We start from the raw sequence: 57,671 nt of genomic DNA, 5'->3' as shown, positions 1-57,671 counted from the left end.
TGATAAGGCATCTGCAAAATATACTCCATTTACAGCTGCTGGTAGCATTCCTTGTTTATGATCCCCCATAAGAGCAAGTCTTTTTTCACCAATAATTGTAGCTGTTTCTACTCTGTCTTTACCAGCTAATCTCTCCACATTATAACCTAATTTTTTTATGTTGTTTTCTACCATAGAAGAAATTGTACCTGTTCCACCAAGAATGAATACATGTTCAACACCTATTCTTTTCATTTCAGTAAAAATATTTTTGGAAATAGAATTCTTACTTGTTAAAAATATTGGTGCTTCAACTTGACTTGCAAGAGTGCCTCCTACTAATGCATCTGGAAAAACTTCACCACTTGCTATTATTGCATATTTAGAACTATCAAATGTTTTTCTACTAGTCTCAACAGAAGTCTCATATTTGTCTTTCCCTGATATTCTTGTAACATTTAAATCTTTTGTATTAGCTAAAGCGACATTAGGAATTAAAGTTGATAAACCTATAGTTACTGCCAATACTAAACTTAATACTTTTTTCTTTTTCATATCATTCTCCTTTATTTAACTTCATAATTTGCTATGTGATAAAAAGTCACATTTTCACCATCTTTTTGTATAAATTCAACATTATGAATTCCTTTTTCTAAAGCATCACCCCTTAACTCTATACTTGTTTGAGAATCTGATAACTGTTCCTGTCCAAGTACTTCACCATCTAAGTAAATAATAGTTGGTTTACTTCCATCCATTCCTTCAGATTCTAATCCCAATGGCATTAAAATCATATCTTCTTGGTACATTACATATAAGATATTCCCGTTTTCAGTTGAACCAGATTCATTAACTAAATTAACTTTTCCTGTTCCAGTTTCTTCTCCACCAATTATTCTAGTATCATCTTTCATAGATATTTTTGTTTCAATTGAGGATTTAGAAGTGTTTTTAGAATCTAAATTATCTTTATTATTACTACAAGCTATTAATACTAAAGATAGGGTAGTAATTAGACATAAAAAAAATAATTTCTTTTTCATTAAATATTCCTTTCTAAAAATAAACAGACTAATTAAAAAATCTATTTATAATATTTATCAAACTATTTTTCATAGTTAGGTTTAATATTATATTCATCAGCTATATCTTTAAACTTAGTTACATAAAAAGTATCTAAATCTATTTTTTCTATAGTTTCTTTGTTAAATTTAACTTTTATTAACCAATTTCTAGTGCCATTTGTAGTGTACCTGAAGAATGCTAAATTTTATATCTCCTATTTTAAAATCAGAATGAGATTCTTTGTTTTTTTGAATTTCAGTTTTTAGAACCATTTCTATATTATCGGTTAATTTACTAGCATTTGTTTCATCTGCAGATTTAGTTTCTTTTGTTATATCTTCTATAATATTTTTCTTGGTTGTTTCTTTTGCTATCAATAGTCCTGTTAAAACTAATATTAAAGAAACGCCTATTAAAATTCCTGATGTTATCTTATTTCTTTTTTATTATAGCATTAATAAATAATAAAAACCCTATTATAAAAATAATAAAATCCGTTTATTTTCCTCCAGTAAGTTAATAATCATAATTTATTAACCTATGAATATATTACGTATTAAATAAATGATAAATAGATGAAGGGGATAAAAACTGTAAAAGAAATATTTGTTTTGTTTTCCTCTTTTACCATTGTAGAGGAATATAGGAATTATTGCTAAATAAACAGGTCTATTTAAGCCAATACCTGAATCTGCAAAAAAAGCTATTAAGGTTGCCAATACCCTATTTAGTCTATTTTGATTTCTAAATAAATAAAAAATTAAAATAGCAAATATTCCTAAAAAAGAATAGTCGGAATGTATAATTAATGAAAGTATCATAAAAGGTATAAAAATAATTATTTTCACTGTTATTGTTAATATTGTAGGAAGATTGATCTTGTCATTAATTGTTTCAGATAACCACATGGCTATAAATCCTAGTAACAAGGTGAAGTATATATTCTGATATGTAAATTCTAATGGTATATTAAAAAAGCATAAATCAAAGAATATTTCAGAAATTATAGCAAAAATAAATAATCTTATGGTCATTTTCTTACGATTTTTAGTTAGAAAAAAACTTTCAACAATCAGAAAAACAAAAATAGGAAATGCTATTTTACCAATTAAGTGTAATAAATCAGACCAATATTGAAGATTTACTAATAGTGAACTATTGAAGTTGGTGGGGTTTTCAATTATATAGTCTATTAAACCAACTGCTATATGGTCACATAACATAGACATTATTGCAATCCATTTCAATACATTTGCAGAAAAAATGCCCTTAGTTTTCTTATTGTCAGTAATCATAAAATTCTCCTAATATTTTTATATTTATCATATATCAAAGTCATTACAGAATTACTAAAAAATTATTAAAAAAACATTAAGAAAGTTAGAAAAATTAGTTCATAAGGAGGAATCTAATGAATAACCTTGTTTTAATCGGACAACCAACAAAGGATACAGAGTTTAGATATGGGTCAGGAACAGGAAATTCTAGGAGTAGTTTCAAATTAACAGTAGATAAGGGACTATATAAAAATAAAAAGCAAGAAGCCTAAAGTAAAGGACTGTCTACTACAGATTTTATTGTAATAATAGCATGGGGAAAGATTGCATAATTAATTGGTAATTATGTTAAGAAAGGTCAGCTAGTGGGATTAGAGGGAAGCATAAGAACCAATTCCTATGAAAAAGATGGTAAAACAATCTATAAAACAGTAGTAAAATCACAAAGAAATGAATTAATAAATAATTGAACATAAAAAAAGAAAATGATATGGGATTGACTATTATTCCATATCATTTTTTATAATAATAATTTTACTGCAACCTTACTGCAACCTTTAAGAAACTAAAACCCCTCAAACATTGTAGTTTAAGGGGTTGTTTTTCTTATGGAGGCGGCACCCAGATTTGAACTGGGGATAGAGGTGTTGCAGACCTTTGCCTTACCACTTGGCTATGCCGCCATATGGAGCGGAAGACGAGATTCGAACTCGCGACCCTCGCCTTGGCAAGGCGATGCTCTACCACTGAGCCACTTCCGCATTTGTTGGTGCCCGGAGCCGGAATCGAACCAGCGACACGAGGATTTTCAGTCCTCTGCTCTACCGACTGAGCTATCCGGGCGAGTAGTACAATTGACTACCAATTTATGATACAATAACTTTTAAATAATGTCAAATATAAATTTAAAAAGTTTTGGGAGAAAAAATATGTATAATTTCTTACAAATTGTAAATTACACTGAAAAAGAATATAACGAAGATACTTACTTTGTTTCAAATAATTTTGCTTTTGTTATAGATGGAGCATCAACAATTCAAAAAATGGATAATTGTAACTTTATTGTTCATAAATTTGTCAATGATTTTAAAATAAATCTTTCTAATGAATTTTATAATAACAAAATTTCTATTTCCAATGCTTTAAATAATGCATTAAAAAATACTTTAAATTCGAAATTTAAAAATGAGTATATTGCTAATGATGTTTCTGCAGCAATTTCTATTGTAAGATTTATAGATGATTATTGTGAAATATATTCATTGGGAGATTGTAGTGTTTTAATTGAATTAGATGATACTATTAAAGCGTTTAAGTCAAAGGATATTGAAAAACTTGATAAAAAAGTAATAGACAAAATGAAAAGTATTTCTAATAGGGAAAATATAAGTATTCTTGAAAGTAGAGAACATGAAGAAACCATTAACCAACTTAAAAATAATAGATTATTAAAAAATAAGGAAGAAGGTTACTGGATATTAGATACTACTGGTGTTGGTATAAAAAATGGCTTTTATAGCAAAATAAAAAAAGAATTAATTAATGGAGTTATAATTTGTAGTGATGGCTTTAGTCAGGCTTATGATACCTTAAATATTTATTCTGATTTAAAAAAATTGTTTTTAGATTTAAAAATATTTTCAATTAACAAAGTTTTATTTACTATTTTAGAAAAACAAAATAATGATAAATATTTAAATGAATTTCCTAGGTTTATTAAAACTGATGATACTACAGCTATTTATATTGGGGGAATAAATGAATCCCTTCATTTTTAAGGAAAGAGTAAAAGCAGTAATTATAAGTTATAAATCATCTCAACAGTTTAAAAATTTACTTAATGATTTGAAAATCGATTATATTGAAACAATTAAATGCAAGGATTTGGATATTCCTGTTGATGATCATCCCGATATGGTTATTCATCCTGTAGATTACAATAGTTTTGTAGTTTATAATAAATATTATGACTATTATATTAATAAGCTGAAAAAATATAATATTAATGTCATTAAATCTAAGTCTATGTTAAGTTTAAAGTATCCTAAAGATATTTTGCTAAATGTTTCAAGATTAAATAATTATTATTTTTATAAAAAGGATTTTATTGATGAGAATTTGAAAGATTTACTCGATAAGGAAAATACTGGAATTATGGTTAATCAAGGGTATTCTAAATGCTCATCTATGATTATTAAAGAAAATACAGTTATAACAAGTGATATAAAACTCCATAAAAAATTTTCTTCTCTTGGATTAAAATCATATTTACTTCCTCCAAATTTTATAGATTTACCAGGATACAATACTGGTTTTATAGGAGGAACTTGTGGTAGTATAGGAAAAGATGAAATAATTTTTTATGGTAATATAAAAAAATATAAGTACTATGAAGAGTTAAGAAAAATTTTAGAAAAAGAAAAAATTAATTATTATTATCCCAATGTTGATACTTTTATAGATAGAGGTTCAATTATAGGAATTTTAGGAGGTTAATATGAGTATAATTCAACCAAGTGTTTTGCCGGGAATGATGGAGTTATTACCTGAGGAGCAGGTAGTATTTAATAAAATGAAAAATATTATTGAAGATACTTTTAAAAAGTACGCTTTTTTACCTATAGATACTCCGGTTATGGAAAAATTAGAAATTCTACTTGCTAAAGGTGGAGGAGAAACAACTAAGCAAGTTTATACATTAAAAAAGGGAGATACTGACATAGGACTACGTTTTGATTTAACTGTTCCTTTAGCACGATATGTTGCTCAACATTTTAATGATTTAACTTTTCCTTTTAGAAGATACCATATAGGAAAAGTTTATAGGGGAGAGAGAAATCAAAGAGGTAGGTATAGAGAATTTTACCAATGTGATGTAGATATTATTGGAAATAATAATATTTCCATTTATAATGATGCTGAAATTCCTTCTGTAATGGCAGAAATATTCTATAAATTAGGGTTGGAAAATTTTAAATATTTATTTAATAACAGAAAGGTTTTAAATGGATATTTTGAATATTTAGGAATAAAAGATTTTGTTTTTGCTTTAAGAACTATTGATAAAATAGAAAAAATCGGAGTAGATAATGTTAAGAAAGAATTAGTTGAAAATAATATATCTGAAGAAGCGGTAAATAAATTATTGGATTTTCTATATTTTAATGGTACTAATGAAGAAATATTAGAATATTTAAAGAATTTAAAAATTGAAAATGATTTATTTAATGAGGGACTTAAGGAGCTGGAATTAGTATATTATAATATGATAGCCTATGGAGTAAATAAAGAGAATATAGAAATTAAACTCAGTATAACTCGTGGTTTAGATTATTATACAGGTTCTGTTTATGAAACGATAATTCCTGGCTATGAAAGTCTTGGATCGATTTGTTCAGGTGGAAGATATGATGATTTAGCAGGAAATTATACTAAGCAAAAACTTCCAGGAGTGGGACTTAGTATAGGTTTAACTAGATTATATTACCAATTAAAAGAAGCTGATTTATTAAATATATACGTAGAAATGCCTTTTGATGCAATAATTTTACCAATGAAGGGCTATGAAGGTGAAGCAATTGAATTATTGACTAAGTTAAGAAAAAATGATAAAATAGTTCAAGCCTATATGGAGGGTGGAAAACTTAAGAAGCAATTTAATTATGCAGATAAGTTAAACATTCCTTATGTTATTGTTATAGGTGAAGATGAAGTTAAAAATAATTTTTATACTTTACGAAATATGAAAACAGGGGAACAAAATACAGTTGATTTTGAATACCTTGTAAATAATATATAAAGCGTTGAAGGATCCAAGTAGTAAATTTAAACTTTTAGAGAGAAATAGACCTGGCTGAAATCTATTTTAAGTAAATGAATTTATGAATACTAATCTGGAGCTAATTATTTAATTGAGAAGCAATTAGGGTGGAACCACGAATCTTTCGTCCCTACTATTTTATAGTAGGAATGGAAGATTTTTTTATTATTTAATTTAATTAAATTTTGGAGGTAATTATGATAAAAATAACTTTACCAGATAATTCTGTTAGAGAATATAAGGAAGGTGTTTTAGTAGGGGATATTGCAAAAGATATTTCTGAAGGTTTGGCAAGAGTTGTATTAGGTGCTGTAGTTAATGATAGAATTATGGGAATGCAAGAACCGGTTAAAAAGGATTCTAACGTTAGATTTGTAAAAATAGAAGATCCTGAAGGAAAAGAAATATTTTGGCATACTTCAGCACATATTATGGCACTAGCAGTACAAAGATTATTCAAAGATGTTAAGTTTGGAATAGGACCAGCAATAGACAATGGTTTCTATTATGATTTTGATACTGAGCACCGTTTTACAGATGAAGACCTACCATTAATTGAGGCAGAAATGAAAAAAATTACAAAAGAAGGCCTTAAAATGGAAAGATATGAAATGCCAAGAGATGAAGCTTTAGCTTACTTTAAGGAAAAAGGTGAAATTTATAAAGTTGATCTTATTGAAAATTTACCTGAAGATGAAACTATATCATTTTATAAATTAGGCGAATTTACAGACCTTTGTAGAGGTCCTCACCTTTATGAAATCAAAAAAGTTAAGGCAATTAAATTATTAAGTATTGCAGGAGCATATTGGCGTGGTGATGAAAACAATAAGATGCTACAAAGAATTTATGGTATTACTTTTGAAAAACAAAAACAATTAACAGAATACCTTGATTTTTTAGAAGAAGCTAAAAAAAGAGATCATAGAAAACTAGGAAAAGAGTTAGATTTATTTAGTTTTCATGAAGAAGGTCCAGGTTTTCCATTTTTCCATCCAAACGGTATGATTTTGAGAAATGAATTACAAAATTTCTGGAAGGACTTGCATATTAAAGAAGGCTATGGCGAAATTAATACACCAATTATTTTAAGTGAAAGTCTATGGCACCAATCAGGTCATTGGGATCATTACAAAGAAAATATGTATTTTACAAAAATAGATGATGCTGATTACGCTATAAAACCAATGAACTGTCCTGGTTCTATTTTAGTTTATAAAAGCAATATGCATAGCTATAGGGACTTTCCGTTAAAGTTAGGAGAAATGGGCTTAGTTCATAGACATGAGCTATCAGGAGCCTTACATGGTTTATTTAGAGTAAGATCCTTTACTCAAGATGATGCTCATATATTTATGTTAAAAAGTCAAATCAAAGATGAAATTTCTAAAGTTATAGATCTATGTGATTATATTTATTCTGTATTTGGATTTAAATATAGTGTAGAGCTATCAACTAGGCCAGAGGATTCAATGGGAAGCGATGAAGATTGGGAAATTGCAATTCAAAGTTTAAAGGATGCTTTAGATAGTAAAGATTTTGATTATACAATTAACGAAGGTGACGGAGCTTTTTATGGTCCTAAAATAGATTTCCACTTAGAAGATGCAATAGGTAGAACTTGGCAATGTGGAACTATTCAATTGGATTTCCAAATGCCTGAAAGATTTGAATTGACTTATATAGATTCTGACGGTGAGAAAAAAAGACCAGTAATGGTTCATAGAGCAATTTTAGGTTCTATGGAAAGATTTATCGGTATTTTAATTGAACATTTTGCAGGAAAGTTTCCAACTTGGTTAGCTCCTGTACAAGCAAAAATATTGCCTATCTCCGATAAATTTAACGATAAAGCTTACGAATTAAAAGAAAAGTTAATGGAAAACGGAATTAGAGCACAAGTTGATGACAGATCTGAAAAAATAGGTTTTAAAATTAGAGAAGCTCAATTGTTAAAAATTCCATATAGCTTAATTTTAGGTGAAAAGGAAATTAATGAAAACAAAGTTTCTGTTAGAAAAAGGGACTTAGGAGATCAAGGTTCAATAGATACAGATGAATTTATTAAAAATATAGTAGAAGAAATTAAAACTAAAAGAATATAGTATTTTAAACACCTTTAGTCATTTTTGATTAAGAGGTGTTTTTTATTGTCTTTACACAATTATTTTACTATGATACCATAATAAAGTATAATGATAAATTAATTGAGGAGAGAAAAATGAAAAAAAGAAATTTTATTATAGTAATAGTTTTAACTTTATCTTTATTTTTAGTTAGTTGTTCAAATAAAAATGAAAATAATGAAAAAGCAACAGCAGAAAACAATACTTCTTCGAACACTTTAGTTGTTGGATTTGATGCAAATTTCCCACCAATGGGCTTTAAGGAAACAGATGGTAGCTACACCGGATTTGACTTAGAATTAGCTGAATTAGTAGCTGAAAAGTTGGAAATGGAGTTAGTTTTACAACCTATTGATTGGGCTTCAAAAGATGCGGAATTAGATAGTGGGAATATAAATGTAATTTGGAACGGATTTACTAAAACAGGAAGGGAAAAAGACTATACTTTTTCTGAATCATATATGGAAAATAGACAACTTATTGTAGTAAACGAAGATTCAGAATTTAATAAATTAGAGGATTTAAAAGGCAAAAACCTTGAATTACAAGATAGATCAACAGCAGAGTATGCCTTAGAAGATTCAGAAGAGTTTAAAGAAAGCCTTGGTGAAGTTATAAAAGTTCCTGATAATTTAACGGCTTTAAACGATTTAGAACAGGGCTCAACAGATGCTGTTTTAATGGATGAGGTAGTAGCAAAATATAATATTAATAAAGGTAGAAAATTTAGAGTTTTAGAAGAATCTTTAAAGGACGAAGAATATGCAATTGCTTTTAAATTAGGAAATGAAGAATTAAGGGATAAGGTTAATAAGGCAGTTAAAGAATTAGCTTCAGAAGGAGTTTTAAAAGAGTTATCTATTAAATGGATAGGTGAAGATAAAACTTTAATTAAATAGACAGAAAAAATACAGATATGATTAAAATCATATCTGTAAATATTTTAAATATTAGGTGAAATATGTATATATTAAATATTTTTAAAGAACTTTCTAAAGGGTTTTCAACGACATTTTTAATATTTTTACTAACATTGGTTTTATCAATTCCATTGGGTATGGTAATATATTTTTTAAAACATAATAAAAACAAATTAGTTTCAAGTATTACTAAGATATATATTTCCGTAATGCGAGGAACTCCTTTGATGCTACAACTAATGTTTGTTTTTTATGGTCCTTTTTATATATTTGGTATGAAATCACCAGATAGATTTTTTGCAGTTATAGTAGCCTTTGTCTTAAATTATGCTGCTTATTTTGCAGAGATCTATAGAGGTGGTTTTAAATCAATAGATTCAGGTCAATATGAGGCTGCAAATATTTTAGGATTAAGTAAATGGCAAACATATAAGAATATTGTATTACCACAAGTATTTAAAAATTCCTTACCTGCAATGACCAATGAAATAATAACTTTAGTAAAGGATACTTCCTTAGCTTTTGCTATTTCTGTTACCGAAACATTTACATTGGCTAAATCCATAGCTAATAGAGATTCAAATATGTTAGCTTTTCTAGCAGTAGGTATATTTTATTTTGTTTTTAACTACTTAGTAGAAAAAATTATGAATAAAATAGAAAATAGATATAATTATTATAGGTAGGTATAATATGAAAGTATTAGAAATGAAAAATATTAGAAAGAGTTTTGGTAATGAAAATGTTCTAAAGGATATTTCTTTATCTGTAAAGAAAGGTGAAGTTGTAGCTATTATAGGTTCTTCAGGTTCTGGTAAGTCAACCTTAATTAGATGTGCAGTTAATTTGGAAAAAATAGATTTTGGTGAAATTAAATATGATGATTTAATTTTAGCTGAAACCAAAAACAATGAAGTTATATATGCTAAGGTAGAAAATTATAAACTAATTAATAATAAGTATGGTATGGTTTTTCAGAATTTTAATTTGTTTCCAAATTTAAATGTTTATGAAAATATTTCTCTGGCCTTAAAATTAGTACAAAAAAAAGACCAGGATGAAATTGACACTATAGTTGAAAATTTAATTTCAAAAATGAATTTACAAGGTAAAGAAAAATCATATCCTTATAGTTTGTCAGGAGGACAAAAGCAAAGAGTTTCAATTGCAAGAACCCTTGCAATGAATCCAGAAATTATTTTTTTTGATGAACCGACTTCAGCTTTAGATCCTGAACTAACTCAAGAAGTATTAAAAGTAATTAAAGCTTTAGCAAAGGAAGATACTACTATGGTTATAGTAACCCACGAAATGGAATTTGCAAAAGAAATCGCTGACAGAGTTATATTCATGGATAATGGGTATATTGTTGAGGAAGGAACACCAGAAGAAGTATTGGTTAATCCTTCAAATGAAAGAACAAAAAATTTTTTAAATTTAAAATAGTGAGGTAGTATGAAAGTATATTGTTATCCTAAATGTAGTACATGTAAAAAAGCATTAAAATATTTGGAAAATAATAATTTTAATTTTGAATTATTAGATATTTCTAAAGAACCACCATCCTATATGGAGTTAGAAGAAATAATAAATAAAAGTGGGTTAGATATTAAAAAGTTTTTTAATACAAGTGGAAAACTCTATAGAGAAAAAAACTTAAAAGATAAATTACCTAACATGACACAAGAAGAAAAAATTACTCTTTTATCTTCTAATGGTATGTTAATTAAAAGACCATTATTAATTAATAACGATCTTGTTTTAGTAGGTTTTAAAGAAACAGAATATAATGAATTAAAGAAGTGATATCACTTCTTTTTTTATAGTATAATTAATAATAGAAATTTAATTTTAGGATGAGAATATGATAAATGTTATAGATGCAATAAAAATATTAAAAGATAATATTAAGACACAAACAGAATATTTAGAAGTTAATCTCTTAACTTCTGAAGGGTATGTCTTAGCTGAAGACTTATATTCAAAAATAAATGTTCCAGAATTTCCAAAATCCGCTATGGATGGTTATGCTGTAAATTATAAAGATTTAGAAAATACAAAAAAATTTAAAGTAATAGATGAAATTTATGCTGGCGAGTTTAAAAATATAGAATATAAACCAAATACTGCTATAAGAGTAATGACTGGAAGCTATATCCCAGAAGGATATAATTGTATTGTTAAACAGGAAGATACGGATTATGGAGTAGAATATGTAAATATTCACAGGAAAGAAAAAGAATACTCAAACTATTGTCATATTGGTGAAGACATAAAAAAAGGTGAGCTTATATTAAAAGCTGGTACTATTATAAGCACAATTCATCTAGGTGTTTTTGCTAGTTTAGGTTTAAATAGGATAAAGGTTGTAAAACCCCTTTCCGTTTCCTTAATTTCCACAGGTAGTGAATTACTATATCCTGGAGAAAAACTAGAAAATGGGAAAATATATTGTAGTACTTTATTTACAATAAATTCATATTTGAAAAAATTTAATATTCAAGTAAATAATATTAAAATTGTAGAGGACAATCTTTTTAAAATTGCTGAAAATGTTGAAAAAGCCTCAAAAGAATCAGATATTATAATAACAACTGGGGGAGTGTCAGTAGGTAAATATGATTTAATTCCGGAGTTATATAGTAAAATTTCAAATAATATTTTATTTAAAAAAGTTGCTATGAAACCGGGGACTCCTGTTTCTGCAGCAATAATAAATAATTCTATTATAATGAGTCTTTCAGGAAATCCCTTTGCAGCTTTAGCCAATTTTCAAGTATTATTTTGGCCAATTGCAGCTAAATATTATAATTCTGAGGAATTTAATAATATTGAATATGAAAAAATTGTAAAAAAGGGATATTTAAAACCTAGTAAATTACAAAGATATGTTAGAGCAAGGTACTATAATGAGTTTGTTGAACTTGAAGACATACACTCATCTTCAGTAATTTCCAATTTGCTAAATTGTAATTGTTTAATAGTACAAAAATCAAATACAGAAATAAAAGAAGGAGATAAAGTAAAGGTCATTTACTTACCATAATATGAATATAGGAATAGGAATTTTAGCTGGTGGCAAAAGTTCTCGAATGGGAGAAAATAAATCCCAGTTAATTTATAAGGGAAATACTTTTTTAGAAAATTTAATTCAATTATTTGAAGATTATGATATTATAGTTTCTTCTAATGATTTAAATTTAAAAAAATTAGACAAAATCCAATATATTTCTGATGTATATAAAAATATAGGACCTATTAGTGGGATTTTAGAAATATTAAAGGCTAGTAAACATGAATATAATTTCATAACAGGAGTAGATATGCAAAATATTAACTTGGATTTTGTCAACTATATCAAGTCTTATATTTCTAGTGATTATTATATTTTTTCTATTAAATCAAATAATAATTTACATCCAATTGGAGCAATTTATTCGAAGAAACTAATTCCAATTTTAGAAAATTATATTCATAATGAAAATTATAAATTAAAAGAACTTCTAAAAGAACCTTTTACTAAAATTATAGATTTAAGATATAGTATTTTTAATGATAATATACTGTATAATGTTAATACAAAAGAAGATTATTACAAACTTCTTAGTAGGAATATAATTTCTATATGCGGTAGAAAAAATTCGGGGAAAACTACTTTTATTGGAAAGTTAGTTAGTATATTAAAAGAAAAAGGATATAAAATATGTGTTATAAAACACGACGGCCATGATTTTAATATAGATAATAAAACAGATACTGGAAAGTTCTATAATATTGGTGCTGATAGTGTGGCAATTTTTTCGAATAAAAAGTATATGTTATTGGAAAACAAAAAAATAACTATTGATTTTTTATTAAGCAGATTAGAAGATTTTGATTTAATAGTTATTGAAGGTTTAAAAAATAGTGATTTTGATAAATTTGAAGTAATTAGACAGGAAAATTCTAGAGAAATAATAACGGAAAAACCACTAAAAGGGATTATTACCGATATTGTAGATTTTTCAGAGGAATTTGAAAATATATTTGATTTATCTAATGTAGAAAAATTTGCAGAATTTGTTATAAAACACTATATTTATCCTAAACAATTAGTTTAGGATAATTTTATTTGATATAATTTAATTGGTGATTAAATGGACAGATTTTTTGAAATATTGAAGGAAGAAAATCCACAATTGATTCTTAATATATATGACTCTTTAGAAAATTTAGAAAAGTGTTTTAATATGGCTCAAACCTATGATTTAGACTTAAAAAATCATAGGGAGATTAAAGAGTTCTACGATAATATTGTTAAAATTAAATCTTTAATACCTGTTGAAGGAATACAACTTTCACTGGAAATATTGTCTAATGAAAAAGTGTTTTCTAAATCTGTAAATTTACTCCATGATTTTTCCTATACTAAACCAAAATCCTATTCGATTTATAGGGGGAAAAATATTGAAGTATCATCTTTTAAAGAATTATACGAGCAAATATTATTTTATCTATATAAAATAGATAAAGAAAAATTACATTCACTAATAAACAAAACTAAATTTAATGGTAGAACTAGACCATACTTTGATAAAGATTCTAAAAAAATGATTAATCCTATACGGATTTCTCAAAACTTATATGCGGAAACTCATTTTAGTTCAAATAAATTTAGAGATATGTTAATTAAAATTTTCAATTTATATAATATAGATATTAACAATTTAAGAATATATATTAAACAAGATAAAAAAGAAAAATATGGTTATTACAAATAGGGGGATTATGAAATTTTTACACAGTGGAGACTTTCATATTGCTTCTAGTTTTGAACACTCTTCCTTTCCTAAAGAGCTAGCAATTGAAAGAAGAAATGATATATGGAGAAGCATCGATAGTTTAATAGATATAGTCAAGAAGAAAGAAGTTGACATTTTATTGCTTTCAGGAGATTTATATAATGAGGAATATGTAACTTTGTCTGATTTAAAAAGATTAAGCGACCTTTTCAGAAAAATACCCTTTACAAATGTATTTATAATCTTCGGAAATCATGATCCATATAGAAATAAATCAAAATGGAAGTTAATAGATTTACCTAGTAATGTATATTTATTTAAAGAAGACAAAATAACTAAATATGAATTTGAAGAATATGATGTTTATGGAATAAGTTATATTGACAATATTCTAAATAAGGATAATATTTTTGAAAATATTTCTTTAAATAAATCTAAAAGAAATTATTTTTTAATTCATACAGATATAATTAATACAAATTTTAAATATCAACCAATTGATATGAATGAATTACAGAAAATAGGATTTGATTATATTGCCTTAGGTCATTTACATAAGCCAAGTGCAATTGCAGAAAATATAATATATCCTGGTTCAATAGAGCCTTTAAGTTTTAAAGAACAAGGTTTACATGGTGCTGTTTTAGGAGAATTTAAAGACCGAGAACTAGCAATAGAATTTTTAGATGTCTCTCAATCAGTTTTTACTGAAGTTGAATATGAAATAGATGGAAATTTTAATTTTTATGAATTAAAGGATTTACTTTTAAATGATTGGATTTATTCAGACAAAAAAAATTATATTAGAATAAATTTAACGGGAAATTTACCAGAAGAATATGAAATAGATAAAGAAGCTATTGAAAATGAACTTAAAAACTATGTAACATATTTAGAAATCAATAATAAATTAGACTATAATTTAGACCTAGAAAAACTTCGAAAATTAAATAAAAATAATATTATAGGGGTATTTTTAAAGAATATGTCAGAATATGATATGAATAACCCTGTAAACTCTGAAGCTTTAAAACTAGGTTTGAAAGCAATTTTAAAGGAAAATAAATGAAGTTAATTGAATTAAATATCATGAATTTTGGACAGTTTAAAAACAAGAATATTTTACTAGAAGATAATTTTACATTAATACAGGGTAGAAACGAATCTGGTAAAACAACTGTAGTAAAATTTATTGAAGGCATGTTTTATGGATTTGTAAAACCACATTTAAAATCCTTAAGATTTTCAGAAGATTATTATAAATATAAACCTTGGACAAGTGACAAATATGAGGGGAGTATTGTATTTATTTATAATTTAAATAAATATAGATTATATAGAGATTTTGCAAATAAAACATACAAAATTTTTGATGAAATAACTGGAATAGATGTTTCAAAGGATTTTGAAGAATACGAGGAAAGTAATTTAAGTTTTCCTGGAGAATACTTTTTCAAATGTAGTAGCGATGTTTTTATAAACACTATTTTAGTAGGACAAGATAATATAGAAATTTCTACTAATTCAACAAAGTATATTTCAGAAAAAATAGCCGATGGCTTAAGTGAAAATAATGAAGTATTCTCTGTAATAGAAGGTTTGAATAAATTAAACACAATTAAGAATAATATTGGAACTGAAAAATCCTTAAAGAAACCCTATGGAATACTTAAAAACAAGGAAATAGAATTAAACAAAGAAATATCAAATATAAAAAACTTAAAAAATCAGTACGATGATTATCTTTTTGAATTAGATAAAAAAGTTAAGGACTTTAAAAAGTTAAGAAGTAATATTGATTTATATTATAAATTTGAAGAATATAAAGAACAACAAAAAATAATAAAAATAATAAAACAAAAAGAAAATCTAGAAAAAGAAATTTTTGACTTAAGAAAACAATTAGAGGAATATAGTAAATTAAAGGAACTTGCAAATGAAGATATAAAAAAATCCGAAGAAATTTTGGAAGAAATTAAATATATTCAGCGTGAATTCAATGAGTTATCAAAAAACAAAAAATATATTTATAGTGAATATAAAGAAATTGAGAATAAAGTAAAATATGAAGATAAAAAAACTTTTTACAAAAAAGAGTTAACTAAATTATCAAAAAACAAAAAAACAATTTTTTCACTTATTCTAAGTACAGGAATATTTTCAATTTTAACTTTATTATTTTTATTTGTTTCAAATTTTTCAAATATATTAGTTTTTATATTACTATTTTTTGTAACAATTTTTGGTGTGTCAATTAGTTTAATAATATTTTTAAATAATAAGGAAACAAACATTGTTGAAGAAATAAATAATAATTTCAATGAAAATTTAAATAAAAAGAGTATATTAAGTTCAGGGGTTTTAAATATTGATAAAACTATTTACGAAAAATATGAAAAAACAAAAAAAGAATTAGATGAAAAAGATAGGGATATAGAAATTCTTTTAAATGATGAGGACTTTAAAAATGAAGAGTTAAAAGAAATTTCTATGAAAATAAGAAATGAAACTGGATTTGATTTAAATAATCATTTAAAGAATAAAGAAATCTTTACAGAGTTGGAAAGAGAATTAAATGAAAAGCTTAAGGAATTAAAGACAATTAATAGTAGTTATAGTAGTAAAAGTCTTGATAATAATCTTATAGAATATGAAAAAGAATTTGAAGATATTAAATATTTTAATTTAAATGATGCAAAAACTAAATCAGATTTTTTAATTAGTGAAATAGCATCCCTTGAAGAGAAGAAAAATTTTCTTGAAGGGGATGTGAAAAAATTACCAGAATTAATTGAAGAGTTAGGTCAAACTGAAAGTGAAATAGAACAAGTAAATAATTATATTAGTTCTTTAAATATTGCGATTAATGAAATAGAAAAAGCTCATAATGAAATTAAGACAAACTATCTTCCAAGAATGGCAAGTTTCTTAAAAAAATATTTTGACCTAATATCTAATTACAATATGACTATTAAAATTGATGAGGATTTAAATATAAATTTTAACAATAGCAAATTAGGAGAATATAAAGACATTGGTTCTTTAAGTAGAGGTACAATGGATCAATTATATTTAGGACTAAGAATTGCTTTGGCTAATGAAATTTTCAATGAGGATGAGTTATTGATTTTTGATGATGCCTTTAATAATTTTGATGATTATAGATTATCAAAAACTTTGGATTATTTGAAAAATATTAGCAAAAATAGACAAATTATTATTTTTACTTGTCAAGAAAGAGAAAAGAACTTAATAAATAATCTTTTAAAAAAAGAAGTTATTTATTTATAGGAGAAATATGATATATAGCATTTCAGACTTACATTTAGATTACACCGGTAATAAAACTATGGAATTATTTGGTGAAAATTGGGAAAATTATGAAAATAGAATATTTAACAATTGGAAAAATATAGTTAATAATGATGATATAGTTTTAGTAGCAGGAGATATTTCTTGGGCAATGACTGTTAAGGAAGCTTATAATGATTTAATTAGAATTGAAAGACTTCCAGGTAAAAAGGTTTTAATAAAGGGAAATCACGATTATTGGTGGAGCTCTTTAAAAAAGATTAATGATTTGAATTTAAGTAGTATGTTTTTTTTACAGAACAATTCTTTTGACTTTAATGAAATTTCCATTGTTGGTACTAGAGGATGGGAAGATTGTAATGAAGATTCAGATGAATATAAAATATTTAAAAGAGAATTACTGCGATTAGAAATGAGTATAAAAACGGCAAAATCAACTAATAAAAAAATTGCAATATTACATTATCCACCTTTTGATAGGAATGGTGTTCCAAATGAATTTCATTTTATATTAAAAAAATACAATGTTGAAATTTGTACCTATGGCCATTTGCACGGTCCTGGACTAAGTAATATAATTGAAGGTACAATAGATGGAATAAAATATTTTTGCACTTCTAGTGACTATTTGAATTTTATTCCTAAATTAATATATTAATATGATTTATAGTTAATATTTAAAACTTAATAAGGAGAATGAGAATATGAAAGTAATCTATACAAAAAATTATGAAGAATTAAGTAAAAAAGCATGTGAGTTAGTAGTAGAACAAATTAATGAGAAAAAAAATTCAGTACTTGGTTTAGCAACAGGTTCAACTCCGTTAGGTCTGTATGAGGAATTAATAAAAGAACATGAAAAGGGATTAGATTTTTCTGAAATAGTAACCTATAATTTAGATGAATATATTGGCTTAAGCAAAGACAACGATCAGTCTTACAATTATTTTATGAATGAACATCTATTTAAACATGTAAATATAAATATGAACAATATTAATATTCCTAGTGGAACAAACGAGCCTGAAGAAGAAATTGTTGATTATGAGAATAAATTAAGAAAAATAGGTGGGGTTGATTTACAAATTCTTGGCTTAGGTTCAAATGGTCATATTGCTTTTAATGAGCCAAGTGAAGAATTAAATGCGAAAACAAGTATAGTAAATTTAACAGAAAGTACTATTAAGGCAAATTCTAGATTTTTTGAAAAGGAATCAGATGTTCCAACTAAAGCTATTTCTATGGGAATGGGGACAATTTTCACCGCTAAAAAAATCATTATATTAATTAGTGGTAAAAACAAGGAAGAAGCAACAGAATATCTGCTAAATAGTAATAAAATAAGCACTAATTGGCCTGTTTCCTTATTACAATTACATCAAGATACAACTGTGATAATAGATGAAAGTTCTGTTGAGGTAAAATAGTGGAAAGGGAATTAGAGTTTAAATTATTAGGACTTAACTTTAATTACTATGAAAAATTATTGCAAAATAAAGGTGCAACTTTAATAGCTCATGAATTTCAAACTAATACCGTTATTGATTCAACAATTTTCCCCTTAATAGATACGGATTGTTATTTAAGAATAAGGGAGATTAAAAATTTATTGGACAATTCTAAAAAAAAGGAATTAACCTTTAAGAAAAAAGTTAATAATGAGTATGCTAGAGAGAATTTAGAATATACTATAGAATTTGACAATAAGAAGAATTTAATAAAAATATTGGAAAATTTAAAACTTGACAAATATATTGTTGGAACAAAGGAAAGAACTTCCTATAGGTATAAAAACTTGAGAATAGATTTCGATAAATGGGATAAGGATACATATCCTTTCCCATATATTGAAGTTGAAGCAAGTACAAATGAGGAACTGTATGAGTTATTAGATGAATTAAATATTAGTAAAGAGCATATTTCTCTTAAATCTATAACTCAATTACAAAACGAATTAAGAAGATAGCTATATGCTCTCTTTTTTTTATTTTATTACTTTGCTATAATAAATATAATTGACATAAGGTAGGAGATGCAATGAGAGAGTTTTCAAAAAATTTAAAAAGGGTTGTAATAAAAGTTGGATCATCTTCAATTACTCATGAAAACGGTGATATTAACTTAAGAAAGATATTTGATTTATGTTGGCAATTAAGTGATGCTAAAAATCATGGATACGAAGTTGTCTTAGTTTCTTCAGGTGCAATAGCAGCAGGTTCTAAAAGATTAAATTTAAAAAATCGTCCTAATACAACGGCGTTGAAACAAGCTTCATCAGCAGTTGGACAAGTAGCACTAATGAACACCTATAATCGTATTCTAGGCGAGTTTAGCTATCATGGTGCACAAATTTTGCTAACTAAACATATCGAAACAGATGAATTAATGCTTACTAATGCAAAAAATGCATTTGATGAATTGTTTGGCTTAAATGTAATTCCAATAGTAAACGAAAATGATACTATTTCAACATTTGAAATCAAATTTGGAGATAATGATACTTTGTCAGCAATAGTATCTAGAATAATAGATGCAGATTTACTAGTTCTATTATCTGATATAGATGGACTATACACCTGTGATCCTAGAGAAAATAGAGACGCAAAATTAATTAAAAATGTAAATTCTATTACTGAAGAGATAAAAGGTTGTGCCCAAGGTACAAATTCTAAAGTTGGTACAGGTGGAATGGTAACCAAAATTAGTGCTGCAAGTTTATGTATGGAAAAAGGTATAGATGTTGTATTGGCAAATGGTAAAGATATGAAAATTATTAAGGATATTCTTGAAGGTGAAGAAATAGGAACTTATTTTAGGAGTAAAAAAAATGATTAATGAAATTGGTAGAAAATCAAAGGAAGCTTCTTTTGATTTGAGCTTATTATCGACAATTGATAAAAATAATATTTTAAATAAAATTTCCGATAATTTGATAAAATTTGAAGAAGATATTATTAATGCAAATAAAATAGATATAGAAAATGGAAGAAAAAATGGATTAAGTGAAGGATTAATAGACAGACTTTTACTTAATAAAGAACGTATTTTAGGTATGGTTGACTCTGCAAATAAAGTAAGAGATTTAAAAGATCCTATAGGGTCTATTGACCATATGGAAGTATTGCCTAATGGTCTACAAATTGGAAAAAAAAGAATTCCTATGGGTGTAATAGGCATTATTTACGAATCAAGACCAAATGTAACATTAGAATGTAGTATTTTGTGTTTAAAATCATCAAATAGTTTAATTCTTAGAGGCGGTAAGGAAGCTATTGAATCAAATAAAGCTATAGTAAAAATTATTAGGGAATCCATTAAAGAATTAGGTTTTAATGAAAATTTCGTTCAATTAATTGAAGACACAACAAGAGAAAGTGCCAATGCATTGATGAAGTTAGACAAGTATGTAGATTTATTAATACCTAGAGGAAGTGCAGGGTTAATTAAATCCGTAGTACAAAATTCCACAGTCCCAGTTTTAAAAACAGGAGATGGAAACTGTCATGTATATGTAGATGAATATGCTGATATTGACATGGCAATAGATATTATTGAAAATGCTAAAACTCAAAGAATAAGTGTTTGTAATGCTATGGAATCACTTCTTGTTCATAAAAATGTAGCTGATGATTTTTATTCTAAATTAAAAAAGCTTATTGATAACTATAATATAACGGTATATGGAGATGAAATATCTAAAATTAAACTAGGTCATATTAAAGATGCTACTGATGAAGAATATGCAAGGGAATATTTGGACTATGCATTTTCAATGAGAGTAGTAGATTCAATAGATGAAGCAATTTTACACATCCGCAAATTTAGTACAAATCATTCTGAAGTTATAGTAACAAAAGATTATGACAACAGTAATAAATTCCTAAATTTAGTTGATAGTGCATGTGTCTATGTAAATGCTTCCAGTAGATTTACTGATGGCTTTGAATTTGGCTTAGGAGCTGAAATGGGGATTTCAACACAAAAATTACATGCAAGAGGACCTGTTGGTCTTGAAGAATTAACATCAGAAAAATACATTATTTTAGGAAATGGGCAAGTTAGATAAAATTTTTATCTAAATATTAGGAGAAGTGAATGTATAAATTATTAGCATTAGATTTGGACGGCACAACCTTAACAAGTAAACACATAATTGATTTTGAAACAGAAAAGCATATAAAACATTTAATTAATAAAGGAGTAAAAGTTACCATTATATCCGGTAGAGAACCTAAATCCATAGTTTCTTTATCGGATCAAATCGGATTAAATGGATTAGTCGGCTCAATGAATGGAGCTATTATTACTACTTCAGATGGTGTTGACCATATTATGAATTTAACATTACCTGAAGAACAGGTAAAATATTCAATTGATTTATCGAAGAGAATGAACTTTAATTCAATACTTTTTGTAGAAAATGATTCTTTTATTGCATCTAAGAAAAATGAATTTGGAAAAATTATAGATAAATTTACAGATTATCCAGCTATAGAAGTAGGGGATTTAGATAAGTTCTTAAAAGAAAATAATTTGTACAGTAAGGTAAATAAAGTAGCAATAACAGATGAGTATGAAAATTTATTAAAATTCAAATCCGTTTATGAAAAAAACAATAACTCTTCAAAATTATTTTTTTCCCTACCATTTTTCCTAGAAATTAATCGTAATGATATTTCAAAAGGTAGAGCTTTAGAATATATTGCAAATTCTTATAATATAAACAGAGAAGAAATAATTGCAATAGGTGATGGCGAAAATGATATAGAGATGATACAATATGCAGGAAAGGGTGTAGCTATGAAAAATGCTATGTCCGGTTTAAAGGAAATCGCCGACGAAATTACTGACTCAAATGATAACCAAGGAGTAGTAAGTATTATAAAAAAATACTTTTTATAATTTGACATATTTTTTTATAAATGTTATTGTATTTAGGGAAAAAAATTAAAAAAGAATTATTTAAATGTCTGAGGAGGAAAATAATGCTTAAGGGTAGGAATTTAATTGAAATTAATGATTTTACAAATTCTGAGATTATGGATATTATGTTATTAGCTCAAGACATTATAAAGAGTCCTGAGAATTTTTCTAATTTATGTAATGGAAAAATTCTAGGGACTCTTTTTTTTGAGCCATCAACAAGAACAAGATTAAGTTTTGAATCTGCAATACACAGATTAGGAGGAGATTGTATAGGTTTTTCTGAAAGTCAATCATCTTCTACAGCAAAAGGTGAGAGTTTAGCAGATACTATAAGAACAGTTGGTAATTATGTAGATATAATTGCCATGAGGCATCCTAAGGAAGGTTCATCTACATTAGCGAAGGATTACACATCCGTACCTTTAATTAACGCTGGAGATGGAGGACATCAACATCCAACACAAACCTTAACAGATATGTTAACAATTTTAGAAAGTAAAAAAACTTTTGAAAATCTAACAATTGGTTTATGTGGTGATTTAATGTTTGGTAGAACGGTACACTCTTTAGTGAAAGCTATGTCACAGCATAAAGGAAATAAATTTGTATTTATTTCTCCTGAAGAGTTAAAGATCCCTGAATATATTAAAATAAATTTACAAAAAAATAATATTGAATATATTGAAGAAGAAAGACTAGGCAATATTATACAAGAATTAGATATTTTATATATGACAAGAGTTCAAAAAGAAAGATTTTTTAATGAAGAGGATTATATAAGATTAAAGGACAGCTATATTTTAGATAATAAAAAATTAAGGAAAGCAAAAGAGGATTTAGCTATACTACATCCACTACCAAGAGTTAATGAAATAAGCGTAGAAGTCGATTCTGATAAGAGGGCATTATATTTTGATCAAGTTAAATATGGTGTAATTGTAAGAATGGCTCTTATTCTAAAATTACTAGGGGTGAAATAATGTTAAATATTAATAGTATAAATAAAGGAATTGTAATTGATCATATAAAACCTGGTCACGGACATCTTATTTTTGAAATGTTAGGCTTAGATAAGGCAGATTACTCTGTTGCCTTAATAATGAATGCTTCTTCAAAAAAATTCGGTAGAAAAGATATGATTAAAATCGAAAATGTTATAGACATAGATTTAACAGCTCTTGCTATTATTGACCTAGACTTAACGGTAAATATTATTGAAGATCAAAAAATAGTTGAAAAAATAAATATGACTCTTCCAGAATATATTGAAAATGTTATAAAATGTAAGAATCCTAGATGTATTTCCACTAGTGAAAGAAATATTGTTCACAAATTTACCTTAGTTGATAGGGAAAACTCACTATATAAATGTGAATATTGTGATCAAATATATGATATGGAGGCATAAAATGATAATTGATAAATTATATGATTCAGTAAAGAACAAAGGATTTGTTTGTGTAGGACTTGATACTAGTTTAGATTATATACCTGAGAATATAAAAAATAAATCAAGTAATATTTCTGATGTGGTATTTGAATTTAACAAACAAATAATAGATTGCACAAATGATATAACTGGTATATATAAAGTTCAAATAGCTTACTATGAAGCTATGGGATTAGAAGGATTAAAGGCTTATTCAAAAACTTTAAAATATTTAAAAGAAAAAAACGCATTATCTATAGGTGATATTAAAAGGGGAGACATCGCTGCTACAGCTAAAGAATATGCAAAAGCTCATTTTAGTGGTGATTTTGAAGTGGATTTTATAACACTAAATCCTTACATGGGTTATGATAGTATTACACCATATTTTGATTATTTTAAATCTGGAGAAAAAGGAGCTTTTGTTCTTTTAAGAACATCAAATCCTGGTGCAAAAGATATTGAATATCTAGAATATAATAATGAACCTTTATATTATGAAATTGGTGAAAATATATATAAAATGGCTGATGAGTTTATTGGAGAATGTGGTTATAGCTCCTTGGGTTTTGTCGTAGGTGGAACATATAGTGAAGAAGCTACAGAAATTAGAGAAAGATTTAAAAAATCATTTTTCTTAATTCCTGGATATGGTGCACAAGGTGGTAAAGCAGAAGATATAAGATTATATTTAGATAACTTTAATGGAGGTGTAGTTAATTCTTCAAGGGGAATAATTACTGCTTATAAAAAACACGAAGATGGAGAAGAAAAATTCCAAGAATATACTAGACAAGCAGTAGAAATTATGAGGAATGACATTTATGGAAAAAAATAACTATATTAGCGGGAAAATATTAAAAAACGAACAAATAGATGAAGATATATTTTTAATTGAAATAGAAGGGGATTTTAAGGGGAAGCCTGGTCAATTTTATATGATTAGAGCATGGGATGAATATCCTTTACTACCTAGACCTTTAAGTATATTTGATTTAAATGAAAATAAAATATCTTTTCTATATCAAGTAGTTGGTAAAGGGACTGGAATATTATCAAATCTTAAAAAAGGTGCTGAAGTTGAAATACTAGGACCTTTAGGTAATGGGTTTCCAATTGTTAAAGATAAAAAAGTAGCTTTGGTGTCTGGAGGTATAGGACTTGCTCCTATGAAATATCTTGCAAGAACATTAGATTGTAAAGTAGATTTATTTGCAGGATTTAGAAGCTCAAGTTATTTAATGGATGAAATGAGTAAGTTTGTAGATAATATTATTGTTACAACAAATGACGGAAATGAAGGTAAAAAAGGTTTTGTAACTGATTATATTGAAGATAAATATGATGTAGTTTATGCTTGTGGACCAAATCCTATGATGAATTCTTTAAAAAAATTAAATTTAGATGCTAAATCATATTACTCTTTAGAGGCTCATATGGCTTGTGGAATAGGAGCTTGTTTAGGATGTGCAATAAATACTACAGAGGGAATTAAAAGAGTTTGTCATGAAGGGCCGGTTTTTGATGGTAATGAGGTGATTTTTGATGTTGAAAGTTAATATTTGTGGAGTAGAATTTAATAACCCAGTAATAGCAGCCTCAGGAACTTTTGGATTTGGTAGGGAATTTGAACCTTATGTAGATTTAAATAAAATTGGAGGTATTTCAACTAAAGGCCTAACATACTATAAAAAAGACGGAAATGAAGGAAGAAGAATTCATGAAACAGCATCTGGTATCATGAATAGCATAGGATTACAAAATCCTTCAGTATCTGAATTTATAAAAAACGATTTGGATTTTATGAAACAATTTGATGCAAAAATTATTGCTAATATTGGTGGTTCTCAAGTAGAAGACTATTTAAAAAGTATTGAATTAATAGAACAGACCGATATAGAAATTATTGAATTAAATATTTCATGCCCAAATGTAAAAGAGGGTGGAATGGCCTTTGGAATTAAATGCGATACGGCTTATGATATTGTAAAAAAAGTTAGAGAAAAAACTAATAAGGTTTTAATGGTAAAATTATCTCCAAATGCAGAAAATATTAAAGAAATGGCTATTTCTTGTGTTGAAGCTGGTGCCGATAGCTTGTCATTGGTAAATACATTTAACGCATTAGCTATTGATATATATAAAAGAAAACCAATATTTAAAAATATTACTGCTGGATTATCAGGACCTGCAATTAAACCAATTGCATTAAGAATGGTAAAAGAAGTACATGATGTTGTTGATGTTCCAATAGTAGGAATGGGTGGCATAATGAATTGGCAAGATGCTATTGAGTTTATTATGGCTGGTTCTACAGCTATACAAGTTGGTACAGCTAATTTCATAAAACCAAATGTTATGGAAGATATTATAGATGGTATTGAAAGATTTATGATAAAAGAAAATATTAAAGACTTAAAGGAAATTACGGGAATAATTTAGGAGGACAATATGGAAAATAGAATTATAGAACTTTTAAAGGAAAGTGATGCTTTATTAACAGGACATTTTTTACTTTCATCTGGTAAACATAGTGATAAATATGTACAATGTGCTAAATTATTACAATACCCAGATAAAGCTGAAGAAGTTTGTAAAGTTTTGAAGGAAAAATTAAAAGATGAAAAAATCGACATAGTTGTAGGTCCAGCAATGGGTGGTATTATAATTGCCTATGAACTAGGTAGAGCCTTAGGGGTACCTGCTATTTTTACAGAACGAGAAAATAATGAAATGACTTTACGTAGAGGATTTGAAATTAAGGAAGGTCAAAATGTACTTATTGTAGAGGATGTAGTTACTACAGGTAAAAGTTCTTTAGAAACTATAAAAGTTATAGAGGAAAATGGCGGAAATGTAGTAGGTATTGCATCTTTAGTTGATAGAACAGGCGGAAAAGATATAGGTACAAAATTATTTTCTGCAGTAGCTTTAGATATTAATACTTATGAAAAAGATAATTGCCCATTATGTGAGAAAAATATTGAATTAGTAAAACCAGGTAGTAGAAAAAAATTCTAATTTAAAATATAATAAAGAATAGACATAATTGAATATGTCTATTTTTTATTATTCAAAATAAATTAACAAAGTATGATATTAATTCATTATATGACTAAATATTATACCTTGCACGAGTATTTCATTCTTTATATGTTATAATAATTTAGGGGATTATATGGGTAAATTAAAATCAGCTAAGAAAGCTAATAAAAAAAAATTAAAGATAAATATTTTATCTATAATATTTGTTTTTATTATACTAGTAGTTGTTAGAAATTTTTATATTAAATTTATAAAAAACAATACTATTATTTTAAAATCTCCAGTGATTTATGAAGAGAAAATCAATACAAATGCAATAGTTCTAAGAGATGAGCACGTATATGCATATGATGAGAATTTAAATTTAGGAGCAAAAAGTACTTCGAGAATATCTGTTAATACTTCTTTAGGTTCTATAAATGATTTTGCTAACAAATATGGTCTAAATACAAATATTGTTAATGATAAGTTAGAAAAATTAAAAAAAGAAGATAAATCTGATGAACTGCTTCCTGTTGAAGATATAATAGATAGTTTAAATGATTATAACTATGAAAAAATTGGTAATTTACCAGTTGATACATATCAAAATCATGAAGTTGAATATAAAAAATATTTAGAAAGTCAAAATAATATATACAAATCTATTCTTGAATCTAATGGGAAGAAAATTAAAGCAAAAAATCCAGGAGTTATTTTTACTGAAGTAGATGGATATGAAGACATATATAATATTTATAGAATGGATTTAAACTTATTGGATTTTAATATAAAAAATTTAAATTCTGGTAAAGAGTCCCATAAAAAAGGATTGAAAATAGTTAACAATAATTATTTTGGTTTGGTTTTTACTATAAATGCTAAAGATATAAAGAAAACTTATGAAATTGGTGGAGAAATTACCATTAAAATCAATGATGATTATATTACTGGAACTATACAAGATATTGATTTAAAAAATAAGATTTTTACAATAGCAGCATACTTTGATACAAGTTTCGATTCATTAAATGAAGACAGATTTTATAATATTGACATTATAAATTTTTCTACAAAATCATATGAAATACCAGAAAAATCTTTAATAACTAATAAGGATTTAGTAGGTGTTTATATAAGAAAACCTAGTGGAGTTGTTTCGTTTAAACCTGTAGAAGTAATTACAATCAAGGATAAAAAAGCAATTATAAATTATGGTAATGAGGGATTGATTAAGATTGATGGTGAGGAAATGGAAACTGTTAGTTCTTATGATGCAATAATTAAAAATCCAACAAAAGTAAAATTAGGTGAATTATTAGAATAGGTGATAAAATGAGTATAAGTACTAATTTAGATGAAATACAAAATAATATTAAAAATATAAAAGACGAACTTTCAATTAATAGGGATATTACTTTAATTGCAGTTTCAAAAACTGTAGACTCTCAAAGAGTATTAGAAGCCTACAATCATGGTCAAAAAGAATTTGGAGAAAACAAAGTACAGGAATTAGTTAAGAAATATGAAGAAATAAATAATTCTGATGTTATTTTTCATATGATTGGTCATTTACAAACAAATAAGGTAAAATATTTAGTTAATAAGGTAAAATTAATTCAATCTTTAGATAGGTTATCCTTACTAAAGGAATTAGAAAAAAGAGGAAAAAACAACAATTATATATTTAATTGTTTAATTGAATTAAACTTAGCAAAAGAAGAAAGTAAAACCGGCTTACATGAGGAAGATTTATTGGAGCTAATTGAAAAAATTGAAGAATGTGAGTTTGTTAAAGTTAAAGGTTTAATGACAGTGGCTCCTTACTATGAAGACTTAGAAAAAGTACGAGTTTACTTTAGAAAACTTAAAAATATATATGATGATTTAGCTAATAAAAACTTTAAAAATATTAATATGGAATACTTATCTATGGGAATGAGTCATGATTATAAAGTAGCAATAGAAGAAGGCTCTAACATGATTCGAGTAGGTACTAGTATTTTTGGTGAAAGAAATTATAATTAATGGAGGAAAACTATGGGCGTTTTTGATAAATTTAAAAATTTAATTGGTTTAGATGAAGATTATGATGATGATTATTATGAGGACGATTATTATGAAGATGATTATTACGATGATAGTCCTTCTGTAAACGAAAGTAGTAATTCTAATGATTATTATAATGAAAAAGACAATGATGTATATAATAATAAATTCAAAAAGAGCAATGTTGTAAGTATTAAGGACAATTATGTATCAGATAGAGTAAAAATTCTTATTCACGAACCTATAAAATATGATGATGCTCCATTGATTCTAGATGATATTATATCTAAGAACATAGTAGTTCTAAATTTAGAAATGTTAGATGTTGATATTAAGAGAAAAACCTTCGACTTTGTAAGTGGTGGAATTTATGCTATAAGTGGTAAAATGCAAAAAGTAACTAAAGATATTTTTGTAATCGCACCAAAGGAACTTGAAATTGATGGTAAAATTAAAGACCAAATACAAAGCAAAGGGTTTTATCAATTATAATTGATAGCCATGAACATAGAATATTCGAAAATATTAAATCATATACAGGATATAGAAACGAAACAGACTATCAAGAAATTTATTGATAGTCTATTTGTAGTAGAGAGAAGTGGTGGAACCTATTGCTCCGACTTTCTAACGCCTAATGAAATAGATTATTGCATAAAAAGTATTAATACTTTTTCCAGCTTTGATTATAAAATTATACCTAATAGTGATAAATGTGAAAGGAATTGTATTTTAATTAGCCCTTATGTATCTTCATTAGATATATATGACTATATTAATATAATCAGTACTGACAAAATAGATAATATTAATCATAGGGATGTACTAGGCTCACTTTTAGCACTGGGAATAAATAGAAGTAAAGTTGGAGATATTCTATTTACAGATAAAAAAATCACTATTATCTTAAGGACTTCCTTGTCTAATTATGTTCTACAGAATCTATTATCAATTTCAAAGTATAAGGTAAGTTTTTCTTTGGACAATAATTTTTCTTTTGATGATCTAATAGAAAATACTAAAAAATATTTTGCAATTGTTTCATCTCTTAGATTAGATTTAATTATTTCTGAAATTATAAATTATCCACGAAATAAAACTAGTAGTTTATTAAATTCTGGAAAAATTAAGGTAAACTATGAAGAAATAAAGAAATCTCATTATGAATTAAAAGAGGGAGATATTATTTCAGTTAAAGGATTTGGAAGATTTAAATTTTTAAATATTCTAGGAGTTACTAAAAAAAACAAATATAAGATAGAGTATATAAAATATGAGTAGGAGAATTATGTTACCAGGAATTGTAATAGTACTTGCTTTAATAATAGATCAATTTACTAAATTTAAAGCATTAAATTTGAAAAATAATTCAATTGATTTAATTGGAAAGAAAATTCAATTAGTTTATGTAGAAAATAGAGGGGCAGCCTTTGGATTTTTCCAAAATAAAAAATTTATATTATTATTTGCAACGATAATAATTATTTTATTATTAGTAATAACATTAATAAAAAATTATAGTAAATTCAGTTTACTTTCTATAATTAGTTTATCATTAATAATTGGTGGAGCTATTGGAAATTTAATAGATAGATTCTTTAGAGGATATGTTGTTGATTTTATATCCTATACTTTTTTTAACGGCTATGAATTTCCAGTATTCAATTTTGCAGATATTTTTGTTGTATCAGGATGTATATTATTAATTATTGCTATTATTTTTACAAAGGATTTTGAGGGAGTATAGATGGTTAATTTAGGTAACAGCTGGGATTTATTATTAAAAGACGAATTTAATAAGGAATATTATTTAAATCTTAGAGAAATATTAAAAAAAGAATATATGAACTTTAAAATTTATCCTTCTATGGATTTAATTTTTGATGCTTTAAAAAAGGTTGACTATAATGATGTAAAAGTTGTAATCTTAGGGCAAGATCCTTACCATGGTCCAAATCAGGCCCATGGTCATAGTTTTTCTGTTTTACCCGGTGTTAGAAAGCCACCTTCAGTTCAAAATATATTTGTAGAATTAAAAGATGATTTAGGATGCTATATTCCAAATAATGGTTACCTTATGAAATGGGTTAATCAAGGTGTATTATTGCTTAATACCTCTTTAACTGTTAGAGCTGGTTCAGCTAATTCCCATAAGGATTTAGGCTGGCAAATTTTAACTGATAGAATAATAGAAATTCTTGGAGAAAGAGAAAAACCTATAGTTTTTATTCTTTGGGGAAGAAATGCAATTAATAAAGAAAAACTTATTAAAAATCCAAATCATTTAATTGTAAAATCGGTTCATCCTTCACCGCTATCAGCATATAGAGGATTTTTTGGAAGCAAACCATTTTCTAAATGTAATAATTTTTTAATGAAAAATAATTTAAAACCGATAGACTGGCAGATAGAAAATATATGAATGAATTTAAAATTGAAGTAGATTCTTTTGACGAAACAAGAATAGATAAATATTTAACTGACTATTTACAAGAATATTCTAGAAGTTTTATAAAAAATTTGTTTTCAAATAATTCTGTTTATTTAAATAATAAAATTGTAAAACCCAGTGCTAAGGTTAAATACGGAGATTCTATACTTGTTTATATTCCAGAAAAAAAAGATATTAGTATTAAACCACAAAATATATTATTAGAAGTAGTGTACGAAGATGAGTATTTAGCTATTATAAACAAACCAGCAAACATGGTTGTTCATCCAACTGAATCAATTACAGAAGATACCTTAGTTAACGCCATTATGTATAGGTTTAAAGATTTATCGGACTTGGATTTACCTTTTAGACCTGGTATTGTTCATAGACTAGATAAGGATACTACCGGACTTATTATAATTGCTAAAAATAATAATATACATTTACTTTTACAAAAAATGTTTAAAGAAAGAAGTGTAAAAAAACTTACTTAGCCATTGTTCATGGCAAAATCCAAGACCAAATAGTTGTAGACTTACCTATAGGTAGACATATAAAAGATAGGAAAAAAATGTCAGTTAGAAAGGATATAGGAAAAGAAGCAATTACTAGAATTTATCCAATATTATATAATGAAAATTACAGCTTACTTAAAATTAATATAGACACTGGTAGGACTCACCAAATTAGAGTTCATCTTAAATATATAAATCATTGTATTGTTGGGGATAAAATCTATGGACAAAAAAATGAAAAAGTAAATTTTAAAAGTCAATTATTACATGCATATAAATTAGAATTCAAACATCCCATAACAGGAAAAGATATAATAATTTCTGCAGAACCAAATAATGTATTTAAATCTGCAGTAAAAAAATTATTTTAATTTATAATTTCAAAAGTCTTATATGGCTAATAGGTGGACTCTAAATTTAGAGAAGAACACCAATTTGCTATTAAGGCTTTTTTTAATGGTTATTATTTTTTAATTTTTTAAATTTTCATACTTTTATTTCACCATATAGAGCTTTTTTGTTATCATATAATAGTAAAAGGAGGTTATTATGTTTGATATTTTAATAATTGGAGCTGGGGTAGTAGGCGCTAATATAGCTAGGGAGCTTTCAAAATATAAGTTAGATATAGGCGTTATTGAAAAAGAACCTGACGTTTGTATGGGATCAAGTAAAGCAAATTCTGCTATTGTACATGGTGGTTATGCTGAAGATCATACAAAATTAAAAGGAAGAATTTGTTATAAGGGAAGAAAGAAATTTGAACAATTAAATAAAGAATTGGATTTTGGATATTATAAAACAGGATCTTTAGTATTATCTGATTCAGAAGAAGATTTGGACAGTTTAAAAAAACTAGAAGAAAATGGAATTAAAAATGGTTTAAATGATTTAAAAATAGTTAATAGAAAAGAAATTCAAAAAATGGAAAGCAATATTAATGAAAATTTCCAATACGCTTTATTTTGTGAAGGAGCCGGTATTTGCTCTCCTTTTGAATTTACTATAGCATTAATGGAAAATGCAATAGATAATGGTATACAGTTATTTTTAAATGAAGAAGTTATTAATATTGAAAAGAAAAATGATTATTTTAATGTTGTAACAAATGATGCAGAATATAGAAGTAGAATCCTTATAAATTCTGCTGGTTTAGGAGCAGAAAAAATTGCTAATATGCTAGGGGACTTTTCTTTTAATTTAAAATTTAGATCAGGACAATACTTTGTTTTTGATAAAAGTGAAGGAGAAAAAATCAATAAGGTGCTTTTTCAAATGCCTACAAAATTAGGTAAAGGGATTTTGGTTTCAAAAACAGTATATGGAAATTTAATAATAGGTCCTGATGCTTTAGATGAAAACACCGCTAATCTTAATACAGATTCAGATAGATTAAAAGAAATTTATAAAAAATCCTTACTAGTTACTGATAAAATTAATATTAATAAAATAATAAGGACATTCTCTGGCCTTAGAGCAATTTCAAATAATGATGATTTTATTATAGAGGAAAGCTCCATAAAAAACTTTATTAATGTAGCAGGGATTCAATCTCCAGGATTAACATCATCTCCTGCAATTGCAGAATATATAGTTGAAATTTTAAAAAACAAGGGCTTACCTTTAGAAAAAAACAAATCTTTTAATCCATATAGAAAAGGCTATGGTAACTATAATAAAGATAATATTAATAAAAATGATTTAGTATGTATTTGTGAAGAAAAAACAGAAGAAGAAATTATGGAATGTTTCAATAGACCAATACCAATTAATACAATCGATGCAATTAAGCGGAGAGTAAGAGCAGGTATGGGAATGTGTCAAGGAAGACGTTGTAAACCTAAAATTAAAGAAATACTTGAGAATAAAAATGTTAATTTAGACTATAGAACCGATATAGAAATAAAAAACATAGATAGAGTAGATAGATTTAAACTAATGAAGGAATTAAAGGAAATTAATTAATTGATATTATGAATAAAAATATAGTCTTATTTTTAAATGCAATAGGAATTTCAAATAAGAATATTTTAAAAGTTTTAGAGTTGTTTGATTCCTACAAAGATTTTAAAGAAAATTATAAAAAATTATATGAAGTAGACAATATTGATAAAAGAACAGTTAATAAAATAGTCAGTAATATTAACTTTAATATTAATGGTTATTTTGAAAGACTTAAGGAATTAAAAATTAATATTGCTTTTTACGGAGAGGATAACTATCCAAAAAATTTAAAGTATATTGATGATTATCCGTTAATTTTATATTATAAAGGAACTTTAATGAAAGAAGATTCATTAGGTATTTCTATTGTAGGTGCCAGAAAATGTACAAGTTATGGTTCTTGGGCATGTACTAAGATTGCAAACGAACTTTCATACTATAATATTCCAATTATTTCAGGTCTTGCATATGGGATAGATAAAATCGCTCATGAAGCTGCGTTAAAAAATAATAATAGAACAATAGCTGTTTTAGGAAATGGCATAGATATTATATATCCTAAAAACAATTATAAAATTTACAATGAAATTGTAAAAAATGGTGCAATAGTTACTGAATATCCATTAGGCACACAACCTTTAGGATATAATTTTCCATATAGGAATAGGATAATTTCCGGAATTGGACAGGGAGTAGTTGTTATTGAAGCAAAGGAAAAATCCGGAACTTTAATTACTGCAAATTATGCTGCTGAACAAGGAAAAGAAGTTTTCGCACTTCCAGGTAATATAAATAGCCTTTACAGTAAGGGCACTAATTTACTTATAAAAGATGGGGCTAAAATATTAATATCAATTGATGATATACTTGAAGAGATTGAATATAAGAGTATTACAAAAAATGAAAAAGATATTCAGTTTACAAGTAATGAAGAAAAACTTGTTTACAAGGAGTTGTTAAGGGAGCCTAAGAACGCTAATGAGCTATCTATTATAACTGGAATTAAAATAGATAATATTAATGTAGTCTTGACAATACTTGAGCTTAATGGTTATATTATTGAATTAAAAGGTGGAAAATTTTCCACAACTTAATTTATGAAAGGAAAATACAGTTGGCAAAAAATTTAGTAATAGTAGAGTCTCCAACTAAAGCTAAAACTATTGGAAAAATGCTAGGAAGCAATTATAAGGTAGTAGCTTCTGTTGGACACTTAAGAGATCTTCCTAAAAGCAAAATGGGAATCGATATAGAAAATAACTTTGAACCCCAATACATTAACGTTAGGGGAAAAGGTGACATAATAAAAGAATTAAAAAAACAAGCAAAGAAATCTGAAAAAATATATCTTGCTACAGACCCTGATAGAGAAGGGGAGGCTATTTCTTGGCATCTTAGTAATTTGCTAGAATTAGATCCTGATGAAAAAAATCGTGTTGAATTTAATGAGATTACAAAAGCTACTGTAAAAGAAGCTATTAAAAATCCAAGAAAAATAGATATGAATCTAGTAAATGCTCAACAAACTAGAAGAGTTTTAGATAGACTTGTTGGATATGAAATATCCCCAATACTTTGGAAAAAAGTAAAAAGTGGATTAAGTGCCGGTAGAGTACAATCAGTGGCCTTACGTCTACTATGTGAAAGAGAAGAGGAAATAAGGAAATTTGTTCCTAAAGAGTATTGGTCAATAGAAGCCACTCATATAAAAGATAAAATTGAATTTGAATCATCTTTTTACGGTGAGTTAGTTGAAGGAAAAGAAGTAAAAAAAGAATTAGAAAATATTGATGAAACAGACAGGATTATTGATTTACTAGATATTGATAATTTTGTAGTTACAAATATAAAAAAGACTAAGAAAAAAAGAAATCCATATCCTCCATATACTACAAGTACTTTACAACAGGATGCAAATAGAAAATTAGGTTTCTCTGCATCTAAAACCATGTCTGTTGCACAACAATTATATGAGGGTATTAATATTGGAAATGAAGGAAATGTTGGTTTAATTTCCTATATGAGAACCGATTCCACTAGAATTTCAAATGAAATTATTAAGGAAGCTTTAGCCTATATAAAAAATAAATATGGTAATGAATATGCTTCTAAAGGTAATAGTTATGGAAAAAATAAAAAAGGCTCTCAAGATGCACATGAAGCTGTAAGACCAAGTTCTATTATAAGAACACCTGAATCATTAAGGGATTATTTGAATAATGATCAGTATAAATTGTACAGACTTATTTGGAATAGAGTAGTTGCAAGTCAAATGACTCAATCTGAATATGAATCAACAAATTTAACTTTATTAAATAATAACTTTATTTTTAAAGCAAATGGTAATATTGAATTATTTAAAGGTTTTACTATTATTTACTCTATAGAAGATAAGAATATTCTATTACCAATTGTTGAAAAAAACGAGAAGATCAATACAAGTAAAATTGATAAAACTCAACATTTTACAAAACCTAAAGCAAGATTTACTGAAGCTTCTCTAGTAAAAACTTTAGAAGAAGATGGTATTGGAAGACCAAGTACTTACGCTTCTATAATAAGCAGTCTTTTAAAAAGAAATTATGTTAAATTGGACAAGAAGAAATTTTTTACTACAGAATTAGGTGAAAATGTTAATTCCTTTTTATTAAAATATTTTAGTGATATTATAAATAAGAAATTTACTGCTGAAATGGAAGATGAGTTAGACAAGATTGAAGAATATGATTTAGATTGGAAAAAGACCGTTTCTAAATTCTATGATAGTTTAGAAGAAAACTTAGAAAAGGCAAAATCAGATACTAATACCTATAAAGTTGAAGATAAAAAAATTGATGAGTTTTGCCCTGAGTGTGGTTCACAATTAGTAATAAAACATGGACGTAATGGGGAATTTATTGGTTGTTCAGGCTTTCCTAACTGTAAATATACCAAAGCTATAATTAAGGGAACTGGAGTCAAATGTCCTAAATGTGGTGGGGAAATAATAGAAAAAGTCTCTAAAAAAGGTAAGCTTTTTTATGGTTGTAGTAATTATCCAAATTGTGATTTTGCTGTATGGGATAAACCGATTAACGAAAAATGTCCTAAATGTCAATCAATCTTAGTTCATAAGAAAAATAGAAAAGTTGATGAAATTAAATGTTCTAATGAAAAATGTGACTATATAAAATAAATTTGTAAAAATAATACTTTTATGGTATTATACTTGAGGAATACGCACATTTACGGATTAATTAAGAGTTGCTTAATAGTACTTAATTAAGTTGAAGTAAATGGAGGTAAAAAAACAATGGAGGGATTTAATTAATGGCAGTAGTATCAATGAAAAGCCTGTTAGAAGCAGGTGTACATTTTGGACATCAAACTAGAAGATGGAATCCAAAAATGGAAAAATTTATTTTTACAGAAAGAAATGGAATCTATATTATAGATTTACAAAAAACTGTAAAACAAATTGAAGAAGCTTATAACTATATAAGAGATATAGTAGCAGATGGTGGTAAAGTATTATTTGTAGGTACAAAAAAACAAGCTCAAGAAGCTATAGAAACAGAAGCAAAAAGATCAGGTCAACCATTCGTTAGTCAAAGATGGTTAGGTGGAATGCTTACAAATTATAAAACTATAAAGAGTAGAATTAGACGTCTTCGTGAATTAGAAGAAATGGAAGAAAATGGCACATTTGCTGTTTTACCAAAAAAAGAAGTAATTCAATTAAGACATGAAAAAGATAGATTAGAAAAATTCTTAGGTGGAATAAAGGATATGAATGGCTTACCAGATGTTCTATTTGTTATTGATCCTAAGAAAGAAAAAATAGCAGTACATGAAGCACATATTTTAGGCATACCTGTAGTTGGAGTAGTAGATACAAATACAGATCCTGATGATGTAGATATTCCAATTCCTGGTAATGATGATGCTATAAGAGCTGTAAAATTAATTACAGGAGTTGTAGCAAATGCAGTAATTGAAGCTAATCAAGGTGCTCAACATGATGATGTTGAAGTTAAAGAAGAAACTCAAGAAACTGCTGAGGTAGAAGAAGTTACTGAAGAAGAAATTAAAGAAGCTTCAGAAGAAATTAACTCATAATTAAAATGGTAAGAGGAATTTATCTCTTACCTTTTGTTCTGATTTATTATAAATTTTAAGGGGGAATATTAATGGCTATAACAGCTGCAATGGTTAAAGAATTACGTGATAAAACTGGTGCTGGTATGATGGATGCAAAAAAAGCTTTACAAGAAGCTAATGAAGATATGGAAAAAGCAATGGAACTTTTAAGAGAAAAAGGACTTGCTGGTGCTTCTAAAAAAGCTGGTAGATTAGCTTCTGAAGGTTTAGTAGAAGCTTATATACATGGAGGTAGAATAGCTGCATTAGTTGAAGTTAACTCTGAAACTGATTTTGTTGCTAAAAACGATGAATTTAAACAATTTGTTAAAGATATTGCTATGCAAGTAGCTGCTTCATCTCCAAAATATGTTTCAAGAGAAGATGTACCAGAAGCAGAAGTAGCAAAGGAAAGAGAATTCTTAATTCATCAAGCTATGAACGAAAATGCTGCTAAGGGAATGGATCCTGAAAAATCTAAAATGATTGCAGAGAAAAAAGTAGAGGGAAGAATGGGTAAATTCTATGAAGAAATTTGTCTACTAGACCAAGCTTATATTAAAGACCCTAGTATAAATGTTCAAACTTTATTAAATAATCTTATTTCAAAAATTGGTGAAAATATTAAAATTCGTAGATTTATAAGATATGAAGTTGGAGAAGGTTTAGAGAAAAAAGAAGAAGACTTTGCTGAAGAAGTTGCTAAACAAATGGGTAAATAATTTTAATTAAATAAAACATAGAAAGTAGACATAAAATTATGTCTACTTTTTTATAATACGGTTTATAGAAAATATTTAATAAAATGAATTATACATAACATAATAAATCACAATAAAAAGTTAAATAATCTTCTATCTTAAATTTATATTATTTGTTTAAAACTGCATAAATCAGTTATTTCCTAAACTTATTTCTGTTGAAAAAGTAAGTTGTAAATGATATGATATTAAAGATAAAGATTTAATTTTAATTTAGAATAAGTTAACTATTCGTATTTATAAAAGATTAGTACGGGAGGAAAAATTTGGATTTAGCCTATAAAAGAGCAATAATAAAATTAAGTGGAGAAGCCCTATCAGGTGGCAAAGGTCATGGACTAGATGATGATGTTATAGATAATATATGTAAATCTATAAAGGAAGTACATGAATTAGGTTTAGAAATAGCAATTGTAGTTGGTGGGGGAAATTTTTGGAGAGGACGCTCATCTGAAAAAATAGACAGATCAACATCTGATAGTATGGGAATGTTAGGTACAGTAATTAATGCCCTAAGATTACAAGCATCACTAGAAAATTTAGGAGTTGATACAAGAGTTCAAACTGCAATTGAAATGAAGGCAGTAGCCGAACCATATATTAGGAGAAGAGCTATTAGACATATTGAAAAAAATAGAGTAGTCATCTTTGGAGCAGGTGCTGGCCTACCTTATTTTTCAACAGATACAACAGCGGCATTGAGAGCTGCTGAAATAAATGCAGATGTAATTTTACTAGGTAAAACAGGCACTGATGGAATTTATAATAAAGATCCTAATAAATATGATGATGCAGTTAAATTTAAAGAATTAACATATATAGATATACTTAACCAAGGCTTGGGTATAATGGACTCAACAGCAACTTCTTTATGTATGGATAATAAAATACCAGTAGTGGTTTTTGGAATTGATGATCCAAATAATTTAGTAAAAGTAGCTTGTGGAAATGATATTGGAACTAAAGTGAAAGGAGATTAATATGTATACCGATGTATTAAAAAACTTAGAAACAAAAATGCAAAAAACAATAAATGCTTATAAAGAGGATTTAAAAACAATTAGAGCTGGAAGAGCTAATCCTGCTTTATTAGATAATTTATCAATAGATTACTATGGAACACAAACTCCATTAAATCAAGTTTCTACTATTACAGTTGCTGAAGCAAGACTTTTAACAATCCAGCCATGGGATGTTTCAACTCTGTCAGCAATAGAAAAAAGTATATTACAATCAAACTTAGGAATAACTCCTTCAAATGACGGAAAAATTATTAGACTTCCTTTTCCAGCATTAACTGAAGAAAGAAGGAGAGATTTAGCGAAATTAGTTAGACAATATGCAGAAAACGCTAAAGTTGCTTTAAGAAATAGTAGAAGAGAAGCAATGGAAACAATAAAAAAATTAGAAAAAAATTCAGAAATATCTGAAGATGATTTAAGAACTGGTGAACAAGAAATCCAAGATATAATCAATAAGTATACTGCAGAAATTGATACAATTACAAAATCCAAAGAAGATGAATTAATGGAAATCTAGGAGAAAATATGCAAGAGAATTTACTTAACCAAATAGATTTAAATAATATACCTAAACATGTTGCAATTATTTTAGATGGTAATGGAAGATGGGCCAAGAAAAGATTTCTTCCAAGATTTAAAGGGCATCAAGAAGGTATGAAAAGAGTAGTTGAAATAGTAGAAGTTGCTAGTGATATTGGCATTAAATATTTAAGTGTTTATGCTTTTTCTACTGAGAACTGGAAAAGACCGGTGTTAGAAGTAAATTCTCTTATGGATTTATTAGTATATTATGTAGAAATACAATTAGATAGATTGAAAAAAAATAATGTTAGAGTTATTACTCTTGGAGATATATCAAAAATACCTGCTAAAGCTAAAAATGCTATTATTAAGGCTTGTAACGAAACAAGTTCTAATACGGGAATGGTTTTAAATATTGCTTTAAATTATGGTGGCAGGGACGATATTATTAATGCTACAAAAAATATTATTAAAGATTTAGAATTAGAAAAAATTAATTTAGATAATCTTAATGAAGATATTTTTAAAAATTATTTATATACAAAAAATCAACCAGATGTTGATTTGCTTATACGTTCAGGTGGAGAAAAACGACTTAGTAATTTTCTATTATATCAAACAGCCTATGCTGAATTATATTTTACTGATTGTCTATGGCCTGATTTTAAAGAAGAAGAATTATTTAAATCTATTATAGATTATCAAAATCGTAATAGAAGGTTTGGAGGAGTATAATGAAAAATTTAATTATTAGAGCTTTAACAGGAATTGTGTTAGTAGCGGTCTTAATTGGTTTTACTATACTAGGAAAAACCTACTTATTATTTTTATCTGCTTTTTTATCTTTAGTGGGCATTTATGAGTTCTTTAATATTATGAAAAAATTAGAATATAAACCTAACTATTTGTTAGCGTTTATTTTTTCTTTACTACTGCTGTTAACTGTATATTTTGGATATACAAATATAGAAAGTAGTATAATATTAGTTTATACATTATTTGTAATGATAATGATGACTTTTTTTGATTTATTTGATCATAAGACAGCCTTTCTACAAATTTTTGTAGTAACCTATATTACATTATCCTTTAGTAGACTTATACTACTGTCTGGTTCTGTGCTAATATGGTTAGTATATATTACTTCATGGGGAACAGATACTTTTGCATATTTAGTTGGCTCTGTTTTCGGGAAACATAAATTAATTGAAAAATTAAGTCCAAAAAAATCTATAGAAGGTGCAATTGGTGGAGTTATAGGAGCTGCTATTTTAACTTACATATTTGCCATAGTTTTTAAACTAGATAATAAGATGCAATTGATTATAATTGCTTCTATTGGTTCAGTAATATCTCAAATAGGTGACTTGTGTGCATCTAAATTTAAAAGATTATCAGATACTAAAGATTATGGCACAATATTTTTAGGACATGGAGGAGTATTAGATCGTTTTGATAGTGTATTATTTACTGCTCCATATATATATTTAATATATTCGTTTTTATAATGAATATCTGGAGGTTTAATGATAACAATAGTAATAGCAATAGCAGTATTTTTAGTAGTGGTTTTTTGGCATGAATTAGGACATTTTTTTGTTGCCGTAAAATCAGGAATTAAAGTAAATGAATTTTCTGTAGGAATGGGTCCGAAGTTACTTCAAAAGAAAAAAAATAATATTAAATATTCTTTAAGGGCTTTACCATTAGGGGGCTATGTTGCAATTGAAGGAGAAGATGAAGATTCAAAAGATCCAAAAGCCTTTAATAATGCAAAAGCAAGTAAAAGACTAGCTGTAATTGTAGCTGGTGTTATAATGAACTTTATTCTCGGTTTTGTAATTTTATTTTTTGTAAACATGTTTGCTCAACCAAATATAAGTTTTATAGTTGAGAATAGTCCTGCAGAGAAAGCTGGGCTTAAGGCAAATGATATTATTTTAGAAATCAATGAAAAAAAAGTAAAGAATTCAGATGATATTACAAAATATATTTCAGAATCAAATGGAGAAGAAATATATTTATTAATAAGGTCTGAAAATAAGGAAAAAGAAATTAAAGTAACTCCTTCTAAAGATGAAAGTGGGAAGTATCTGATTGGTATTCAAATAGGAAGGACTTTCAGTACAGATAACATTTCTATATTACAAGGATTTACAGGTGCTGCTAAAGATTTTAAATTTTATTCAACAGCAATAATAGATGCACTTTATAAATTAATAACAGGAAGACTATCTCTCGATAATTTAGCTGGTCCTGTAGGTACTGTTGTTTTAATTGGTGATTCTGCCAGAAAAGGTGCAATGACCTTTTTTAATCTAGTAGCAATGCTTTCTATTAATTTAGGAGTTTTTAATATTATGCCCTTTCCTGCATTAGATGGTGGTCGTGCGGTATTAATAATTATTGAAATATTAACCGGTAAAAAGTTACCAGCAGAAAAAGAAGGAATGCTAAATTTTGTTGGATTAGTATTACTTTTAGCACTTATTGTTGTAGTAACTTTCAAAGATGTAGTTGCTTTATTTTAAGAGGTAAAAATGAAAAGAAAATTAACAAAACAAATTTTTGTAGGTGATGTCCCTGTTGGAGGTTCATCACCTATTACTGTTCAATCTATGACTAACACAATAACTAAAGATATAGACTCAACAGTAAAGCAAATTTTATTATTAGAAAAAAATGGCTGTGATATTTCCAGATCAGCAATTAATGACTTAGAAGATGCAAAAGCAATTTCTATTATTAAAAGTAAAACCAATATTCCTTTTATTGCCGATATTCAATTCGATTATAAATTAGCAATCGCAGCAGTTGAAAATGGAGCTGATTGTTTAAGAATTAATCCAGGCAATATTGGAAACAAGGACAGGGTTAGAGAAGTTACCCATTGTTGTGAAGAATATAATGTTCCTATACGAATTGGAGTAAATTCAGGCTCGCTACATCAAAAATACTTAGATAAGTATAAAGGTGTTAATTCTGATTCTATTGTTTATAGTGCTTTAGATGAGGTAAACTTTATAGAATCCTTAGGTTTTTATAATATGAAACTGTCCTTGAAGTCCAGTGATGTAAATATGAGTATTGAATCATATAAAAAGATTTCAGAATTAACGGATTATCCACTGCATCTAGGAATTACTGAAGCTGGACCTTCTTATGTTGGAACAATAAAATCAGCTGTTGGTATTGGAAGTTTATTAAGTCAAGGTATTGGTGATACTATTAGGGTTTCCTTAACAAGTGCACCAGAAGAAGAAGTTCGTGTAGGAAAAGAAATTTTAAAAGCTTTAAAACTTAGAACAGAAGGTATTAATATAATTTCCTGCCCAACTTGTGCAAGAACAAAGATTGATTTAATAAGTATTGTAAAAGAAGCTGAAAACTACCTAAATAATATTAATAAAAATTTAACTGTTGCTATTATGGGCTGTGTTGTAAATGGTCCTGGAGAAGCAAAAGAAGCTGACATTGGTATAGCTGGAGGCAATGGTCAAGGATTAATATTTAAAAAAGGGAAAATTATTAAGAAAGTTGAAGAAAAAAAATTATTAGAAGAATTAATTGTAGAAATAGAAAAAATGTAATAGAAGGTAAATATGGAATCAAAATTTAATACTTTACTAGACAAATTAAAAATCAACAATTGTTTAAATTGCGAGCCTGTTATTTTAAAGATTAATTATAATCAGAAAAAAGACGAAATTAGTTTTTTATTTTCAGAAGTTGAAAATATTGATGATAAAAATGAAATAAAAAATATTTTAAAGAAAATTTTACCAAATCTTTCTACTATTAAAGTTGAATTTGAAGAAGCTAAAGTTAATAATACAAATATTAATGTTGAAGAGCTGGTTTTTAATTTTTTAAAAAATAATAATATTAATGTAAATAAATCCGATATATATTTAATTGGTGAATCAATAAATATTTATTGTGAAGAAAAATATAAAAAATTATTATCTGAAAATAAGGTTGAAAATTTACTATTAGAAAGCGTTAATAAATACGACGATAAGTATACTAATGTTTTGATTAATACTTTGAAAAATGAAGATATTTCTCAACAGCATTTATCTTTAGTTAAATCTAAAGAAAAGAAGGTTAGTAAAGAATTTATTTCAAAAATTAATAGTGAACAAAACTGTAATTCAAATGATACAAATAACGATAAAAAAATAGATAAGAAAAATAGATATGGTAGAAAAATCACTAGTCCTATAACACCAATAAAGGATTTAGGTGATAATTGGGATTATATTTGTGTAGCTGGAGAGGTTATAGATTTAAATAAAGTAGTTACTAAAAAAAATGACTATGTAATACTTTCTTACGACATAAGCGACTATACTTCAACAGTAACCTGCAAAACTTTTTTTACAACAAAAAAATATAGTGAATTCGAAGATTTAATAACAGTTGGAGCAAGTTTAAAAGTTGAAGGTAAATATACCTATGATAACTTTGCTAAATCAAATGTAATTAATGTTAATAGTATTGAACCTTTTAAGATGAATAAAAAAACAGACGATTCTAGTGAAAAAAGAGTTGAATTACACCTTTTTACACAAATGAGTGCATTAGATGGATTTGTAAAAGTTAAAGAGCTTATGAAGCTTTTAAATAGTTGGGGGCATACTGCTGTTGGTATAACAGATAAGGGTGTTGTTCAATCTTACCCTGAAGTTGATCAATGTGCTAAAGAGAACTGCATTAAACCCCTATATGGTATTGATGCAAAATTCCTTAAAAATAAACTTAGAATTCTTACGGACTTCCATAATAAATTCAATAATGAGGAATTTGTAGTTTTTGACATTGAAACTACAGGATTTTCAAGGATAAATGATAAAATTATTGAAATAGGTGCTGTAAAAGTTAAAAAGAATAAAATAGTAGAAAAATATAATCAATTAATAAATCCTAATATTACAATTCCTGAAAAAATTATTGAATTAACAGGAATAACTAATAGTATGGTAGCTCATGAACCTAATATCGATAAAGTTCTTCCTGAATTTATGGATTTTGTTGGAAACTCAACACTAGTTGCCCATAATGCAGATTTTGATGTTGGTTTCATACGAGAAAATTGTAGATTGCAAAATATTCAATTTGAAAATGCCTATATTGATACAGTTGCATTATCTAGGTCTGTCTTTCCTGAATTGAAGAAACATAAATTAAATGTTATAGCAAAACATTTAAATATTTCTCTTGAAAATCATCATAGAGCTTGTGATGATGCACAAGCTACAGCAGAGATTTTTCTAGAAATCATAAAAAAACTAAAGGAACAAAATATAAGTTTTAATGAAGATATAAATAATCTAAATACAGAATGGTCAATTTATAAAAACGAATCTTTTAATGGGGTAATATATGCAAAAAATCCTACTGGTTTAAAAAATCTTTATAAATTGGTTTCTGAGTCAAGCTTAAACTATTTCAATAGATCTCCTGGCATACCGGAATTTCTTTTTGAAGAATATAAAGAAGGTCTTATAATAGGAAGCGGAAATCATAATGGTGAATTATTTAAAGCTATTATGAAGGATTATCCAGACTTTGTAATTGAAGAAATTGCAACTAAGTTTGATTTTCTTGAAGTTCAACCTCCTGAAAACTATGGAAAATTAATTCATGAAGGTGAAATTAAAGATATAAATCAAGTAAAAAAATATATAGAAAAAATATGTAGTATTGGCGAGAAATATAATATTCCTGTAGTGGCAACAGGAGATGTACATTATATTTATCCAGAAGATTATATTTTAAGGAATATTGTTAAATTCTCTCAACCACTTGCAAAGCATGAAAGGGAATTTAAACCGACTCTATATTTAAGAACAACAGAAGAAATGTTAAATTCCTTTGATTTTTTAGGCAGGAAAAAAGCTAAAGAAATAGTAATAAAAAATACAAATTTAATAAAGGATTTAATTGAAGAATTTAAACCTATACCAGACGGAACATTTCCACCGGTTATAGAAGGATCTGATAAAGAACTTAGAGATATTACCTATAATAAAGCAATTTCTTTATATGGCGACCCAATACCTGAATACGTTAAGGCCCGTTTAGATAAAGAACTAGACTCGATTATTTCAAATGGTTATGCGGTCTTATTTATAATAGCGCAAAAACTTGTGTGGAAATCAAATGATGATGGATATTTAGTAGGATCTAGAGGATCTGTTGGCTCTTCTTTCGCTGCAACTATGGCAGGTATTACGGAAGTTAATCCATTGTTACCACATTATAGATGTCCTAAATGTAAGCATAGTGAATTTATTGATGACATTAATATAGGTTCAGGTATAGATTTACCTGATAAAATTTGTCCTGTTTGTGGAACAAAATATATTAAAGATGGCCATAATATACCTTTTGAAGTGTTCCTTGGCTTTGAAGGAGATAAGGAACCGGATATAGATTTAAACTTTGCAGGAGAATATCAGCCTATTGTTCATAAATACACTGAAGAACTTTTTGGTTCAGATAAGGTATTTAGAGCAGGAACTATTGGTACTATTGCTGATAATACCGCCTATGGCTATATACAGAAATATATAGAAGAAAATGATTTAAATATTCCTAATGCTGAATTAAAAAGATTGCAAAGGGGAATCGTAGGAATAAAAAGAACTTCAGGACAACATCCTGGTGGAGTCATGATAGTTCCTCAAGATAAGGAAATATATGATTTTTGTCCAGTTCAACATCCTGCTGATGATATGAATTCCGATATTATTACTACCCACTTTAACTATAATGCAATTAGTGGTAGGATTTTAAAATTGGATTTACTTGGCCATGATGTTCCTTCAATAATTAAAATGTTAAGTGATATTACAGGTATAGATCCTCTTAACATTCCTTTTGATGATGAAGAAACAATGAGCATTTTCAGATCTAATGACGCCTTAAACTTTACTGAAGATTATGATTATACGCCAGTTGGAACTTTAGGTATTCCAGAATTTGGTACTAAATTTGTTAGACAAATGTTGGTAGAAACTGAGCCAACAACTATATCAGAATTGTTTAGAATATCTGGTTTGTCACATGGTACTAATGTTTGGACTAATAATGCCCAAGATTTAGTTAGGGATAATATTGCGTCTCTTAAGGAAGTAATTTGTACAAGAGATGATATTATGACTTATTTAATACAAAAAGGACTAGAAAACAAAAGATCTTTTAAAATTATGGAAACTGTTCGTAAAGGACGTTTACTTGATGAAGAAACAGAGGATTACATGAGACAATTCGATGTACCTGAATGGTATATTGATTCCTGTAGAAAAATTGAGTATATGTTTCCTAAAGCCCATGCTGTAGCTTATGTTTTAATGAGTTATCGTATAGCATATTTTAAAGTTCATTATCCTGAAGCTTTTTATTCAACTTTCTTTACTACAAAAATTGCAGATTATCCTGGACAAATTATTTATGAAGGACTAGATGCAATTAGAAAAAAAATTAATGAAATTAAAGAGCTTGGATATTCAGCTACGGCAAAAGACAATAGTACATTAACAGTATTAGAAGTAGCAGAGGAAATGTATTGTAGGGGAATAAAAGCTAGTCCTGTTAGCTTTGAAAAATCAGATAAATTGAAATTTAAAGTTTTGGAAAAAGGAAGTATTCAACCTCCTTTTAGAGGACTTGAAGGAGTATCAGATGCTCATTCAATAGCAATATACGACGAATATAATAAAAATGAATTTCTTTCTATTCAAGATTTAGTAAAAAGAACTAAAATTAATAAAGTTGCTGTAGAGTCTTTAAGAAACCACGGAGTATTACAGGGGTTACCAGAGTCTAACCAGTTGAGCTTCTTATAAAAAGATGTTGTAATTTCAACATCTTTTTATTTAATTATGTACTATTTCTATGCTATAATTGAATAGAATATACAAGAGGAGAATATATGAAAAATACTAAATTTGAATTTGAAGTTACAAACCAAGAATTTGTAAATATATTATTTGACAATTTAGAAGAAAAAATTAAGTTAATAGAAAAAGAATTAAATGTTAAATTATCTTTATATGGAAATGGTGTTAAAATAGTTGGAAATAATAATTATGCTAGTGCTGCTTATAATTTATTAATTGAATTATATGAGCTATTTGAAAAAGATGGCAATATTACAGAACAACAAATCAGGTATTTGATCAATATGATAAAAAAGGGTAAAAATGGAATTTCTCAAACCCTTCTTAACTATATAATTTGTACAACAGCAAGAGGAAAACCAATTAAACCAAAAACTTTAGGACAAAAACAATATATAGATTATATTTTAAATAATGATATTGTATTTGGAGTTGGTCCAGCCGGTACAGGAAAAACATATTTAGCCATGGCTATGGCAATTAGAGCTTTCAAAAACAATGAGGTAGATAGAATAGTGCTTACTAGGCCTGCCGTAGAAGCAGGGGAGAGTTTGGGTTTTTTACCAGGGGATTTACAAGAGAAAATAGATCCTTACTTAAGACCTATATACGATGCCTTATTTGAAATACTTGGTTATGAACAATATTTAAAACTAGTTGAAAAGGGCTTAATAGAAGTTGCCCCTTTAGCATATATGAGGGGGAGAACATTAGATAATGCCTATATAGTTTTAGATGAAGCTCAAAACACTACAAATGAACAGATGAAAATGTTCTTAACTAGAATTGGTTACGGTTCTAAAGCCATTATAACAGGAGATATAACTCAGATAGATTTACCTAGAGGAAAAAAATCAGGATTAAAGAATGCTAGTAATATTTTACGTAATATAGAGGGAATCGCATTTATGGATTTTGAATCTACAGATATAGTAAGACATCCTCTAGTACAAAAAATTATAAATGCTTATGAGAAATTTGATTTAAAGGAAAATAAAGATGGAAATTTTAATAAACAACAAACAAAATAAATTAACACTTTCCGATGATTTAATTTCAAATATAAAAAAAGCAATTCTAACTTGTTTAGAAATTGAAAAATACTCTACTAATGTCGAGGTGTCACTATCTTTTGTTGATAATGATGAAATTCAACAGATTAATAAGGACTTTCGTAATATTGATACCCCAACAGATGTATTGTCCTTCCCTTTAGATATTGATTTTTTTATTGAAAATATAAATATTCCCTTAGGTGATATTATTATTTCGACTGAAAAAGCCAAGGAACAATCTTTAGATTTTGGACATAGCTTAGAAAGAGAAATTATCTACCTAGTAGTTCACTCCATGTTTCATCTACTAGGATATGATCATATAGAAGATAAAGATGCAGTTATAATGCGAGGGAAAGAAAAGGAAGCTATTAGAAAAATAGGAATTTTTAGAAATGAAAAATAACAAGAACTTTAAAAACAATAATATAATAGAGAGTTTTAATCATGCAATTGATGGTTTAATATATGCTTTTAAAAATGAAAATAATTTTAAACGTCATGTATTTATGGCTATAGTTGTAGCACTACTAAGTCTTTTTTTTAATTTAACAAGATTAGAAATGGCTCTTTTATGTATTACTATTACTTTGGTTATTTTAGCAGAATTATTAAATACCACTATTGAAAAAATTGTAGATTTAATATATGAATACTATGAGCCTAGAGCTAAAATTGCTAAAGACGTAGGAGCAGGTGCCGTTTTAGTAACAGCTCTAAATTCTTTATTTGTAGGATATTTTATATTTTACGATAGAATTATACGTATTACTGAAATAGGTGTATTTAAAATAAAAAAATCACCAGTACACTTAACTTTTATTGCTTTAGTAATTGTAATATTAATAACTCTAATATTAAAAAGTACTTTTTACAAAGGAAAGGGAACTCATCTCCAAGGAGGGACAGTAAGTGGACACTCAGCTTTAGCTTTTTGTTTAGCAACTATTATTGTTTTTTTAGCGAATAATACCTTAGTTTCTATTTTAAGTTATTTACTAGCTTTTCTAGTAGCTGAGTCAAGAGTAGAAGGTAAAATTCATAGCCTTTCCGAAGTAATATTTGGTGGAATTACAGGATTTTTAATAGCTACTATTATATTTAAACTATTAGCGGGATTATAATTATGGAAATAAAAAAACTTATTCAATTAGCTTGTCAAGCAAGACAATTAGCATATGTTCCTTATTCTAAATTTAAAGTGGGGGCTGCTGTCGTTACAGAAGATAATAATATTTATACTGGATGTAATATAGAAAATGCTGCTTACTCTCCTTCTATTTGTGCTGAAAGAACAGCTATATTTAAGGCAATTAGCGAAGGAGAAAGTAAAATCAAATTAATTGTCGTAGTAGGATCTAGTGATTTCACTTTTCCTTGTGGGGTATGCAGGCAGGTTATAAAGGAATTTGCAACGAAAGAGTGTAGAATAATTGTTGCCAATAATGAAATAGAATATAAAATATTTACTTTGGATGAGCTATTACCTTATAGCTTTGGACCAGAGGATTTAAGGAGATAAAAATGTTTAAATCTGGATTTATAACAGTACTTGGAAGGTCAAATGTAGGAAAATCTACATTTTTAAATCATATTATGGGGGAAAAATTATCAATAATTTCCAATAAGCCACAAACGACAAGAGATAAAATTAAGATGATATATACAACTGAAAATATGCAGTGTATTTTTTTAGATACTCCTGGTATACAAAAACCTAAAAATAAATTAGGGGAATATATGTTAAAAGTATCAAAAGAAAGTTTAAACGATGCCGATATTGTGACTTATATAGTTGACAATAGTAAAATTATTGGAGAAAATGAAGAATATATTTTAAATTTTTTAAAAAATATAGAAACTCCAATTATATTAGTTATTAATAAAATAGATTTATTAAATAAAGAAGATTTAGAAGAGGTTATTACCCTATATAAAGAATATGACATTTTCAAAAAAATAATTACTGTTTCTGCAGTAAGTGGCAAAAACATAGATGAATATTTTAATGCAGTGTATGAACTTTTACCTGAAGGTCCTATGTACTATGACGAAGATGAAATTACAGACCAACCAGTTAAAAAAATTGTTTCTGAAATAATTAGAGAAAAAGCCCTAATTTATTTAAGTGAAGAAATACCACATGGTATAAATGTCGTTGTTGATAGTTTAAAACATAGAACAGAAAAAAATATATACGATATTTATGCTACTATTATAGTTGAAAAAAAATCTCATAAGGGAATGGTTATAGGTAAAAATGGGAAAATGATAAAAAAAATTGGTACTGATGCTAGAATAGATATTGAAAATTTTCTTGAAAGTAAAATTAATTTAAAATTATGGGTGAAAATTGATCCTGATTGGAGGAATGTAAATTCTAGATTGTCAGAATATGGATATAAATAATGCAAAATAATGAAACAAGAGCAATTGTACTAAATTCTTTTGATATAAAAGAAAGAAATAAAATCATTAAGGTTTTTTCAAAGGATTTTGGTAGAATTGATCTAATTTATAAGGACAATAAATATAATTCATTAAATAACTCTAGTCAATTAGACTTATTTAGCGAAGTATTTTTAAATATATATGTTTCAAAAGAATATGTATATTTAATTGATTTTGAACTTATTTCAACTAGATATAATTTAAGAAAAAACAATTTAAAAATACTATATGGTAATATTATTATTGAAATATTAGAAAAAGTTTTTCCAATGTACTTTGTTGAAGATAAAATCTATGATTTAACATCGAAAGTATTGGATAACTTAGAGAAAAAAAATAATAATAGTTATTTGCTTATATTGGCGTATATATTAAAGTTTTTAGCTTATTCTGGATATAAATTAGACTTTACAAAATGTACCAATTGTGGCGATACTAAATCTAAAAAATATTATTTTTCTTCTAAAGAAGGAGTTTTATTTTGTTATAATTGTACAAAAGGTTATAATATGTATGAATTGAATTCTTCACAAATCGTACTTATGAATAAATTATTGTATTCTAGGATTGATTCTATTCCTGATACAGAATATGAAGACAATTTATTCTTATTAAGGATTTTGATAGATAGCATAAAAAATATTTTCGAAATTAATAAATTTAATGCTTTAAATTTTATTAATTTATATAGGAAAGGTTCATATGGACAATAAAGTTTTAATTGAAATAGGAATAAAAAATTTACCGTATAATTTATACGATGTTGTTATTAGAAATTTAAAAGAAGAACTAAATAAAAATCTTGAAATAAATAATATTGATTATAATGAGGTAAAGTTTAATTATAGTAAAAATAGAATTTTATTTTCTTTTATTATTGCTAATACCATAGATGTAAATAACAATAAAATTTCAAAAATTATTATAGATTCATTAAACAAACTTTTCATTCCTATAAAAGATTTAGAAATTTCATATTTTTTAAAGGATTATATAATATGGATTCAGGGAATGAAAGATGATATATTTTTAGACTTTACAGATTTTAATATTTCTAATGAAGTCGATAGTAATATAACATTTTATAAAATGGTTTCTATTAACGAGTATATTGACCTATTAAGAGAAAATAATATAATTTTAGAAAATGATGTTCGGAGAAATTATTTTATTACAAAAGCAAATAAATTGGCTAAGGAATATGGTGGAGTATTATTTGATTCAAATTATTTAATTGAAAAATATATTAATTCATATAATTTACCTTATCCAATTTTAAAAAATTTCGATAATAAATTACTAGAATATCCACAAAAATTATTAGTGGCAATTCTATTGGACATTTGTAATGTTTTTCCAGTAGTAAATGAAAAAAATACATTATTACCATATTTTATTTTCTCAGTTGAAAAACATGATATTGATGATGAAAATAAAATTAGTAATATTCATTTAGATAAAATTAATGTTTTATTGGAAGTTTTAAAAAAATATGAAAAAACAATGGAATTTAGTTATGAATACTATCTAGATAAAATGAAAAATACTAAATTACCTATGGAAATAGGAACAGTATACGATGAAACCTTAAGAATTAAATCCTTTGCTAAAATATTAGGTTCTTATTTAAAAGTAGGAGAAAACACTATAAATAACATTGAACAAGAGGCAGATATTTGTAAATTGGATCTTGCGACGGATATTGTAAAAGAAATGCCTGCCTTAAAAGGAATTATTGGATATTTATATGCCAAAGAAAATGGCTTTAATGATATAGTTTCTAACGCAATGTATATGTATTATAGACCTAGATTTTTTTATGATAAAATGCCCGATACTACTTCGGCTAAAATACTTAGCATTGCAGATAAGTTAGATTCAATTGCTAATGTTTTTATTTACAATACTTTAAATATGAAAGATAATTTATATCAAACGACTGATATTAGGAGAAAAGCAAGTGGGGTTATAAATATAATCATAGACAATAAGTGGGATTTAAATCTTTCAGTTATCATTAATGATTTAATATATACCTATATAAAATATAATAATATAGTAGTGGATTATGAAGTTCTTAAAAATGAAATTAAAAGTTTTATTTTGTCAAAATATAGAGAAGAACTTATTAATAAAAATTTCCAATACAAGTCAATAGATAATTTAATAAAAAATATCCAGATAATATTTCAAAAATTCATGAAATATTAACAAAAGGAGAAGAAGATGAGTAATAAAAATTTAATAATAGTGTCTGATTCTACCGGCGAAACAGCTATTCAAATGACAAATGCCATAAAGGTACACTTTGATTTAGAAGGGGTAAGTATATTAAGGTATCCTGATATTTTAACTTATGAAGAAATAGATGAAATGTTTAATGAATTAACAGGAGAAAATTTAATTTATTCAACAATTATAAGAGAAGATATCTTAGAATATCTAAAAGAAAAGGCTGCTGAAAGAAATTATACTGTAGTAGACCTATTTGAAGTTCCTTTAACTGCAGCTGAAAAATTCTTTAATCAAAAAGCCAAACGAGAAGTAGGTTTAACCAGAACCTTAAGTGAAGATTATTTTGAAAAAATTGAAGCACTTGATTTTGCTATGAAGTATGATGATGGTAAAGACCCTCGTGGTATAAAATTAGCTGATATAGTTCTAATAGGTATATCTAGAACTTCAAAAACGCCATTGTCTCTTAATCTAGCATTTAAAAATTATAAGGTGTGTAATATTCCTTTAGTACCGGAAATTAATCCACCTGAGGAATTATTTCAAGTAGATCCAAAAAAAATAATTGGACTAATAATAAATAAAGACAAATTAAATGAAATAAGAAATGAAAGATTAAGATTAATGGGCATTATGTCAGGTGGTGAGTATTCATCAGAAAATAGAATTTTAAATGAATTGAGCTTTGCCTTAGATTTATATGAAAAAATCGGTTGTAGAGTTATTGATGTAACTACAAAAACCATTGAAGAAACAACATCCGATATAATTACAATAATTGATCAGAATAGAAATACAAATTAATAGGAGAAATAATGACGGAAGAAGTAAAGAAAAAAAGTATATTTAAAAAGTTATTAATTGCCATTTTATTTTTATTGGTTTTAGTGTATTTAGCTGGTATATATGTATTTTCAAAATACACCTACCCAAATACCTATTTAAACGATAATAAAGTTCCTTTTAAACAAATAGATACTTTATTTTCCAATATAGCCTTAGATAAAATTAAAATTTATGCTAAAGATAATGAAGAATATATTTTAGATCCTACAGAACTAAATTTTGTTGCTGACTATAAAGAGAATACGGAGATAAAACAAAATTCATTTATTTGGCCAATTGAAATATTTTCCAAGCATGAATATATTAACCCTGTAGAAAAAGCGGTAAATACAGAAAATTTAAACTCTTGGATAAAAGATTCGGACCTAACTAAAAACATGAAGGAGCCGATTAATGCAGAAATTATTAAAGAAAATAACAATTATATTATTAAAGAAGAAGAGTTAGGAAATACCTTAGATATAGAAAAGCTATATAGTACTATTGAAAGTTCCTATTTAAACTCTATTAATGAAATAACCTTAAAAGATGAATATGTTAAGCCAACAGTATTTAAAAAAGATTTAGAGGAAAGAACAGAATTTCTAAATAAGTTGTTAGAAAGAAATCTTTCCATAAAAATCCATGATGATTCATTAATAAAGTTAGAGGATATGGAAATCTTCATTAACGAAAATGAAGCCAAACTAGACTATGAAAAAGTAAAAAATTACGTTATAGAATTAAAAAATAAATATGATAATCTTAATAAAGAAAGAAAATTTACAACATATGCCGGTAGTGAGGTAACTGTTCCTGGCGGGAATTATGGGATACAAATAAATTTAGAAAAAAGTACAGATGCTATTTTCAATGCCTTATCAGAAGGAGATTCAGAAGTAGTTGATTTAGTTTATACTCATAAATCCCCAAATAATGGAGAAATTGGAAATACCTATGTAGAAATTAGTATTGCAGATCAAAGAATGATATTTTATAAAGATGGAAATGTAATTGTAGATACTCCTGTAGTTACCGGCCAACCTAACGGTGTTTATGATACACCTAAAGGAGTTTGGAATGTTTGGATTAAGGAAAGAAATAGATTCCTACGTGGTAGTAATTTAGATGGAAGTAAATATGAAAGTTGGGTTCAATACTGGTTACAAATCGATTATACAGGTGTAGGAATACATGATGCTTATTGGCAAAATGGAAATTTTGGAGGACAAAGATACAAAACAAGAGCAGGTAGTCATGGTTGTATTAACACTCCTTTAGGAGAAGTTAGTAAACTTTATGATAATATTGAAAAAGGTACTCCGGTAATAATATATTAGCTAAAAGGTGATTTTCAAATCACCTTTTTCTATTTCTAGTACATAATTTTCTAGTTCATATAATAATAAACATATATAAAGTAAGATAGTAATATTTAAAAAGTTACAAATTTAACTTTTTTGTAATACTTTTGTAACTAATTTGTAACTTTCATTGACTTCTGAACTATAGTCTATTAGAATTTATAATAGTGTACAACTTGGGAGGATACTAAATTATGAATAAGAAGAAATTAGGTGCATCACTAGGCTTTGTATCTTTAATAGCTTTAGGAGTAGTTGGTTTAAGTAATGAAACTTTAAGTGATGTTTTAAAGTCAGCACCTAAAAATTATGTAGAGAGTATTTCAGACTATAAAGAAGAAGATATTAATAAAATAATAGATAATAATAAAAATAATAAAAAAGAAAATATAGAAACTATAAAACTAGCATTAGATAATACTATTTATGAAGTTTCTAAAAAGGATAATTCAGCAAATGTTCAAGAAGAACAAACTTCACAAATAAGTAATGCTTCAAATGAAAATAACTCTACTGTAGTTCAAAATCCAGTAGAAACAAAAGCAATAGAAGAAAGCAACATCTCTCTTTCTGGAGAAAAAACTGTAGATACTTCTAAAACAACTAATTCTGAAAATGCTAATTCAAATGTAGATAATAATTCTAATATTGAAAGTAATGTTAATTCAGAAGTAGAAACTGTAGTTGTTAATGAAAATGAAAGTTCGTTATCAGATGAAAATACAACAGTTAGTACTCCGAAAATTGAAACTAACGAAGCAAAGGTTATTGAATTACCTGTAGAAGGTTGGATTTCACATAATTTAAATGTACGTTCCAGTGCAAAAATTGATGCTGAAAATATAATAGGTACATTAACTGTAGGGTCTAAAATTTCAGGCACTGAATCAAATGGTTGGGTTAAAATAGAGTTTGAAGGTAAAGAAGGATATGTTTCTAGAGACTATATTTCTAATACAGAAATAAAGGCTCCAGAAAAAGAAGAAACCCCTGCACCAGAAACTCCAGAAAATAGTCCTAATACTGAAGAAGAACAAAATGATACAGGAAATACATTAACTGGTTGGGTTAAAAGTCCTTTAAATTTAAGAGAAAATAATAACACTAGTTCTAAAGTTTTAACGGTAATACCTGCTGGTACTAAAGTTACCGGTACTGAATCAAATGGTTGGGTTAAAATCTCTTATAACGGATTAACTGGTTATATCGCTAAGTCATATATATCAGATACTGAAATAAAAAATGAAGAAAATAATAAAGAAACAAATACTGATGAAACTGTAGAAACAGATTCTAGTACAATAAACAAAATAGTAAATAGCGCTTATGGTTATGTAGGATCTAGATATGTATACGGCTCTGCAGATCCAAGTACAGGATTTGACTGCTCAGGACTAACATATTATCTTTATAAAACACATGCAGGTATAACTTTACACAGAAATTCTGCTGCACAAGCATCTAACGGCTATCAAGTATCAAAATCCAATCTAAAACCTGGAGATTTATTATTCTTCGCTACTTCTGGCGGAAAGAATATAAGTCACGTTGGGATTTATGTTGGAAACGGAAAAATGGTACATGCTTCTACTCCTGCAACAGGAGTTAAAGTAGATGATATTAATTCCAATTATTATGTTAATAACTATGTAACAGCAAGAAGAATAATAGACTAAATAATTTGGCTCTTTGTCAAATAGTGTTGATGAAGAAAATAATAATATTTGCGGTTCAAGCTAAGAAGCTTGAGCCGCTATTTCATTTTCAAAACCTTTAAACTTAAACTTATGAAAACATAACATAATCCTT

Annotated in this window: 59 protein-coding genes, 3 tRNA genes and 1 pseudogene (1 of these 63 running past the window's edge); 56 read left to right on the top strand and 7 right to left on the bottom strand. The window is 26.7% G+C overall.

The annotated features are described in order from the left end of the window. From WAO56_RS11870 to WAO56_RS11855, 4 genes are all read right to left on the bottom strand, one after another. Nucleotides 1-534 carry the 5' end (the start) of a cell wall-binding repeat-containing protein gene (locus WAO56_RS11870; RefSeq protein ID WP_422144270.1) on the bottom strand. The gene continues 906 nt to the left of window position 1, outside the view, so only the first 534 of its 1,440 coding nucleotides appear in the window; the start codon lies at nt 532-534; its stop codon lies beyond the left edge, outside the window. Nucleotides 535-545: 11 nt separating this feature from the next. Beyond that, nucleotides 546-1,022 carry a hypothetical protein gene (locus WAO56_RS11865; protein ID WP_422144269.1) on the bottom strand — a complete coding sequence of 159 codons (477 nt, stop codon included), beginning with the start codon at nt 1,020-1,022 and terminating at the stop codon, nt 546-548. Nucleotides 1,023-1,211: 189 nt separating this feature from the next. Further along, complete coding sequence (locus WAO56_RS11860; protein ID WP_422144268.1) at nt 1,212-1,421, bottom strand: hypothetical protein; 210 nt, start codon at nt 1,419-1,421, stop codon at nt 1,212-1,214. Between the two features lie 156 nt (nt 1,422-1,577). Continuing rightward, the gene (locus WAO56_RS11855; protein ID WP_422144267.1) at nt 1,578-2,339 is read right to left on the bottom strand and encodes a TraX family protein; all 762 of its coding nucleotides are present in this window, start codon (nt 2,337-2,339) and stop codon (nt 1,578-1,580) included. A 116-nt stretch (nt 2,340-2,455) separates the two neighbouring features. On the opposite strand from WAO56_RS11855, the gene WAO56_RS11850 reads away from it, so the two are divergent. Both WAO56_RS11850 and WAO56_RS11845 read left to right on the top strand, forming a co-directional pair. Then, nucleotides 2,456-2,593 (top strand): hypothetical protein, encoded by a 138-nt coding sequence (locus WAO56_RS11850; protein ID WP_422144266.1) that lies wholly within the window; start codon nt 2,456-2,458, stop codon nt 2,591-2,593. A 63-nt stretch (nt 2,594-2,656) separates the two neighbouring features. Beyond that, nucleotides 2,657-2,791, top strand: coding sequence for a single-stranded DNA-binding protein (locus WAO56_RS11845; RefSeq protein ID WP_422144456.1), 135 nt, complete (start codon nt 2,657-2,659; stop codon nt 2,789-2,791). 139 nt (nt 2,792-2,930) lie between these two features. Here WAO56_RS11845 and WAO56_RS11840 read toward each other — a convergent pair. The 3 genes from WAO56_RS11840 to WAO56_RS11830 form a co-directional block, all read right to left on the bottom strand. Then, a tRNA-Cys gene (locus tag WAO56_RS11840) sits at nt 2,931-3,004 on the bottom strand. Between the two features lie 3 nt (nt 3,005-3,007). Continuing rightward, nucleotides 3,008-3,082: transfer RNA gene (locus WAO56_RS11835), tRNA-Gly, on the bottom strand. Between the two features lie 6 nt (nt 3,083-3,088). Then, nucleotides 3,089-3,164: transfer RNA gene (locus WAO56_RS11830), tRNA-Phe, on the bottom strand. An 86-nt stretch (nt 3,165-3,250) separates the two neighbouring features. On the opposite strand from WAO56_RS11830, the gene WAO56_RS11825 reads away from it, so the two are divergent. The 54 genes and pseudogenes from WAO56_RS11825 (at nt 3,251) to WAO56_RS11560 (ending at nt 57,538) form a co-directional block, all read left to right on the top strand. Next, nucleotides 3,251-4,099: a protein phosphatase 2C domain-containing protein gene (locus tag WAO56_RS11825; RefSeq protein ID WP_422144265.1), complete on the top strand. Its 849-nt coding sequence runs from the start codon at nt 3,251-3,253 to the stop codon at nt 4,097-4,099. Continuing rightward, nucleotides 4,080-4,817, top strand: coding sequence for a DUF6873 family GME fold protein (locus WAO56_RS11820; RefSeq protein WP_422144264.1), 738 nt, complete (start codon nt 4,080-4,082; stop codon nt 4,815-4,817). Before WAO56_RS11825 ends, WAO56_RS11820 begins: the two co-directional genes overlap by 20 nt. 1 nt (nt 4,818) lies before the next feature. Further along, a complete protein-coding gene (hisS, locus tag WAO56_RS11815) occupies nt 4,819-6,120 on the top strand; it encodes a histidine--tRNA ligase (protein ID WP_422144263.1) in 1,302 nt (433 codons plus the stop codon). Between the two features lie 218 nt (nt 6,121-6,338). Next, entirely contained in the window at nt 6,339-8,246 is a 1,908-nt protein-coding gene (gene thrS, locus WAO56_RS11810; protein WP_422144262.1) for a threonine--tRNA ligase, read from the top strand. A gap of 116 nt (nt 8,247-8,362) precedes the next feature. Beyond that, nucleotides 8,363-9,166, top strand: coding sequence for an amino acid ABC transporter substrate-binding protein (locus WAO56_RS11805; protein ID WP_422144261.1), 804 nt, complete (start codon nt 8,363-8,365; stop codon nt 9,164-9,166). A gap of 62 nt (nt 9,167-9,228) precedes the next feature. After that, nucleotides 9,229-9,873, top strand: coding sequence for an amino acid ABC transporter permease (locus WAO56_RS11800; protein WP_422144260.1), 645 nt, complete (start codon nt 9,229-9,231; stop codon nt 9,871-9,873). A 7-nt stretch (nt 9,874-9,880) separates the two neighbouring features. Continuing rightward, the gene (locus tag WAO56_RS11795) at nt 9,881-10,633 is read left to right on the top strand and encodes an amino acid ABC transporter ATP-binding protein (protein ID WP_422144259.1); all 753 of its coding nucleotides are present in this window, start codon (nt 9,881-9,883) and stop codon (nt 10,631-10,633) included. A 9-nt stretch (nt 10,634-10,642) separates the two neighbouring features. Next, nucleotides 10,643-10,993: an arsenate reductase family protein gene (locus WAO56_RS11790; RefSeq protein ID WP_422144258.1), complete on the top strand. Its 351-nt coding sequence runs from the start codon at nt 10,643-10,645 to the stop codon at nt 10,991-10,993. Between the two features lie 58 nt (nt 10,994-11,051). Then, nucleotides 11,052-12,233, top strand: a complete 1,182-nt coding sequence (locus WAO56_RS11785; RefSeq protein ID WP_422144257.1) for a molybdopterin molybdotransferase MoeA — start codon at nt 11,052-11,054, stop codon at nt 12,231-12,233. Between the two features lies 1 nt (nt 12,234). Continuing rightward, nucleotides 12,235-13,287, top strand: coding sequence for a molybdopterin-guanine dinucleotide biosynthesis protein B (gene mobB, locus WAO56_RS11780; protein ID WP_422144256.1), 1,053 nt, complete (start codon nt 12,235-12,237; stop codon nt 13,285-13,287). 36 nt (nt 13,288-13,323) lie between these two features. Further along, a complete protein-coding gene (locus WAO56_RS11775; protein WP_422144255.1) occupies nt 13,324-13,947 on the top strand; it encodes a hypothetical protein in 624 nt (207 codons plus the stop codon). A 7-nt stretch (nt 13,948-13,954) separates the two neighbouring features. Beyond that, a complete protein-coding gene (locus tag WAO56_RS11770; RefSeq protein ID WP_422144254.1) occupies nt 13,955-15,037 on the top strand; it encodes a metallophosphoesterase family protein in 1,083 nt (360 codons plus the stop codon). Further along, on the top strand, nt 15,034-17,259 hold the full coding sequence (locus WAO56_RS11765) for an ATP-binding protein (RefSeq protein ID WP_422144253.1): 2,226 nt from the start codon (nt 15,034-15,036) through the stop codon (nt 17,257-17,259). The genes WAO56_RS11770 and WAO56_RS11765 overlap by 4 nt, the downstream gene beginning before the upstream one ends. A gap of 7 nt (nt 17,260-17,266) precedes the next feature. Beyond that, the gene (locus WAO56_RS11760) at nt 17,267-17,938 is read left to right on the top strand and encodes a metallophosphoesterase (RefSeq protein WP_422144252.1); all 672 of its coding nucleotides are present in this window, start codon (nt 17,267-17,269) and stop codon (nt 17,936-17,938) included. Nucleotides 17,939-17,984: 46 nt separating this feature from the next. After that, entirely contained in the window at nt 17,985-18,707 is a 723-nt protein-coding gene (gene nagB, locus WAO56_RS11755; protein ID WP_422144251.1) for a glucosamine-6-phosphate deaminase, read from the top strand. Then, entirely contained in the window at nt 18,707-19,246 is a 540-nt protein-coding gene (locus WAO56_RS11750) for a CYTH domain-containing protein (RefSeq protein ID WP_422144250.1), read from the top strand. The genes nagB and WAO56_RS11750 overlap by 1 nt, the downstream gene beginning before the upstream one ends. 71 nt (nt 19,247-19,317) lie before the next feature. After that, complete coding sequence (proB, locus tag WAO56_RS11745; protein ID WP_422144249.1) at nt 19,318-20,115, top strand: glutamate 5-kinase; 798 nt, start codon at nt 19,318-19,320, stop codon at nt 20,113-20,115. After that, complete coding sequence (locus WAO56_RS11740; RefSeq protein ID WP_422144248.1) at nt 20,108-21,346, top strand: glutamate-5-semialdehyde dehydrogenase; 1,239 nt, start codon at nt 20,108-20,110, stop codon at nt 21,344-21,346. Before proB ends, WAO56_RS11740 begins: the two co-directional genes overlap by 8 nt. 29 nt (nt 21,347-21,375) lie before the next feature. After that, complete coding sequence (locus tag WAO56_RS11735) at nt 21,376-22,182, top strand: Cof-type HAD-IIB family hydrolase (protein WP_422144247.1); 807 nt, start codon at nt 21,376-21,378, stop codon at nt 22,180-22,182. 83 nt (nt 22,183-22,265) lie between these two features. Further along, on the top strand, nt 22,266-23,186 hold the full coding sequence (gene pyrB / locus WAO56_RS11730) for an aspartate carbamoyltransferase (RefSeq protein WP_422144246.1): 921 nt from the start codon (nt 22,266-22,268) through the stop codon (nt 23,184-23,186). Next, nucleotides 23,186-23,614, top strand: coding sequence for an aspartate carbamoyltransferase regulatory subunit (locus WAO56_RS11725; protein WP_422144245.1), 429 nt, complete (start codon nt 23,186-23,188; stop codon nt 23,612-23,614). Before pyrB ends, WAO56_RS11725 begins: the two co-directional genes overlap by 1 nt. A gap of 1 nt (nt 23,615) precedes the next feature. Beyond that, nucleotides 23,616-24,473, top strand: a complete 858-nt coding sequence (gene pyrF, locus WAO56_RS11720) for an orotidine-5'-phosphate decarboxylase (RefSeq protein ID WP_422144244.1) — start codon at nt 23,616-23,618, stop codon at nt 24,471-24,473. Then, on the top strand, nt 24,460-25,194 hold the full coding sequence (locus WAO56_RS11715; RefSeq protein WP_422144243.1) for a dihydroorotate dehydrogenase electron transfer subunit: 735 nt from the start codon (nt 24,460-24,462) through the stop codon (nt 25,192-25,194). Before pyrF ends, WAO56_RS11715 begins: the two co-directional genes overlap by 14 nt. Next, the gene (locus WAO56_RS11710; protein ID WP_422146373.1) at nt 25,181-26,077 is read left to right on the top strand and encodes a dihydroorotate dehydrogenase; all 897 of its coding nucleotides are present in this window, start codon (nt 25,181-25,183) and stop codon (nt 26,075-26,077) included. Before WAO56_RS11715 ends, WAO56_RS11710 begins: the two co-directional genes overlap by 14 nt. A gap of 9 nt (nt 26,078-26,086) precedes the next feature. Further along, the gene (pyrE, locus tag WAO56_RS11705; protein WP_422144241.1) at nt 26,087-26,656 is read left to right on the top strand and encodes an orotate phosphoribosyltransferase; all 570 of its coding nucleotides are present in this window, start codon (nt 26,087-26,089) and stop codon (nt 26,654-26,656) included. A gap of 157 nt (nt 26,657-26,813) precedes the next feature. Continuing rightward, nucleotides 26,814-27,986, top strand: coding sequence for an HlyD family efflux transporter periplasmic adaptor subunit (locus WAO56_RS11700; RefSeq protein ID WP_422144240.1), 1,173 nt, complete (start codon nt 26,814-26,816; stop codon nt 27,984-27,986). Nucleotides 27,987-27,994: 8 nt separating this feature from the next. After that, nucleotides 27,995-28,687, top strand: a complete 693-nt coding sequence (locus WAO56_RS11695; RefSeq protein WP_422144239.1) for a YggS family pyridoxal phosphate-dependent enzyme — start codon at nt 27,995-27,997, stop codon at nt 28,685-28,687. A gap of 12 nt (nt 28,688-28,699) precedes the next feature. Beyond that, nucleotides 28,700-29,200, top strand: coding sequence for a cell division protein SepF (locus tag WAO56_RS11690; protein WP_422144238.1), 501 nt, complete (start codon nt 28,700-28,702; stop codon nt 29,198-29,200). Nucleotides 29,201-29,209: 9 nt separating this feature from the next. Beyond that, a complete protein-coding gene (locus WAO56_RS11685) occupies nt 29,210-29,989 on the top strand; it encodes a YlmH/Sll1252 family protein (protein ID WP_422144237.1) in 780 nt (259 codons plus the stop codon). Next, the gene (lspA, locus tag WAO56_RS11680; RefSeq protein WP_422146372.1) at nt 29,982-30,455 is read left to right on the top strand and encodes a signal peptidase II; all 474 of its coding nucleotides are present in this window, start codon (nt 29,982-29,984) and stop codon (nt 30,453-30,455) included. The genes WAO56_RS11685 and lspA overlap by 8 nt, the downstream gene beginning before the upstream one ends. Further along, nucleotides 30,456-31,130: a uracil-DNA glycosylase gene (locus WAO56_RS11675; RefSeq protein ID WP_422144235.1), complete on the top strand. Its 675-nt coding sequence runs from the start codon at nt 30,456-30,458 to the stop codon at nt 31,128-31,130. Further along, nucleotides 31,127-32,028: pseudogene (locus WAO56_RS11670) on the top strand (RluA family pseudouridine synthase). The gene WAO56_RS11675 and the pseudogene WAO56_RS11670 overlap by 4 nt, the downstream one beginning before the upstream one ends. A gap of 178 nt (nt 32,029-32,206) precedes the next feature. Further along, the gene (locus WAO56_RS11665) at nt 32,207-33,622 is read left to right on the top strand and encodes an FAD-dependent oxidoreductase (protein WP_422144234.1); all 1,416 of its coding nucleotides are present in this window, start codon (nt 32,207-32,209) and stop codon (nt 33,620-33,622) included. An 8-nt stretch (nt 33,623-33,630) separates the two neighbouring features. Continuing rightward, complete coding sequence (dprA, locus tag WAO56_RS11660; RefSeq protein ID WP_422144233.1) at nt 33,631-34,695, top strand: DNA-processing protein DprA; 1,065 nt, start codon at nt 33,631-33,633, stop codon at nt 34,693-34,695. A 20-nt stretch (nt 34,696-34,715) separates the two neighbouring features. Continuing rightward, the gene (gene topA, locus WAO56_RS11655; protein ID WP_422144232.1) at nt 34,716-36,776 is read left to right on the top strand and encodes a type I DNA topoisomerase; all 2,061 of its coding nucleotides are present in this window, start codon (nt 34,716-34,718) and stop codon (nt 36,774-36,776) included. 134 nt (nt 36,777-36,910) lie between these two features. Next, nucleotides 36,911-37,699: a 30S ribosomal protein S2 gene (gene rpsB, locus WAO56_RS11650; RefSeq protein ID WP_422144231.1), complete on the top strand. Its 789-nt coding sequence runs from the start codon at nt 36,911-36,913 to the stop codon at nt 37,697-37,699. Nucleotides 37,700-37,770: 71 nt separating this feature from the next. Continuing rightward, nucleotides 37,771-38,442, top strand: coding sequence for a translation elongation factor Ts (gene tsf / locus WAO56_RS11645; protein WP_422144230.1), 672 nt, complete (start codon nt 37,771-37,773; stop codon nt 38,440-38,442). 305 nt (nt 38,443-38,747) lie between these two features. Then, entirely contained in the window at nt 38,748-39,461 is a 714-nt protein-coding gene (gene pyrH / locus WAO56_RS11640) for a UMP kinase (RefSeq protein WP_422144229.1), read from the top strand. Nucleotide 39,462: 1 nt separating this feature from the next. Then, complete coding sequence (gene frr, locus WAO56_RS11635) at nt 39,463-40,020, top strand: ribosome recycling factor (protein WP_422144228.1); 558 nt, start codon at nt 39,463-39,465, stop codon at nt 40,018-40,020. An 8-nt stretch (nt 40,021-40,028) separates the two neighbouring features. Beyond that, the gene (locus tag WAO56_RS11630) at nt 40,029-40,760 is read left to right on the top strand and encodes an isoprenyl transferase (protein ID WP_422144227.1); all 732 of its coding nucleotides are present in this window, start codon (nt 40,029-40,031) and stop codon (nt 40,758-40,760) included. Continuing rightward, a complete protein-coding gene (locus WAO56_RS11625; RefSeq protein WP_422144226.1) occupies nt 40,760-41,533 on the top strand; it encodes a phosphatidate cytidylyltransferase in 774 nt (257 codons plus the stop codon). Before WAO56_RS11630 ends, WAO56_RS11625 begins: the two co-directional genes overlap by 1 nt. Nucleotides 41,534-41,551: 18 nt before the next feature. Further along, nucleotides 41,552-42,556 (top strand): RIP metalloprotease RseP, encoded by a 1,005-nt coding sequence (gene rseP, locus WAO56_RS11620; RefSeq protein WP_422144225.1) that lies wholly within the window; start codon nt 41,552-41,554, stop codon nt 42,554-42,556. Nucleotides 42,557-42,565: 9 nt separating this feature from the next. Then, the gene (gene ispG, locus WAO56_RS11615; protein ID WP_422144224.1) at nt 42,566-43,615 is read left to right on the top strand and encodes a flavodoxin-dependent (E)-4-hydroxy-3-methylbut-2-enyl-diphosphate synthase; all 1,050 of its coding nucleotides are present in this window, start codon (nt 42,566-42,568) and stop codon (nt 43,613-43,615) included. 12 nt (nt 43,616-43,627) lie between these two features. Next, entirely contained in the window at nt 43,628-47,878 is a 4,251-nt protein-coding gene (locus WAO56_RS11610) for a PolC-type DNA polymerase III (RefSeq protein ID WP_422146371.1), read from the top strand. An 86-nt stretch (nt 47,879-47,964) separates the two neighbouring features. Further along, on the top strand, nt 47,965-48,963 hold the full coding sequence (locus WAO56_RS11605; protein WP_422144222.1) for a PhoH family protein: 999 nt from the start codon (nt 47,965-47,967) through the stop codon (nt 48,961-48,963). Then, complete coding sequence (gene ybeY / locus WAO56_RS11600) at nt 48,932-49,393, top strand: rRNA maturation RNase YbeY (RefSeq protein WP_422144221.1); 462 nt, start codon at nt 48,932-48,934, stop codon at nt 49,391-49,393. The genes WAO56_RS11605 and ybeY overlap by 32 nt, the downstream gene beginning before the upstream one ends. Next, a complete protein-coding gene (locus tag WAO56_RS11595) occupies nt 49,383-50,111 on the top strand; it encodes a diacylglycerol kinase (RefSeq protein WP_422144220.1) in 729 nt (242 codons plus the stop codon). The genes ybeY and WAO56_RS11595 overlap by 11 nt, the downstream gene beginning before the upstream one ends. A gap of 2 nt (nt 50,112-50,113) precedes the next feature. After that, nucleotides 50,114-50,509 (top strand): cytidine deaminase, encoded by a 396-nt coding sequence (gene cdd, locus WAO56_RS11590; protein WP_422144219.1) that lies wholly within the window; start codon nt 50,114-50,116, stop codon nt 50,507-50,509. 2 nt (nt 50,510-50,511) lie between these two features. After that, the gene (gene era / locus WAO56_RS11585; RefSeq protein WP_422144218.1) at nt 50,512-51,396 is read left to right on the top strand and encodes a GTPase Era; all 885 of its coding nucleotides are present in this window, start codon (nt 50,512-50,514) and stop codon (nt 51,394-51,396) included. Further along, complete coding sequence (gene recO / locus WAO56_RS11580) at nt 51,396-52,151, top strand: DNA repair protein RecO (protein WP_422144217.1); 756 nt, start codon at nt 51,396-51,398, stop codon at nt 52,149-52,151. The genes era and recO overlap by 1 nt, the downstream gene beginning before the upstream one ends. Continuing rightward, on the top strand, nt 52,141-53,649 hold the full coding sequence (locus WAO56_RS11575; protein WP_422146370.1) for a glycine--tRNA ligase subunit beta: 1,509 nt from the start codon (nt 52,141-52,143) through the stop codon (nt 53,647-53,649). Before recO ends, WAO56_RS11575 begins: the two co-directional genes overlap by 11 nt. A 15-nt stretch (nt 53,650-53,664) precedes the next feature. Then, complete coding sequence (locus WAO56_RS11570; RefSeq protein ID WP_422144215.1) at nt 53,665-54,477, top strand: pyruvate, water dikinase regulatory protein; 813 nt, start codon at nt 53,665-53,667, stop codon at nt 54,475-54,477. 11 nt (nt 54,478-54,488) lie between these two features. Then, entirely contained in the window at nt 54,489-55,838 is a 1,350-nt protein-coding gene (locus WAO56_RS11565) for a L,D-transpeptidase family protein (RefSeq protein ID WP_422144214.1), read from the top strand. Nucleotides 55,839-56,056: 218 nt separating this feature from the next. After that, nucleotides 56,057-57,538: an NlpC/P60 family protein gene (locus WAO56_RS11560; protein ID WP_422144213.1), complete on the top strand. Its 1,482-nt coding sequence runs from the start codon at nt 56,057-56,059 to the stop codon at nt 57,536-57,538. The last annotated feature ends 133 nt before the right edge of the window (nt 57,539-57,671 follow it).

Origin of the sequence: Miniphocaeibacter sp., from assembly GCF_049276255.1 — a bacterium.
Lineage (GTDB): Bacteria > Bacillota > Clostridia > Tissierellales > Peptoniphilaceae > Miniphocaeibacter.
The sequence above is the reverse complement of the archived record's forward strand: the minus strand, read 5'-3'. Positions and strand labels throughout refer to the sequence as shown.

What these genes read in the sequence shown, in the direction of transcription:
- WAO56_RS11800 (WP_422144260.1), top strand. Translation starts at nt 9,229, where the DNA reads ATGTATATATTAAATATTTTTAAAGAACTTTCTAAAGGGTTTTCAACG.
- tsf (WP_422144230.1), top strand. Translation starts at nt 37,771, where the DNA reads ATGGCTATAACAGCTGCAATGGTTAAAGAATTACGTGATAAAACTGGT.
- WAO56_RS11630 (WP_422144227.1), top strand. Translation starts at nt 40,029, where the DNA reads ATGCAAGAGAATTTACTTAACCAAATAGATTTAAATAATATACCTAAA.
- WAO56_RS11685 (WP_422144237.1), top strand. Translation starts at nt 29,210, where the DNA reads ATGAACATAGAATATTCGAAAATATTAAATCATATACAGGATATAGAA.
- WAO56_RS11695 (WP_422144239.1), top strand. Translation starts at nt 27,995, where the DNA reads ATGAGTATAAGTACTAATTTAGATGAAATACAAAATAATATTAAAAAT.
- WAO56_RS11740 (WP_422144248.1), top strand. Translation starts at nt 20,108, where the DNA reads ATGATTAATGAAATTGGTAGAAAATCAAAGGAAGCTTCTTTTGATTTG.
- hisS (WP_422144263.1), top strand. Translation starts at nt 4,819, where the DNA reads ATGAGTATAATTCAACCAAGTGTTTTGCCGGGAATGATGGAGTTATTA.
- WAO56_RS11570 (WP_422144215.1), top strand. Translation starts at nt 53,665, where the DNA reads ATGAGTAATAAAAATTTAATAATAGTGTCTGATTCTACCGGCGAAACA.
- proB (WP_422144249.1), top strand. Translation starts at nt 19,318, where the DNA reads ATGAGAGAGTTTTCAAAAAATTTAAAAAGGGTTGTAATAAAAGTTGGA.
- WAO56_RS11715 (WP_422144243.1), top strand. Translation starts at nt 24,460, where the DNA reads ATGGAAAAAAATAACTATATTAGCGGGAAAATATTAAAAAACGAACAA.
- cdd (WP_422144219.1), top strand. Translation starts at nt 50,114, where the DNA reads ATGGAAATAAAAAAACTTATTCAATTAGCTTGTCAAGCAAGACAATTA.
- WAO56_RS11765 (WP_422144253.1), top strand. Translation starts at nt 15,034, where the DNA reads ATGAAGTTAATTGAATTAAATATCATGAATTTTGGACAGTTTAAAAAC.
- nagB (WP_422144251.1), top strand. Translation starts at nt 17,985, where the DNA reads ATGAAAGTAATCTATACAAAAAATTATGAAGAATTAAGTAAAAAAGCA.
- WAO56_RS11560 (WP_422144213.1), top strand. Translation starts at nt 56,057, where the DNA reads ATGAATAAGAAGAAATTAGGTGCATCACTAGGCTTTGTATCTTTAATA.
- WAO56_RS11865 (WP_422144269.1), bottom strand. Translation starts at nt 1,022, where the DNA reads ATGAAAAAGAAATTATTTTTTTTATGTCTAATTACTACCCTATCTTTA.
- WAO56_RS11690 (WP_422144238.1), top strand. Translation starts at nt 28,700, where the DNA reads ATGGGCGTTTTTGATAAATTTAAAAATTTAATTGGTTTAGATGAAGAT.
- WAO56_RS11595 (WP_422144220.1), top strand. Translation starts at nt 49,383, where the DNA reads ATGAAAAATAACAAGAACTTTAAAAACAATAATATAATAGAGAGTTTT.
- WAO56_RS11700 (WP_422144240.1), top strand. Translation starts at nt 26,814, where the DNA reads ATGGGTAAATTAAAATCAGCTAAGAAAGCTAATAAAAAAAAATTAAAG.
- recO (WP_422144217.1), top strand. Translation starts at nt 51,396, where the DNA reads ATGCAAAATAATGAAACAAGAGCAATTGTACTAAATTCTTTTGATATA.
- frr (WP_422144228.1), top strand. Translation starts at nt 39,463, where the DNA reads ATGTATACCGATGTATTAAAAAACTTAGAAACAAAAATGCAAAAAACA.
- WAO56_RS11725 (WP_422144245.1), top strand. Translation starts at nt 23,186, where the DNA reads ATGTTAAATATTAATAGTATAAATAAAGGAATTGTAATTGATCATATA.
- WAO56_RS11770 (WP_422144254.1), top strand. Translation starts at nt 13,955, where the DNA reads ATGAAATTTTTACACAGTGGAGACTTTCATATTGCTTCTAGTTTTGAA.
- WAO56_RS11850 (WP_422144266.1), top strand. Translation starts at nt 2,456, where the DNA reads ATGAATAACCTTGTTTTAATCGGACAACCAACAAAGGATACAGAGTTT.
- WAO56_RS11760 (WP_422144252.1), top strand. Translation starts at nt 17,267, where the DNA reads ATGATATATAGCATTTCAGACTTACATTTAGATTACACCGGTAATAAA.
- pyrB (WP_422144246.1), top strand. Translation starts at nt 22,266, where the DNA reads ATGCTTAAGGGTAGGAATTTAATTGAAATTAATGATTTTACAAATTCT.
- WAO56_RS11855 (WP_422144267.1), bottom strand. Translation starts at nt 2,339, where the DNA reads ATGATTACTGACAATAAGAAAACTAAGGGCATTTTTTCTGCAAATGTA.
- WAO56_RS11625 (WP_422144226.1), top strand. Translation starts at nt 40,760, where the DNA reads ATGAAAAATTTAATTATTAGAGCTTTAACAGGAATTGTGTTAGTAGCG.
- WAO56_RS11665 (WP_422144234.1), top strand. Translation starts at nt 32,207, where the DNA reads ATGTTTGATATTTTAATAATTGGAGCTGGGGTAGTAGGCGCTAATATA.
- WAO56_RS11735 (WP_422144247.1), top strand. Translation starts at nt 21,376, where the DNA reads ATGTATAAATTATTAGCATTAGATTTGGACGGCACAACCTTAACAAGT.
- WAO56_RS11610 (WP_422146371.1), top strand. Translation starts at nt 43,628, where the DNA reads ATGGAATCAAAATTTAATACTTTACTAGACAAATTAAAAATCAACAAT.
- WAO56_RS11795 (WP_422144259.1), top strand. Translation starts at nt 9,881, where the DNA reads ATGAAAGTATTAGAAATGAAAAATATTAGAAAGAGTTTTGGTAATGAA.
- WAO56_RS11575 (WP_422146370.1), top strand. Translation starts at nt 52,141, where the DNA reads ATGGACAATAAAGTTTTAATTGAAATAGGAATAAAAAATTTACCGTAT.
- WAO56_RS11675 (WP_422144235.1), top strand. Translation starts at nt 30,456, where the DNA reads ATGGTTAATTTAGGTAACAGCTGGGATTTATTATTAAAAGACGAATTT.
- dprA (WP_422144233.1), top strand. Translation starts at nt 33,631, where the DNA reads ATGAATAAAAATATAGTCTTATTTTTAAATGCAATAGGAATTTCAAAT.
- era (WP_422144218.1), top strand. Translation starts at nt 50,512, where the DNA reads ATGTTTAAATCTGGATTTATAACAGTACTTGGAAGGTCAAATGTAGGA.
- lspA (WP_422146372.1), top strand. Translation starts at nt 29,982, where the DNA reads ATGAGTAGGAGAATTATGTTACCAGGAATTGTAATAGTACTTGCTTTA.
- thrS (WP_422144262.1), top strand. Translation starts at nt 6,339, where the DNA reads ATGATAAAAATAACTTTACCAGATAATTCTGTTAGAGAATATAAGGAA.
- mobB (WP_422144256.1), top strand. Translation starts at nt 12,235, where the DNA reads ATGAATATAGGAATAGGAATTTTAGCTGGTGGCAAAAGTTCTCGAATG.
- pyrE (WP_422144241.1), top strand. Translation starts at nt 26,087, where the DNA reads ATGGAAAATAGAATTATAGAACTTTTAAAGGAAAGTGATGCTTTATTA.
- ybeY (WP_422144221.1), top strand. Translation starts at nt 48,932, where the DNA reads ATGGAAATTTTAATAAACAACAAACAAAATAAATTAACACTTTCCGAT.
- rpsB (WP_422144231.1), top strand. Translation starts at nt 36,911, where the DNA reads ATGGCAGTAGTATCAATGAAAAGCCTGTTAGAAGCAGGTGTACATTTT.
- WAO56_RS11605 (WP_422144222.1), top strand. Translation starts at nt 47,965, where the DNA reads ATGAAAAATACTAAATTTGAATTTGAAGTTACAAACCAAGAATTTGTA.
- rseP (WP_422144225.1), top strand. Translation starts at nt 41,552, where the DNA reads ATGATAACAATAGTAATAGCAATAGCAGTATTTTTAGTAGTGGTTTTT.
- ispG (WP_422144224.1), top strand. Translation starts at nt 42,566, where the DNA reads ATGAAAAGAAAATTAACAAAACAAATTTTTGTAGGTGATGTCCCTGTT.
- WAO56_RS11805 (WP_422144261.1), top strand. Translation starts at nt 8,363, where the DNA reads ATGAAAAAAAGAAATTTTATTATAGTAATAGTTTTAACTTTATCTTTA.
- WAO56_RS11775 (WP_422144255.1), top strand. Translation starts at nt 13,324, where the DNA reads ATGGACAGATTTTTTGAAATATTGAAGGAAGAAAATCCACAATTGATT.
- WAO56_RS11565 (WP_422144214.1), top strand. Translation starts at nt 54,489, where the DNA reads ATGACGGAAGAAGTAAAGAAAAAAAGTATATTTAAAAAGTTATTAATT.
- WAO56_RS11790 (WP_422144258.1), top strand. Translation starts at nt 10,643, where the DNA reads ATGAAAGTATATTGTTATCCTAAATGTAGTACATGTAAAAAAGCATTA.
- WAO56_RS11825 (WP_422144265.1), top strand. Translation starts at nt 3,251, where the DNA reads ATGTATAATTTCTTACAAATTGTAAATTACACTGAAAAAGAATATAAC.
- WAO56_RS11785 (WP_422144257.1), top strand. Translation starts at nt 11,052, where the DNA reads ATGATAAATGTTATAGATGCAATAAAAATATTAAAAGATAATATTAAG.
- WAO56_RS11820 (WP_422144264.1), top strand. Translation starts at nt 4,080, where the DNA reads ATGAATCCCTTCATTTTTAAGGAAAGAGTAAAAGCAGTAATTATAAGT.
- WAO56_RS11710 (WP_422146373.1), top strand. Translation starts at nt 25,181, where the DNA reads ATGTTGAAAGTTAATATTTGTGGAGTAGAATTTAATAACCCAGTAATA.
- pyrF (WP_422144244.1), top strand. Translation starts at nt 23,616, where the DNA reads ATGATAATTGATAAATTATATGATTCAGTAAAGAACAAAGGATTTGTT.